50 protein-coding genes and 7 pseudogenes (1 of these 57 only partly in view) are annotated in these 57,671 nt (G+C 60.2%); 31 read left to right on the top strand and 26 right to left on the bottom strand.

Features of this window, described 5'->3' with window-relative positions; genetic code table 11:
* A protein-coding gene (locus tag ETW23_RS24860; RefSeq protein WP_237455014.1) for a hypothetical protein crosses the window boundary here: on the bottom strand, positions 1-333 show its 5' end (the start). The gene continues 372 nt to the left of window position 1, outside the view; the window shows 333 of its 705 coding nt (coding positions 1-333); the start codon lies at positions 331-333; the stop codon falls past the left edge of the window.
* A 717-nt stretch (positions 334-1,050) separates the two neighbouring features.
* Between ETW23_RS24860 and ETW23_RS24855 the strand changes: the two genes are divergently transcribed.
* The 11 genes from ETW23_RS24855 to ETW23_RS24805 all read left to right on the top strand — a co-directional run bounded on the left by ETW23_RS24855 (position 1,051) and on the right by ETW23_RS24805 (position 10,744).
* Complete coding sequence (locus tag ETW23_RS24855) at positions 1,051-1,359, top strand: hypothetical protein (RefSeq protein WP_232367722.1); 309 nt, start codon at positions 1,051-1,053, stop codon at positions 1,357-1,359.
* Between the two features lie 73 nt (positions 1,360-1,432).
* Positions 1,433-1,654: a hypothetical protein gene (locus tag ETW23_RS24850; protein ID WP_226892491.1), complete on the top strand. Its 222-nt coding sequence runs from the start codon at positions 1,433-1,435 to the stop codon at positions 1,652-1,654.
* Positions 1,654-3,117 (top strand): TolC family protein, encoded by a 1,464-nt coding sequence (locus tag ETW23_RS24845; RefSeq protein ID WP_027238592.1) that lies wholly within the window; start codon positions 1,654-1,656, stop codon positions 3,115-3,117. Before ETW23_RS24850 ends, ETW23_RS24845 begins: the two co-directional genes overlap by 1 nt.
* 11 nt (positions 3,118-3,128) lie before the next feature.
* Positions 3,129-4,487: a multicopper oxidase family protein gene (locus ETW23_RS24840; RefSeq protein WP_027238593.1), complete on the top strand. Its 1,359-nt coding sequence runs from the start codon at positions 3,129-3,131 to the stop codon at positions 4,485-4,487.
* 46 nt (positions 4,488-4,533) lie between these two features.
* Positions 4,534-5,250: a copper-binding protein gene (locus ETW23_RS24835; protein ID WP_027238594.1), complete on the top strand. Its 717-nt coding sequence runs from the start codon at positions 4,534-4,536 to the stop codon at positions 5,248-5,250.
* Between the two features lie 109 nt (positions 5,251-5,359).
* The gene (locus tag ETW23_RS24830) at positions 5,360-5,893 is read left to right on the top strand and encodes a plastocyanin/azurin family copper-binding protein (protein ID WP_027238595.1); all 534 of its coding nucleotides are present in this window, start codon (positions 5,360-5,362) and stop codon (positions 5,891-5,893) included.
* 9 nt (positions 5,894-5,902) lie between these two features.
* Positions 5,903-7,207 (top strand): ABC transporter ATP-binding protein, encoded by a 1,305-nt coding sequence (locus tag ETW23_RS24825; protein ID WP_134831760.1) that lies wholly within the window; start codon positions 5,903-5,905, stop codon positions 7,205-7,207.
* Positions 7,204-7,662 (top strand): cytochrome c, encoded by a 459-nt coding sequence (locus tag ETW23_RS24820; RefSeq protein WP_036783961.1) that lies wholly within the window; start codon positions 7,204-7,206, stop codon positions 7,660-7,662. Before ETW23_RS24825 ends, ETW23_RS24820 begins: the two co-directional genes overlap by 4 nt.
* Positions 7,663-7,738: 76 nt before the next feature.
* Positions 7,739-8,191, top strand: a complete 453-nt coding sequence (locus ETW23_RS24815) for a cytochrome c family protein (protein ID WP_027238598.1) — start codon at positions 7,739-7,741, stop codon at positions 8,189-8,191.
* A gap of 153 nt (positions 8,192-8,344) precedes the next feature.
* Positions 8,345-9,415, top strand: coding sequence for a sialidase family protein (locus ETW23_RS24810; protein ID WP_096708181.1), 1,071 nt, complete (start codon positions 8,345-8,347; stop codon positions 9,413-9,415).
* Positions 9,416-10,282: 867 nt separating this feature from the next.
* The gene (locus ETW23_RS24805; protein ID WP_008327364.1) at positions 10,283-10,744 is read left to right on the top strand and encodes a hypothetical protein; all 462 of its coding nucleotides are present in this window, start codon (positions 10,283-10,285) and stop codon (positions 10,742-10,744) included.
* Between the two features lie 120 nt (positions 10,745-10,864).
* Here ETW23_RS24805 and ETW23_RS24800 read toward each other — a convergent pair whose 3' ends face one another.
* The 3 genes from ETW23_RS24800 to ETW23_RS24790 form a co-directional block, all read right to left on the bottom strand.
* Positions 10,865-11,092: a hypothetical protein gene (locus ETW23_RS24800; RefSeq protein ID WP_027238601.1), complete on the bottom strand. Its 228-nt coding sequence runs from the start codon at positions 11,090-11,092 to the stop codon at positions 10,865-10,867.
* Between the two features lie 169 nt (positions 11,093-11,261).
* Complete coding sequence (locus tag ETW23_RS24795) at positions 11,262-11,519, bottom strand: helix-turn-helix transcriptional regulator (RefSeq protein ID WP_017470289.1); 258 nt, start codon at positions 11,517-11,519, stop codon at positions 11,262-11,264.
* Positions 11,520-11,643: 124 nt separating this feature from the next.
* Positions 11,644-11,895, bottom strand: coding sequence for a hypothetical protein (locus ETW23_RS24790; protein ID WP_008327366.1), 252 nt, complete (start codon positions 11,893-11,895; stop codon positions 11,644-11,646).
* 210 nt (positions 11,896-12,105) lie between these two features.
* Between ETW23_RS24790 and ETW23_RS24785 the strand changes: the two genes are divergently transcribed.
* The 15 genes and pseudogenes from ETW23_RS24785 to ETW23_RS24720 all read left to right on the top strand — a co-directional run bounded on the left by ETW23_RS24785 (position 12,106) and on the right by ETW23_RS24720 (position 23,600).
* Positions 12,106-12,474, top strand: a complete 369-nt coding sequence (locus ETW23_RS24785) for a hypothetical protein (protein ID WP_027238602.1) — start codon at positions 12,106-12,108, stop codon at positions 12,472-12,474.
* A gap of 43 nt (positions 12,475-12,517) precedes the next feature.
* Complete coding sequence (locus ETW23_RS24780) at positions 12,518-13,132, top strand: lytic transglycosylase domain-containing protein (RefSeq protein WP_027238603.1); 615 nt, start codon at positions 12,518-12,520, stop codon at positions 13,130-13,132.
* A complete protein-coding gene (locus tag ETW23_RS24775; protein WP_009503803.1) occupies positions 13,129-13,422 on the top strand; it encodes a TrbC/VirB2 family protein in 294 nt (97 codons plus the stop codon). Before ETW23_RS24780 ends, ETW23_RS24775 begins: the two co-directional genes overlap by 4 nt.
* Entirely contained in the window at positions 13,415-13,693 is a 279-nt protein-coding gene (locus ETW23_RS24770) for a type IV secretion system protein VirB3 (protein WP_027238604.1), read from the top strand. The genes ETW23_RS24775 and ETW23_RS24770 overlap by 8 nt, the downstream gene beginning before the upstream one ends.
* Positions 13,683-16,058 (top strand): type IV secretion system DNA-binding domain-containing protein, encoded by a 2,376-nt coding sequence (locus ETW23_RS24765; RefSeq protein WP_040182600.1) that lies wholly within the window; start codon positions 13,683-13,685, stop codon positions 16,056-16,058. The genes ETW23_RS24770 and ETW23_RS24765 overlap by 11 nt, the downstream gene beginning before the upstream one ends.
* Entirely contained in the window at positions 16,055-16,222 is a 168-nt protein-coding gene (locus ETW23_RS25325) for a hypothetical protein (RefSeq protein ID WP_024099338.1), read from the top strand. Before ETW23_RS24765 ends, ETW23_RS25325 begins: the two co-directional genes overlap by 4 nt.
* A gap of 55 nt (positions 16,223-16,277) precedes the next feature.
* Positions 16,278-17,366: a lytic transglycosylase domain-containing protein gene (locus ETW23_RS24760; RefSeq protein WP_040104432.1), complete on the top strand. Its 1,089-nt coding sequence runs from the start codon at positions 16,278-16,280 to the stop codon at positions 17,364-17,366.
* The gene (locus tag ETW23_RS24755; protein ID WP_040104422.1) at positions 17,366-18,175 is read left to right on the top strand and encodes a type IV secretion system protein; all 810 of its coding nucleotides are present in this window, start codon (positions 17,366-17,368) and stop codon (positions 18,173-18,175) included. Before ETW23_RS24760 ends, ETW23_RS24755 begins: the two co-directional genes overlap by 1 nt.
* Before the next feature lie 17 nt (positions 18,176-18,192).
* A pseudogene (locus tag ETW23_RS24750) lies at positions 18,193-18,845 on the top strand (virB8 family protein).
* A 2-nt stretch (positions 18,846-18,847) separates the two neighbouring features.
* Positions 18,848-19,546: a TrbG/VirB9 family P-type conjugative transfer protein gene (locus tag ETW23_RS24745; RefSeq protein WP_024099334.1), complete on the top strand. Its 699-nt coding sequence runs from the start codon at positions 18,848-18,850 to the stop codon at positions 19,544-19,546.
* Positions 19,543-20,920 (top strand): annotated as a pseudogene (locus ETW23_RS24740) (TrbI/VirB10 family protein). The gene ETW23_RS24745 and the pseudogene ETW23_RS24740 overlap by 4 nt, the downstream one beginning before the upstream one ends.
* A gap of 4 nt (positions 20,921-20,924) precedes the next feature.
* A complete protein-coding gene (locus tag ETW23_RS24735) occupies positions 20,925-21,911 on the top strand; it encodes an ATPase, T2SS/T4P/T4SS family (RefSeq protein ID WP_024099332.1) in 987 nt (328 codons plus the stop codon).
* Positions 21,908-22,102 (top strand): hypothetical protein, encoded by a 195-nt coding sequence (locus ETW23_RS24730; protein WP_024099331.1) that lies wholly within the window; start codon positions 21,908-21,910, stop codon positions 22,100-22,102. The genes ETW23_RS24735 and ETW23_RS24730 overlap by 4 nt, the downstream gene beginning before the upstream one ends.
* Positions 22,099-22,511 (top strand): annotated as a pseudogene (locus ETW23_RS24725) (hypothetical protein). Before ETW23_RS24730 ends, ETW23_RS24725 begins: the two are co-directional and overlap by 4 nt.
* Positions 22,512-22,523: 12 nt before the next feature.
* Positions 22,524-23,600, top strand: coding sequence for a type IV secretion system protein (locus ETW23_RS24720; protein ID WP_024099329.1), 1,077 nt, complete (start codon positions 22,524-22,526; stop codon positions 23,598-23,600).
* Positions 23,601-23,695: 95 nt separating this feature from the next.
* On the opposite strand, the gene ETW23_RS24715 is transcribed toward ETW23_RS24720, so the two are convergent.
* The 6 genes and pseudogenes from ETW23_RS24715 to ETW23_RS24690 form a co-directional block, all read right to left on the bottom strand.
* The gene (locus ETW23_RS24715; RefSeq protein WP_134831759.1) at positions 23,696-25,042 is read right to left on the bottom strand and encodes an NAD(P)/FAD-dependent oxidoreductase; all 1,347 of its coding nucleotides are present in this window, start codon (positions 25,040-25,042) and stop codon (positions 23,696-23,698) included.
* A 45-nt stretch (positions 25,043-25,087) separates the two neighbouring features.
* A complete protein-coding gene (locus ETW23_RS24710; RefSeq protein ID WP_027238612.1) occupies positions 25,088-25,450 on the bottom strand; it encodes a hypothetical protein in 363 nt (120 codons plus the stop codon).
* 4 nt (positions 25,451-25,454) lie between these two features.
* Positions 25,455-26,866: pseudogene (merA, locus tag ETW23_RS24705) on the bottom strand (mercury(II) reductase).
* Between the two features lie 12 nt (positions 26,867-26,878).
* Complete coding sequence (gene merF, locus ETW23_RS24700) at positions 26,879-27,106, bottom strand: mercury resistance system transport protein MerF (protein ID WP_024099325.1); 228 nt, start codon at positions 27,104-27,106, stop codon at positions 26,879-26,881.
* Positions 27,103-27,399 carry a heavy-metal-associated domain-containing protein gene (locus tag ETW23_RS24695; RefSeq protein ID WP_024099324.1) on the bottom strand — a complete coding sequence of 99 codons (297 nt, stop codon included), beginning with the start codon at positions 27,397-27,399 and terminating at the stop codon, positions 27,103-27,105. Before ETW23_RS24695 ends, merF begins: the two co-directional genes overlap by 4 nt.
* A 14-nt stretch (positions 27,400-27,413) precedes the next feature.
* On the bottom strand, positions 27,414-27,812 hold the full coding sequence (locus ETW23_RS24690; RefSeq protein WP_024099323.1) for a mercuric transporter MerT family protein: 399 nt from the start codon (positions 27,810-27,812) through the stop codon (positions 27,414-27,416).
* A 73-nt stretch (positions 27,813-27,885) separates the two neighbouring features.
* Here ETW23_RS24690 and ETW23_RS24685 point away from each other — a divergent pair, with 73 nt between their 5' ends.
* On the top strand, positions 27,886-28,320 hold the full coding sequence (locus ETW23_RS24685; RefSeq protein ID WP_024099322.1) for a helix-turn-helix domain-containing protein: 435 nt from the start codon (positions 27,886-27,888) through the stop codon (positions 28,318-28,320).
* A gap of 92 nt (positions 28,321-28,412) precedes the next feature.
* Here the strand turns inward: ETW23_RS24685 and ETW23_RS24680 are convergent, their stop codons facing one another.
* The 5 genes and pseudogenes from ETW23_RS24680 to ETW23_RS24660 all read right to left on the bottom strand — a co-directional run bounded on the left by ETW23_RS24680 (position 28,413) and on the right by ETW23_RS24660 (position 35,574).
* Positions 28,413-30,416 (bottom strand): type IV secretory system conjugative DNA transfer family protein, encoded by a 2,004-nt coding sequence (locus ETW23_RS24680; RefSeq protein ID WP_096873517.1) that lies wholly within the window; start codon positions 30,414-30,416, stop codon positions 28,413-28,415.
* Between the two features lie 8 nt (positions 30,417-30,424).
* Positions 30,425-32,758: a relaxase/mobilization nuclease domain-containing protein gene (locus ETW23_RS24675; protein WP_096873516.1), complete on the bottom strand. Its 2,334-nt coding sequence runs from the start codon at positions 32,756-32,758 to the stop codon at positions 30,425-30,427.
* Positions 32,745-33,336, bottom strand: a pseudogene (locus ETW23_RS24670) (helix-turn-helix domain-containing protein). Before ETW23_RS24670 ends, ETW23_RS24675 begins: the two are co-directional and overlap by 14 nt.
* 562 nt (positions 33,337-33,898) lie before the next feature.
* On the bottom strand, positions 33,899-34,105 hold the full coding sequence (locus tag ETW23_RS24665) for a hypothetical protein (protein ID WP_007120662.1): 207 nt from the start codon (positions 34,103-34,105) through the stop codon (positions 33,899-33,901).
* Positions 34,106-34,644: 539 nt separating this feature from the next.
* Positions 34,645-35,574, bottom strand: a complete 930-nt coding sequence (locus ETW23_RS24660) for a DUF2493 domain-containing protein (RefSeq protein ID WP_096708176.1) — start codon at positions 35,572-35,574, stop codon at positions 34,645-34,647.
* A gap of 775 nt (positions 35,575-36,349) precedes the next feature.
* On the opposite strand from ETW23_RS24660, the gene ETW23_RS24655 reads away from it, so the two are divergent.
* The 4 genes from ETW23_RS24655 to ETW23_RS24640 all read left to right on the top strand — a co-directional run bounded on the left by ETW23_RS24655 (position 36,350) and on the right by ETW23_RS24640 (position 45,069).
* Positions 36,350-38,581 carry an ATP-dependent endonuclease gene (locus ETW23_RS24655; RefSeq protein ID WP_024099315.1) on the top strand — a complete coding sequence of 744 codons (2,232 nt, stop codon included), beginning with the start codon at positions 36,350-36,352 and terminating at the stop codon, positions 38,579-38,581.
* Entirely contained in the window at positions 38,578-40,422 is a 1,845-nt protein-coding gene (locus ETW23_RS24650; protein WP_024099314.1) for a UvrD-helicase domain-containing protein, read from the top strand. The genes ETW23_RS24655 and ETW23_RS24650 overlap by 4 nt, the downstream gene beginning before the upstream one ends.
* 67 nt (positions 40,423-40,489) lie before the next feature.
* Positions 40,490-41,668, top strand: coding sequence for a DNA repair exonuclease (locus ETW23_RS24645; RefSeq protein WP_096873515.1), 1,179 nt, complete (start codon positions 40,490-40,492; stop codon positions 41,666-41,668).
* On the top strand, positions 41,665-45,069 hold the full coding sequence (locus ETW23_RS24640) for an AAA family ATPase (RefSeq protein WP_024099312.1): 3,405 nt from the start codon (positions 41,665-41,667) through the stop codon (positions 45,067-45,069). Before ETW23_RS24645 ends, ETW23_RS24640 begins: the two co-directional genes overlap by 4 nt.
* Before the next feature lie 159 nt (positions 45,070-45,228).
* On the opposite strand, the gene ETW23_RS24635 is transcribed toward ETW23_RS24640, so the two are convergent.
* From ETW23_RS24635 to ETW23_RS24590, 11 genes and pseudogenes are all read right to left on the bottom strand, one after another.
* Positions 45,229-45,636: a hypothetical protein gene (locus ETW23_RS24635; protein ID WP_040104417.1), complete on the bottom strand. Its 408-nt coding sequence runs from the start codon at positions 45,634-45,636 to the stop codon at positions 45,229-45,231.
* Positions 45,637-45,921: 285 nt separating this feature from the next.
* Positions 45,922-46,650, bottom strand: coding sequence for a DUF736 family protein (locus ETW23_RS24630; RefSeq protein WP_024099310.1), 729 nt, complete (start codon positions 46,648-46,650; stop codon positions 45,922-45,924).
* A 124-nt stretch (positions 46,651-46,774) separates the two neighbouring features.
* On the bottom strand, positions 46,775-47,080 hold the full coding sequence (locus ETW23_RS24625) for a hypothetical protein (protein WP_024099309.1): 306 nt from the start codon (positions 47,078-47,080) through the stop codon (positions 46,775-46,777).
* 18 nt (positions 47,081-47,098) lie between these two features.
* A pseudogene (locus ETW23_RS24620) lies at positions 47,099-51,366 on the bottom strand (strawberry notch-like NTP hydrolase domain-containing protein).
* 102 nt (positions 51,367-51,468) lie between these two features.
* Positions 51,469-51,621 (bottom strand): hypothetical protein, encoded by a 153-nt coding sequence (locus ETW23_RS24615; protein ID WP_024099307.1) that lies wholly within the window; start codon positions 51,619-51,621, stop codon positions 51,469-51,471.
* Positions 51,611-51,775: a hypothetical protein gene (locus ETW23_RS25320; RefSeq protein WP_009819683.1), complete on the bottom strand. Its 165-nt coding sequence runs from the start codon at positions 51,773-51,775 to the stop codon at positions 51,611-51,613. The genes ETW23_RS24615 and ETW23_RS25320 overlap by 11 nt, the downstream gene beginning before the upstream one ends.
* A gap of 473 nt (positions 51,776-52,248) precedes the next feature.
* Positions 52,249-52,683 carry a cytochrome c gene (locus ETW23_RS24610; protein ID WP_129373443.1) on the bottom strand — a complete coding sequence of 145 codons (435 nt, stop codon included), beginning with the start codon at positions 52,681-52,683 and terminating at the stop codon, positions 52,249-52,251.
* The gene (locus ETW23_RS24605) at positions 52,680-53,849 is read right to left on the bottom strand and encodes an ABC transporter ATP-binding protein (protein WP_205879984.1); all 1,170 of its coding nucleotides are present in this window, start codon (positions 53,847-53,849) and stop codon (positions 52,680-52,682) included. Before ETW23_RS24605 ends, ETW23_RS24610 begins: the two co-directional genes overlap by 4 nt.
* Before the next feature lie 218 nt (positions 53,850-54,067).
* Positions 54,068-54,766, bottom strand: a complete 699-nt coding sequence (locus tag ETW23_RS24600) for a copper-binding protein (protein WP_129373442.1) — start codon at positions 54,764-54,766, stop codon at positions 54,068-54,070.
* Between the two features lie 41 nt (positions 54,767-54,807).
* Positions 54,808-56,165 (bottom strand): annotated as a pseudogene (locus ETW23_RS24595) (multicopper oxidase family protein).
* Between the two features lie 14 nt (positions 56,166-56,179).
* A complete protein-coding gene (locus ETW23_RS24590; RefSeq protein WP_129373441.1) occupies positions 56,180-57,646 on the bottom strand; it encodes a TolC family protein in 1,467 nt (488 codons plus the stop codon).
* Positions 57,647-57,671 lie beyond the last annotated feature (25 nt).

The following is a 57,671-nucleotide window of genomic DNA, read 5'->3' as shown; positions in this document are numbered from 1 at the left end:
CGTATCTCGGCGGGCGACCTTTGGTTTCTGTATCACCGCGAAAAGAAAAAAACTGACATAGTTTATGGCAAAAACTACGGGCAGACCGTTGGTCGTAACTTGCCTCAGAAAGCGGGCCAGCGATGGCCCGCCGGCGGCAAGAGCCGCTGCAAAGCCCGGCGAAAGCAAGATATAAAGGCAGAGGACCGCCAGTAACGCTGCGAGGCTGAATGCCAAGACAATGCTCACAAATTGAACACCGGGCATGTCGACGGAGAAAAACCTCTGCATGTTAGAACGTTGGCACATATACGGCTTGAGATCGAGGATGTTGAACCTGCGTTTGGGAACCAAGCATTCGCTCCAGGTCTTTGGGACGAATGAAATTTAAGTTTCGAAATCTCCTGAACCGCGTTCCATGTCTCGACTGCAGGCCGAGCGACATAACAAATGGTAGGTTACTGCCGGACCTAGTTGCGGAAATGTTGATAGCATTGGAAAGTAGCTTTTCTGCATGTCTTACGCTGGCGGTAATTTTCAGAACGGAATATTCCTATCCGAGTGGGCGGACTCCTTTCAGGGTCTATTGCAATCTGCGCGGAGATCGCGGCCATCGTGCCGCTTCCATGCAAAAGCCCATCATGGCTGCCGACCCAGATGCAAAAGTTTCGTGCGATCTGACTGCACCTATCGTCGGCGTCGACAGCACTCTGGATGAAACTGCATTGGCGGTAGCGATCAGCGACGCGGGCTACAGGTCTGAGAAGCTGGCTGAAGTTCGGTAGCACAAGACGCGTCAGCATCGCTCCGCTGACCGGAGGGGAATATTGGCTCTTTATATGTTTCTGATATGCAACATTTTCTGACGGCAGCGGCCGAATCTCGCCTTTTTCACAAAAAAGCGACAAACCTTCCTGCGCAGGACGGATTGACTGGATTGCTTCGGTATCCGATATCTAGAGCATGAGCTTTCGAGTTTTCATATCATGCTGGTTCAAGACGTTTACGTGCATTGCGTTTGCGTTAGCCTTGGTATTTTCACCACCTTCTGCCGCTCACGCGGCGTCCGGCATGCATGACGGACATCAAGCCAAGTCTATTGTTGTCGTTGGTGCCGCCATGACTCATGACACCGGAAGCGATGCGCATCACGCGCATGAGAAGCTTAGGGTCGCAAGCGACATCGCAGCGTCCGACAAGGATGGCAAAGAGCAACAATCCCAAGAGTGTTGCAACGGTATCTGTATTTCTGTCGTCTTCCTCGAAGACACCAAGATCGAAGCAGAGCCGGTTGGTACAAGTGAATATGTCATTCTCGACGGTCAAACGTATTCGGTGGAAACAGCAGGGTTCCTGCGGCCCCCTCGATTCCTGATCTGAACCGACGCCCAAAACGGGTGTGAGCCTTGCGCAGAGTCTGCGTGAGACAACGTTCACCAATCAGGTTACTTTCATGAAAATTCATCTACTTATGGGGGCTTCGGCCCTCGGGCTTGGCGCATGCGCCTATGAGCCCACCCCGTTGCCGTCCGTCGCGACCCAACAGGCCGTCGTCAACACGGCAGTTTCATCGCCGATCAGCTATCAGGACCCCTTGGCGGGCTACACCTATCGCGGCCCTACAGGTCCCCGCGACTGGCGTTCCGTCAATCAAGAACAGACGGAGGGCAACTGATGCGGGTATCGAAGTTTCCGCTGGTTTTCGGCTTTCCGCTAATCCTGGGTGCCTGTGCTACCGCTGTGCCGGGCATCTACACGGAACCAAAAGCTGGCTTCGCCAATATTTCCAGCCAGGTCACACCAGCCCTCGGCAAACGGACAGCCTTCGCCGAAACCCAGGCCGAAAACGAGGCCTTGAAGAAGCAGGTGCACGCAATGGTGCACCGCAAGACCATTTCGGCGGACACCGCCGTTCAGGTCGCGCTTCTGAACAACAAAGGGTTGCAGGCGTCCTATGCAAACGTCGGCCTGTCTGCCGCAGAGGCCTGGCAGCAATCGATGCCGGAAAACCCAATCGTGTCGATTGGTATACTGGGCATCGGTGCGCCCGAACTGGGTGCCTACAGGGCGATCGAGGGACTGATCCGGTCGAACGTGCTCGATGCCACCACTCGCAAGCAGCGTACGGCCATTGCAGACGCAAACTTCCGGCAGGCTCAACTGAGCGCCGTGAACGACACACTCGCACTGGCCAATCAGACGCGGAAGGCATGGGTCGATGCCGTAGCCGCCTTCGAGGCTGTGAGTTATCTCCGCCGTGCGAAAGCGACGTCTGACGCCGGATCGGAATTAGCGATGAGACTGGGCGAGACCGGCGCGCTTAACACAGCCGGGCAGGCCCGTGAACAGGCATTCAATGCCGAACTCGCCGGACAACTTGCCCAGGCACGCTTGAATGCTACCCGGTCCAAAGAGCAGCTGACCAGGCTCATGGGGCTGTGGGGCACCGAAGTCGACTATTATGTGCCCGATGCTCTTCCTGCGCTGCCGCGTTCCGTCGGCCGTGTGACTGACATCGAAGCGAAAGCATTGCGAAATCGGGTTGATCTGCGCGTTGCCAAACTTGGCCTGGAAGCACAGGCCAAGGCGTTTGGTCTGACTGATCAGACTCGCATTATCAGCGATCTCGAATTCATTGCCGGGTTCGAAGCGGAGCGGGAAATTGAGGACGGAGAAACGGAGACCGTGACCACCCCTCAGGTGGAGGTGGAGTTCGCAATCCCGATCTACGACACCGGGAAGGCACGGATGCGCAAGGCGGAATTGTCGTACCTGCAAGCAGCCAACGTGCTGGCAGAAAGAGCCGTCAACGTCCGGTCCGAAGCGCGTGGTGCTGAAGCCTCCTATCACGCCGCGTATAAGATCGCCCGCCACTATCGCGACGTTCTGGTGCCGCTACGCACGACCGTCGAAGAAGAGGGGCTGCTGTCTTATAACGGCATGATCACCAACACTTTCGAGCTGCTGACAGACGTGCGCGAGAAACTGGGCGCATCACTGGAAGCGGCAAACGCAAAACGCGAATTCTACATGGCACAGGCTGATCTGACCGCTGCGATCTATGGCGGCGGCGAAGGCGGTGGCGGTGCTGGTGGAGAAGGCGCGACACTTGCCGCCGGTGGCGGCGCAGGACACTGAAAGGAACTGACATGCTAAATAGACGTCAATTACTCGGAGCCGGCGCGGCAGGTGCAACGCTGGTCTCTTCGAAAGCCTGGGGTCAAACCCTGAACATGGGCCTGCCCGAAGCTGCCCAAATGGATAGCGCAGCAACGGCGATCACGGCGCGTCCTAGTACCGGGCCGGACTACACACCTGTGGTCACATTGAACGGGTGGACCCTGCCGCACCGGATGAACAACGGGGTGAAAGAATTTCACCTCGTGGCCGAACCGGTAGAACGCGAGCTTGCCGACGGCATGATCGCGCATTTGTGGGGCTACAACGGCCAATCCACCGGCCCGACGATCGAAGCAGTCGAAGGCGACCGGGTGCGCATCTACGTCACCAATAAGCTGCCGGAAGGCACAACGGTGCACTGGCACGGGCTCATTCTTCCTTCAGGCATGGATGGGGTCTCCGGATTGAGCCATCCAAGCATCCCGCCGGGCAAAACCTTCGTCTACGAATTCGACTTGGTGAAGTCCGGAACGTTCATGTACCACCCCCACGGCGATGAAATGACCCAGATGGCGATGGGGATGATGGGCATGTTCGTGGTCCACCCCAAGGATCCCACATTCATGCCGGTGGATCGTGATTTCCTGATCATGCTGAATGCTTTCGACATCGATCCGGGTACCTATGTACCCCGCATCATGACGATGACGGATTTCAACCTTTGGACCTGGAACAGCCGGATCTTCCCCGACATCGATCCGCTGGTCGTGAACAAGGGCGACCGGGTGCGAGTACGGGTTGGGAACCTTACGATGACGAACCACCCGATCCATATGCACGGCTATGACTTCAAGGTCACCTGCACGGATGGCGGCTGGGTGCCGCCTGAAGCACAGTGGCCGGAGGTCAGCATCGACATTCCCGTAGGTGCGATGCGCGCCTACGAATTCGTCGCCGATCATCTGGGAGATTGGGCGATCCATTGCCACAAATCGCACCATACGATGAACGCCATGGGCCATGACGTGCCGACGTTCATCGGGGTGAACAAGAAGCCGCTGACCCAGAAGATCCGTCAATTCCAGCCGGAATACATGCCGATGGGCATGTCCGGCATGGGGGACATGGCAAAAATGGAAATGCCGCTACCCGACAATACCATCCCGATGATGACGGGTTGGGGCCCGTACGGACCCATCGAGATGGGCGGCATGTTTTCGGTCGTGAAGGTGCGGGACGGCATCGACGCGGACGATTACTCCGATCCCGGCTGGTACGAGAACCCTCCGGGCGAGATGGCCTACGAATGGACTGGCGAATTACCCGACTTTGCCTCCAACAACAGCCCCAAAACCATTCTCACACCGAAACCAACCTCGAAGGGCTGAGCGGCCCTTCGTCATCTCCAACCGAACCAACCTACAGGACAATAAAATGAGAAATCTTCTTTTGACGACAAGCTTCGCGATCGCGCTATCAGCACCGGCCTTTGCTGCAGGTACACACGACGGCGGACATGGGGAGACCAAGCCAGCCGCAATGATGGTCGGCATGCCGGGTGACGCCGCCAAGGTTGACCGCACAATCGACGTCACTTTGCTCGAAAACGATGAGGGCCAGATGCTGATCGAGAGTGAGCCGATGGATATCAAGGAGGGCGAAACCATCCGCTTCAACATCACCAACAAGGGTGAGCTGGAGCATGAATTCGTCCTCGACACGGTAGAGCGTAATGCCGAGCACAAGATCGAAATGGCCAAGATGGACATGGAACATGACGATCCGAACCGTATCCGTCTCGATGCGGGCGCCTCGGGCGAAGTTGTCTGGACTTTCGCAAATTCTGGCACATTCGAAGCAGCGTGCCTGATCCCGGGCCACTACGAATCGGGAATGCACCGTGAGGTCGCAGTCGGTGACCAGATGGCTCAGGCTGACGTGGAATACACAAGCGGCACCATCAAGAAAATCGACGCAAAGGCCGGCAAGGTCACAATTATCCACGGCCCTCTCGTCAACCTGGATATGCCGGCAATGACCATGGTGTTCCGCGCCGACGAGGCGATGGTGGCCAAGATGGCGGAAGGTCAGGACATCGAGTTCGTTGCCGACCGGGTCAAGGGTAAACTGACCGTCACGCAGATGAAGTAACTACTAACAATGGGGCCGGGGGTAAACACTCCGGCCCCATCGCCTTGATCGCTTAGCCCAAGCAAGCAAGAAGATCCCATAAAATCAAGCGCTACGGAGGTAGCCGAGCATGAAGAATTTCCTGAGAACCTGCACCATCGCCCTTGCGCTTGTCCTTCCGGCTTTTTCAGTGGGCGCTTCCAGTGGCAAGGGCCAGCAGCCTCACGCGCGAGCCTTCGAAGTGCCTGGCCATGATCCGATCGGGAAACCCGGTGATGGCTCCTCGATCGACAGGACGATTGAAATATCCATACGGGAGACGGAAAGCGGCTACATGCTTTTCGAGCCGGACGCGATCCAGATTGAAAGCGGCTCGGTTGTCCAGTTTTCAATCAGAAATACCGGCGCATTGGATCACGAGTTCTTTCTCGGTTCCTTTGACGAGGTCGCAAAACATCAGCAATGGATGCGCGAACATCCCGATATGCAGCATGACAGCGCCAACTCGGTTTCGATCCCTAGTGGGCAAAATGCCGAGTTGATCTGGGATTTCTCCGATATGACCAACCTGGAGTTCGTATGCTTGATTCCCGGCCACCGGGAAGCGGGCATGTGGGGCGTCATCATCGTGCACGATCACCTTGCGCCGAAGTCCAAGGATTAGACATTTTCAATGTCACTCTTGGATAGGTATCACCTGCTTGTACACGACGTAGCTGCCGCCCTTGGGTACGACTACAGCGATGCCACGCCGGACTGGGTTCATCCGTTCATTCATCTCATACTGGTCTTGGCCCCCGCGCTGCTGATCAGTGTTGGCTCATATCTTGCTATTCGCGGCATTCTGAAGCTTTGGAAGTACCGCAGCACGCCTGCGATCCACCCAGAGCCCATACGAGGGCTCGAAGGAAGTCTTTTCAGCACCGTCTTGCGCTATTCAAGAAGGCAGCAAGCGTTGATGATCGTGGTTAGCCTCATCGCGATGCCTATACTCTATCTGACTTTGGAACTGCCAAAACAGATCGTAAACAACGCTCTGGATTCTGGCCGTTTCCCAGTTGCCGTTTTGGGACGAGACGTCGACCAGGTCGTTTTCCTCATGCTTCTTTGCGGTCTCTACCTTTTGGCTATTATCCTGAATGGGCTAAACAAATATAGCCTTAACGTCTTCAAAGGGTATGTCGCCGAGCGTTTTCTGCGGCGCTTCCGCCTGCTGGTCTATCGGCAATGGCGCAGCGATCCAGACTCCGGAAACCAAAGCGAGATCGTCCCTATTCTCGCACAGGAAGTCGAGCCCATCGGTGGCTTCGCGGCAGGTGTCCTTACGCTGCCAATCCTGCAAGGCGGTACGCTTCTGACGATCCTGTTTTTCATGTTCGTTCAGGACCCTGTCTTGGGTGCCGCCGCACTGACGGTACTGCCAATTCAGCTCGTGCTGCTGCCCAAGCTGCAACGGCGGGTCAACGCGCTTTCACGCACCAGGATCAAGGAGGTCCGACAGCTTGGCAGGCAGCTCAGCGATCAATTGCGCGAACGGCAGGTCAATCCGGCCGGGCTGCTGCCAGTAAGCGCAAGTTTTAGAGAGCTTGAGCACGTGCGCAGGAAGATTTTCCGTCTGAAGTTCTTCATCAAGGCCCTCAACAATTTTCTGACCGCGCTGACGCCATTCCTGTTCTACTCTCTGGGTGGATATTTCGTCATCGAAGGGCGGATCACACTCGGCGCGCTGGTGGCCGTCCTGGCAGCGCACAAGGACTTCTCGGCACCGCTGAAGGAACTTTTCCGCTACTATCAGACCTTGGAAGACACCCGAATCCGGTATCACGAAATCACGGCTTTTTTTGCCGGGTCAGGCCACTCGTCCGAAGTGGCCCAGGCTGATGACAGTACGCTGGAAAAGGTCAGCCAATTCGAGCAATCGCCGCTCAGAAAAACGACTTTGCCTTTCGAGGGGCATGGAGACCTCGCTTCACAATGAAGGAGTTTGATAGCATGAAATGGGCAGCAATATTTTTTGCTCTGATCGCCGTTTCTGCGGCAGGATGGTACATCCTGCAGCCGACCCACTCCCAGACGAGTACTCAGACGGACGAAAGAATGGCACTTCCCGCAGGTGCGCTTGCAACTGTCAGGCTGCCCCCAAGTTTCACCGAGCAAGAGCAAATCGGCAAGCGTGCCTATGGTGCGGCCTGCGCGACCTGCCACGGCGTCAATGGGCAGGGTCAGGACGGCGTTGCTCCACCGCTGGTGCACAAGATTTATGAGCCGGGCCACCACGGTGACATGGCGTTTGTCCTCGCAGCACAGAATGGTGTTCGGGCGCACCATTGGAAGTTTGGCAACATGCCAGCTGTCGAGGGCGTAACACGAGCAGAAGTATTGAATATCGTGGCATATATACGGGCTCTTCAAAGGGAAAACGGAATTAACTGAGTGACCTGTCGACCTGAGGCAAAAGCATAACAGCCATCCAGTAGATAATAACTGTCATCAACGGGGAGAGAAACGAATGAAACCTAAATTTATCGCAACGCTAGCATTGGCATTGTCCGGAACAGGTGTTCTCGCCGATGGACATGCAACCGGCGACGCATCGGCCGGAGACAAGGTATTTAACAAGTGCAAGGCCTGCCACTCAATCGTCAGGACGGATGGTGACGTTATCCGAAAGGGTGGCGCGGTTGGGCCAAATCTTTATGGTGTGTACAACCGAACAGCAGGGACCGAAGAAATGTTTGGGAATAAATTTCGGGACTCTATTCGTGAAGCGGGCGAGAATGGCTTGGTCTGGAACGAGAGCGATTTCGTAGCCTATATTGCAGATCCGAAGAAGTTCCTCGCGACTTTTCTGAACGACAGCAAGGCGAAATCTGGCATGTCATTCAAATTGAAGAAAGAAACGGATGCCAAGGCAGTCTGGGCTTATCTCGTTTCGGTTGGACCGGAGGTTGAGGCCGATTAGATTTTTATTCGTTTGCACGGCTCTTTTTATGCTCGGTGCGCCCTTTGTAGCGGCTGAAGATGCCCTCTGTTTCCAGTCAGACCACTGGTTGCACCGGTTGGGGATCACGCACGTGAACCCTCGCTTTCAACACTGCCCGATGGTCGGATCGTGATGAGTTGGACCGAAGGTAACAACGCCGTTCGGATGGCCCTGTTCGATGGCACCTATTGGACGGAGGCGCGTACAATTCATCAATCTGAGACACTGTTTGTGAACTGGGCCGACTTTCCGTCAGTCGTTGGGCTTAGCGATGGGACGCTTGCAGCGCATTGGTTGGAATTGAATGGGCCGGGCAGCTATCAATACGACGTAAAGATCGCTTTCTCCTTCGATGAGGGTTTGAACTGGACAACGCCAATCATACCCCACGATGACCGATCAAAGCGTGAACATGGTTTCGTGTCGCTAATCCCTGATGATAGCGCTGGTTTGACAGCTCTTTGGCTAGATGGTCGTGCATACGATAATCAAGCCGCAGACGACAGCTATGAGAATGCCATGCAGGTCCGCGCACGTCGCATTGCGCCGGACGGTTCAATGGGACCGGAAAGCCTGCTCGACCCACGCGCTTGTACGTGCTGTCAAACATCGGCCGTCCGCAAGGAAGCAGGTAACATCATAGCGGTTTACAGGGACCGAACAGCCGAAGAAATCCGCGATATTTCGGTTGTCAGGTTGGTCGAAGAAGAATGGACCGACCCCGAAACAATCTACGGCGACGGCTGGGAAATCGCAGGATGCCCTGTCAACGGACCTGCCATCGATGCGTTGGGAACGTACGCGGTAGTCGTGTGGTTCACCGGTGCCAATGGCGAGGCAAAGGCTCGAATTGCGTTTTCCAGGGATGGGGGCGCATCCTTTGAAGACCCGTTGCAACTCGATCTCGGCACACCCGCAGGTCGCGTAGATGTCTTGCAGATGGGTGACGGCAAAGCACTTGCTCTTTGGTTGGAGTATGCGAATGGCGGTGAAGCAATAGTCGTGTGTCAGGTGTCGCCGGAGAGCGGGTGTACTTCGCCACAAGCACTCCACATCAATCGTGGGCGAGAGTCGGTAGGATTTCCAAGGATTACGCGATCAGCAGCTGGCGTTGTCGTTGCGTGGACCGGGTCTGCACAGGGCAACTTGGCGGGGACAACCGTGGTTGGTGTCGAAGTAGCGATACCGTCTCCCGCAAGGTAATCTTCAGGACCAAAGCGACAAGTCGGTTCAAGGCTGTTCCATGGCGGTGAAAGTCAATATTCCGTCCTACTCTTAGAACCCCGCAAACGGATTATTCTAGCCTTGGAGGTTTATCGCTGCGCGAGGATCTCGTAGCCAAACAATCTGGTCACTAGAGCTTCGAAATCGTGAAATCTTTAGATCAAGAGCGCAACAATTGGACCGTCGAGGAATCGCTTCAAGATCGTCGGTAAACCATGGATAAAGATCCCGTCATTATTTACGGGACTGGTGTGATTGTTGTAGGTGCTTCAAGTTGTTGTGCGCCTTACTGTTTTCGAAAACATGCTGCGAAGAGACAGCGAAGGTGGAGTTTGGACTTTGTGACATTTAGCCAGATTGAATGACCGCATTGGCAACTTGAGCTGCAACGCAGCGACAAACCTGCCGCATGCGCGAAGCCGTGCTGCGTCAGCGAAATATGAAAAACGAATGACGGCATTGTCCCGCGATGTGCACCTTTACCAAGCATAAGCGAAGGTCGGCATTAGCCGGAGAAGAAATAACATAAACTTCATTATGCGACTTTATACTTAGCGTTGCGATAGTATATTATTGTATGTATGCTGAACTCCTATCACGGAGGCTCCACAGCATGCGCCATTTACTCAAGAAGCTCCTCCCCTCGGTCGCAGTCGCTTTGACCGTGACAGGTTCTTCGCTGCCAATACCCGCCGCGCGCAGACATACCCGATCGATTGCGCGATCCTCTTGTGCCTGTCTGGCGGCTGGCCTGCTTCCGTCCCTTGCGCCCGAGCCCGCGCCGAATTTATCCGGCGGATTACACCTTGGCCGGTCGAACCACCGCTGCAAATCTGGCGCTGTCCCATGGGCGCCTCCTACGAGAACGATCGGTTACAAAACAACGCTGGCGGCATCTTTGAAGCCTTGTACCGAACCGACAGCCGTCGACCGCTTCAATCCTTGCCAGTAGATAATCTCGTTCCCACCGACCTCGCCCTGCGGCTCGTTCAGGACCGCGCGGACATCGATATCAGCGGGCCAGAGTTCAATTTCGTGCGGTCCATCCGCGTCTTCGATGTACGGTATGCACGACAGCACGAGTCCGGGCGCGATGGGGATTGTAACCGAAGCGCGACCGTGGTCCTCGGCACCTACGGGACCCAAGGCGATTTCTCATGGCAGCGATCTTCGATAACTGCCCTGCCCGAGGCCCATGTGGGACTTGAACGTTGGGGCGAGCATTGCCCTGGCATTTATCACCGATCCGTCTTCGTCGATTGGCGTGACTATGACGGCAACTACGGGTTCGAGCAGGTGAACTACTGACCTGCCGCTACGTAGATTTGTCATGGAAGACGGCTTCTTTGGCTTGCACGACCGCACCGCATACGCTTCGCGGTCCACATGCTGTTTGGCGTTTAGGCAAACACCGCGGGTTCGCTCTGTTCACCCGTCGTCGCTTCTTCCGATCCTCGTCAGCGCATCGAAGTCGATTTCTTGCTTCTGTTCGTCACTTATATCCGGCCGGGTTTCCGATACCGGCTGGGGCCCTTGGACGTCCCACATCACCGCATGTGAGCCTGTCCTCCAGCGATAAACCCAACCAACAACACTGCACCCATCGGTCCCGATCAGATTGGCGATCGCGACGCCCTCACCCTTATCTTCGTTCACTGTTTACTGGCTTCCTGCACTGCGGCGCTGCGAATTGCGGCGTGGGGTTGCAGAGCGTTCACTACGACCGCGCGCCGGGCTTCTTTGATGTTGGCTAACTGGTCCTCGATGAGGAAATGATCATCAGACCGGGAAAGTGGGTTCCCGTGTTCTCAACAATTCATTGGCTTCAAATCCTGTGGTCGGGCTCCGTGGCGGCTTCAACGATCGCCAGAACCTCGAACGGGTCAAAGCCGATGGCGCGCGCCAAGACGACCAGCTCGACAACGTCGACCCGGCGCTGGCCGCTCTCAAGGCGGGCAATAAGGGACTGGTGGCATCTGAGCCTGTCTGCCAGGTCTTTCTGACCAAGGCCCGCTTTGACACGGGCGTCGACCAACGCCTGACAGAGTGCCACTTGTCCCTTGCTTCTGATTGTCTTTGCCACGCGTCACATACCTTTTGTGACGTCGCTAGCGGATGAAATCTGTTATCTAAAAAGTAGATATATGAGGGTGTTATCGGCGTCTGGTTTCCATGGGCTGCAAGTCTGATGCTCCCGAGGTTGCCCATCAATCCCCTACCAATTGCAGGAACCGGCCATATTCCTCGCTGACTTCGCGCGCTTCCTCGAAGGCGCGGGCCCGTTCACCGTCGAGGCAACGGAAGTAGCTCTGGATATCCTGAATGTAATCTTCGAAGTCGCCGCGGATGATATCCGCATAGTCCCGCGCGGCCTGCGAATCGCTTGGCAGGAAAGGACGGGATGGCGCAAAGCAGGATTCCGCCAAAACCGGCCCAGGAACGCAGATCAGAAGGGCCATAGCTTGCAATGGGAGCAGGCATGTCAACCTTGGGTTTCTCAAACCTGTTATCTCCTTGATCGCGGACACTGGCCGTGACTAGTGTTTGCGTAACCAAACTACAGCCAAAGCACGATATTACATCTTGCGGTTGATAATATACTATCGTAACTCTGGGCTTCAAGTAGGAATGCCTGGGGTCGCGCCATTGGAGAAAGCGTGAGCCGGGCCATGAACTGGGACATCGAAGCACCAAATGTGGTTACGGAAGCCAGGTTCCGCGAGCTCGTGGAAAGCGGCTATAGCGCAGAAATCCTGTGCCAGGAGTCGGCACATAAGAAAGGCCCCAGCTATTACGGGGTCTGGATCATGCGCGTTGTCTCTGATGATGGGGTGGAAAAGCTCCTCGTCACCGCCCGCACACGGACGACCTACAACGATATCAAGATCCGCGAGTTCAAGACGATCTCCGGCGTGGTGTCTTTCTTCATTGGCCTTGGCTTTGCGCATGTCGACCTGCCGCTTGAGGCGGGCACAAGCCGCACGCATAAACTCGCCCCGTCAGACAAAGCCTCGTCAGACAAGGCCGCTGACAACTAACCTCGTCTGCCTCTGGCTGGTCGCAGCACCTGCCTCAGCGCAAATGGTCCTGGTCATGGAGAGCGACGGCTCCCTGATCCCGTCCCGCTCCCAAAGCAGCTTTGCTCGAAACTACTATGACGGGATTGGTCAGAGTTCGGCTTCCGATGGGATCGCGATCTTCGGCGAGGTAGAGGCCGAGCAAGAGGGCGTCCAAGTCGCGGCCCTTGCCCGCATGACTCCCCTGCCCCGCGCCGATGTTCTCTCCGGGATTCAGACCACGGCCTTGCGCTATGCCGGCCATCCTGGCCTGCGTCGCGCGGGGCTTTCCGTGACGGATTGGCTGGCTCTCTATCGGGCCAATATCGAGGTTGAGAGCGCCTACCGGCAGGATGCGATTTCAAGTGCAGGTGCCATTGGCCTTGGTCAATTGATGCCAGCGACGGCGCGTGATCTGGGCGTCGACCCGCGTGATCCGCTGCAGAACCTCGACGGCTCCGCCCGCTACCTCGCGATAATGCTGGAGACGTTCGGCGATCCGCACCTGGCGCTGGCTGCCTACAACGCCGGACCCGATGCGGTCCGCCAGTATGGCGGCGTTCCCCCCTACCGAGAAACCCAGAACCACGTGGCCCGCGTCATGGCCGTCGCGGCCCGATTGGAAGGATCAAATTCATGAAACAGATTTCAAACCTCTTTGTCGCCTCGCTGGCGCTATTCCTGCTGATTGCCGAACCCGCCCTCGCCCAGAGCATTGATCTCTCCCCGATCCAGAGCCTGTTACAGGGCATCGTGGATGCGCTGACCGGCCCACTTGGCGTTGTCATCGCGACGCTTGCCGTTCTCGGCGTTTTCTTGAGCTGGTTCTTCAACATCATCGACCTGCGCCAAGCGCTTTGGGTCCTCGTGGGCATCGCCGGTGTCGCGGCTGCCCCCACCATCGTTGCCGCGGTCTTTGCCGGTGGCTGAGCGCTCGCCTCTCTTTCTCGGCCTCGTGCGCCCGCCGAAGCTTCTGGGCCTGCCCATCATGTACGCGATGGTCTGGCTCTTTGGCTCGGTGCTCTTGTTCGTCTGGGTCCAGCACATCGCGGTGCTGGGCGTGGCCACCCTTCTCTATCCGGTGCTGTGGAAGGCCGCCGATTGGGACCCGCGTTTCATCGACGTGATGATGACGGCCCTGCAGGAGACACCGCCCACGCGCAACAGGTCCATCCATGGCGGGGACAGCTATGCCCCGTGATGACGCCCGTGATGCTGCGCTCGATGCCCGCACGATGACGCCGGACTGGTATGCGCGCGAGACCCGCCTCGCGCATATGCTGCCCTATGTGAGCCTCGTCGACGACCAGACCGTGCGGACCCGGGTGAACGAACTCTTCCGCTGCATCCGGCTCGAGGGGATCAACAGCTACACGACGGACGATGCCTATCTCGACAAGGTGACGGCGCTCTTTGCCCGCATCGTCGCGCAGCTCGGGCCGGAATTCAGCTATTACGTCCACAAGGTCTCCAAGGCCATCAAACCTGATCTCGACCCGATCCGTGAGGACAGCTTCGCAGGCGAGGTTGACCGGCGCTGGCGCGCGAAACTCGAGACCAGCGGGCTCCGCGACAAAACACTGACGCTCACCGTCATTCACCGCCCGCCCCCGAAAAGCCTCCTGCCGTTCCTCAGCCGCAGCGCGCCGGACCGACTGAAGGAGGAGACCCGCAAACGCCTGCAGCGCCTCGGTGAGGCCGTGAACGTCTTCCTGTCCGGCCTCGCAGAGCTCAAGCCGCGCATGCTCTCAGCCGGATCGGGAGAGTTGGTGGGATTCTTGGGCGCGCTGAACACGGGCACCGAGCTGCCGCTCTACCCGGCCAACACCTACGGCTTTTTGTCCTTCAACGTCGCCAATACCCGCGTAACGTTTCACGGAGACCATTTCGAGCTTTCCGAAGGCGTCGTGGGCCATCGCTACGGCAAGAGTTTCACCATCGGGGAATATGCTGAGGCCACCTCCTGCACCATGTTCGACATGCTGAACCTGCCGGTCGACATGATCGTGACGCACTCCTTCACGCCGATCAATTCGAACCTCATGGCGGGCCGCATCAAGCGGCAAAAGCGCCAGATGCAGGCCAGCCAGGACGCGGCCCTCTCGCTCCTGGAAGCCCTCGACATCGCCGCCGATGATCTCGAGGCCAAGCGCCAAAGCTTCGGCGAGCATCACATGGTCGTGACGCTCTTTTGCGACACGCTCGAAGAACTGCAAACCCTCAGCGCCGAGATCATGAACGCCGCCGCAACCGAAGGCGTGAAGATGATCGGCGAGCGGGTCGCGGCCAAGGCGCATTACTTGAGCCAGCATCCCGGCAACCAGCCCAAGCGCGTCCGTGCCAGCGCCGTCACCAATCGCAACTTCGCGGATTTTGCGGCCTTTCACCGGACACAGCTCGGCAAACCCGCCGCGAAAACCCCATGGGGCCGGGTCGTCACCTATTTGCCCACGCCGGAGCAGAGCGCCTACCGGTTTTCCTATCACGAGCAAGGTTCGCCCGACAAAGAACCGACCAGCGGGCATACCCTGATCATGGGACGGCCCGGGTCGGGTAAATCGGTGTTGTCGGCCTTCCTGATGACCCAGGCCCGTCGCGCAGGCGCACGGATCTTCGTCTTCGATTACCGTAATGGTATGGAGATGGCGGTCCGCGCCAATGGCGGGCGTTACGCGTCCCTGAACGCCGGTCAGCCTACGGGTCTCAACCCGCTCTGGACCGAAACCGATGCACGCGGCACCGCCTGGCTCTCGGACTGGCTCACCACGCTGCTCTACCGCGCCGACAAGCCCCTGACCCCGGCACAGACCAACCGCATCCAGGAAGTGGTGCGCCAGAACGCGCAGGCCTCCAATCCGGCCCTGCGGAACTGGCGGGATTTCGCATCGCTTTTTGTGTCCACCGATGATGGCGGCGATCTGCACCAGCGCCTGTTTGAGTGGACCGAAGACGGCCGCTATGGGTGGATCTTCGGCCAGACGCTGGAAGATACGTTCTCGCTCGAAGGCGAAGTGGTCGGGTTCGATCTCACCGGCATTCTCGACAGCGAGGCCGAGAAAGAACGCATGGCGGTCCTATCCTATCTTTTCCGCCGGGTCGAGCGCGAGATCGAGGATCGTCGCCCCACAATCATCGTGATCGACGAGGCCTGGAAGGCGCTCGACAACGCATATTTCGCCGAACGGTTGTCGAACTGGCTCGTGACTGCGCGCAAGCAGAACACCGTCGCGGTGATGATGACGCAATACGCAAGCCAGCTCGAGCGCACCCGGACCGGCAAGACCATCGTCGAGGCCGTGCCGACGCAGATCCTGCTGCCCAATATCCGCGCGCAGCCTGCGGACTACGCCATGCTGAACCTCACGGAGAAGGAGCTCGACGTCCTTCTCAACACGGGCAGCAACAGCCGCTTGGCGCTCATCCGTGACGATCAGGGCTCGATCGTCGTCGATGCCGATCTGAGCGCGCTTGGACCCAATCTCACCATCCTTGGCGGCATGGAAAAGGGCGAAGCGCACGTTGGCGCCGATTATCGCACCCGCCCGGACTTCTGGAGGCTTTCATGATCCGTATTCTCTTGTCCCTGACAGCACTCGGCCTGCTCGCTTCCTGTGCGCAGTATCGCGAACCGCAGGCAAACTGCTTCACCTTCCTGGCCTCGACAGCCCCTGTCGCGCCTGATTGCACCTTCACGCCTCTAGATGCGCCGGAGGGCGACATTGAAGTCTAGCCTGCCTCATATCCTCGCGTTTTGCCTGCTGCCTGGTCTCGCCTTGTCTCAAGGTGTGCCGACCAATGACAGTGGGCTGACCTCGCGTGACATCGTCGAGACCGGTGATCGCGAGGCTGACTTGGCCGTTCAGGCCGACAAGCTCGCCGTGCGCGAACTCATCGCGGAGATCGAGCGCGAACAGCTGGCAACCCTGCAACGCATCCTCGATGCCCAGACCAGCTTCGGCGGTCAGGGCTTGCCGGCTATGGTCTCGGGGCTGGAAAGCGGCAGCGGGTATCCGGCCCGGTCAGTCGAGGCGGTCTATGGCAATGCCGACATCGACCCCAATCCCGGCGGTGCGCAGATGTTCGGCGACGCCGCCGAGAACATCGAGCAGCTCATCATCCGCGTCGCCCAGGAAACCAGCGACTTTGCGGGTGTCGGCCGCGCTGGTCTCTCACCCGTCCAATGGCGCGCGTTGCTGCAAGCGCTCATCTGGCAGGAAAGCCGTTTCACCATTGGGGCACGGTCTCCCGTCGGCGCCTATGGCCTCACCCAGATCATGCCCGGCACCGCCAGCGATCTCGGCATCAACCCGGATTACTATGACAGCCCTTACCTGCAGGTGCATGGCGGCGCGCGCTATCTCGCGACCCAGCTCAACACATTCGATGGCAACATCATCAACGCGCTCGCGGCCTATAACGCCGGACCCGGCCGGGTGTTCGAGTATGGCGGCGTGCCGCCCTTTGCCGAAACCCAGCATTACGTTCAGGTCATTCCCGAACGCTACAATCTCTACCTGAGCCGTATCGGCGGGATCGAAGCGCTTGGCACGATCGACCCCGCGCTTCTGGCCAATGCCAACCTCTCAATCACCGGGCACGGCGCGGCCTTCTATGGTAACAACTCACCCGCCGCGATCAGGCAAGCCGCCTTCCGTATTGCGGACATCGTCGAGCGGATTTCCGAGACGGAAGACGTGCAAGAAAGCATCGCGCTCAACACCTATGCCCGCGCCGAACTCGTGCGCCTCGTCGCTGCACGCATCCGGCTTCAGGCGGCCCGCACCCGAGTCCTCTCTGCCGAGGAGCTGGCCCAGGCCAGCGCCCGCATGGCCGAAGGCGCGTTCATGGATTTTACGATCAGGGAGATTGAATGATGGGACGGAAGTTTCTGAGAGCGGCCTTGGCCGCAACGCTTGGGATTGGCCTGCATCTGGGAGCCCTCTCCCCTGCCGCGGCGCAGGGCGTGCCCGTCGTCGACACCCAGAACATCGCGCAAAACATCCAGCAGCTCCGGCAGATGATCGAAGACGAGATCCTGCAAAACGAGCAGCTGACGCAGCTCCGCGAACAGCTCGGCCTTCTCACGGATCAACTCGCGGAGCTGCAAAGAACCTATGAAGCGCTCACCCGACTTGCCGAGCTTCCAGAAATCATCCGCACGGAAATGGAAGACGAGTTGAACGGACTGCTCGACCAGGAGTTCGGAGACATCCTCGCCACCATCGAGGCCATCAAGACGGGTGACTTCTCAGGTCTGTCGGGCTCCGGTGCAGGCGAGATCGAAACCCAGATGGACCGGGTGCTGGCCGATCTCGGCTTCGATGAAGACACGCTCTCGGAAATGGCCACCAGCGGCAATCCCGGGGCCAACCGTGTGGCCACGCAGGCAACAACCGGCGCACTCGTCTCAGCCGCCGCCCAGAACAGCTATGAAGATGCCGGCCAGTCGCTCGAGCGGGTAGACCGCCTTGTCGGGCTCATCGACGACATGGAAGAGCTCAAGCAAAGCATCGATCTCAACACGCGCGTGACCGCGGAGCTCGCCATTGCGCTGGTCGCCATGTGGCAACTCGAAGCCATCCAGACCGTAGGCGATGGCACAGGCGGCGTGATCGATGCCGCCACCATCGCCGAAGAGCAGCGCTTCATGGATTTCACGTTACCGGACCTCCGGGCCGAGTGATCGCGAGGGCATGACGGGTGGCGACTGAACAAGAAATCATCGAGGAAGAACTGGTCTACGGTGCCTTGCGCCGCGAACGGCTCTGGCAACGCCTTGGTCTGGCAGGTCTTGTCTTCGGCATCATCGGCTGTCTGAGCGCAGCAGCAGTCGCGATCCTCGATGTCGATCCGCCCCCGTCGTTGTCCCCTATGATCCCGCCACCGGCTTTGCACTCCCCGAAGCCTCGGTGGGCGCCTCCTCGGTGACCGCCAACCAGGCGATCATCGAGGCGGAGGTGTTCCGCTATGTGGCCGACCGGGAGGTCTATAACCAGCTCGACAACGATCTGCGCATCCGCAGCGTCCTGCGCCGCTCGGACGGAGCTGCCGAGAGCGGGCTGCGCCAGATCTGGAACAGCGCAAATGAAAACTATCCGCCGACCGTCTATGGCCCCAATGCTCGGCTCGACGTGGAAATCCTCAGCATCAACCGGATCGGAACCAACCGCGCGACGGTCCGCCTGCGCAAGCGCCTGACGTCCATTAACGGCACCCAGACCGGCCTCTTCACTGCGACGCTTCTCTTCGAGTTCCGCCCGGAGACCCGCCGCTCCATCGATGAGGTCTGGACCAATCCATTCGGCTTCACCGTCCTCGAATATTCCATCCGCTCCGACAGATTGGAGAACTGATCTTGTTTCCCGTACGAATTGCATTTGTTGTCCTTATCGTTTTGTTGCCGGGGTTGGTCGCCGCCGAAGCCATCCCGCGTGGCGGTCCCAACGACAGCCGGGTGCGCTTGGCCACCTACCAGGAGGGTCAGGTCTACCGTCTCAGCGTGTCACTCACCCATGTGACCACCATCGAGTTCGGGATCGGCGAAAGCATCCGCTCGATCATCGCGGGCGACACCGAGGGCTTCGAGATCGACGGCGTCCCGGGCGGTCAGGCCTTCGCGATCAAGCCCGTCGCGCGCGGGGTGCATACCAATGTGACAGTCTATACGAACCGCCGGAGCTACTACTTCAACGTCGAGGAGGTCCGCAGCCCAACCTTCTACGTGGTGCAGTTCCGCTATCCTGATGACGCTGCGCGCCCGACCCGGGCCATCGCCGCCCAAGCACCAAACTACAATTACGGCGCCAGCGCGCGGACCGAGTTCACGCCAACGCGCATCTGGGATGACGGGACGTTCACGTATTTCGCGTTTCCGAGAAACGCACCTGTGCCAGCGATCTTCCGCTACGCGGGCGGCCGTGAACGCACGGTCAACACGCAAACCCCTGAAGACGGCGTGATCCGCGTCAGCGGCGTGAACCGCCAATGGATCCTGCGACTTGGCGAAGAGGTGGTCTGCATCGAGGCGATCGCGCCCGCGGAGGCCACCTCATGAGCGATACCGGGAACACCGAGCTGGAAAAACGCCTCGCCGCCCTTGAGAAAGGCAGTGCCCGCGCCCCCACGGCGGCGCAGCGCCGGTCGCCCCTTCTCGCGCTGATCGTGATCCTCGTCATCGGCGTGGGTGGTGCCCTGCTTTATCTCCTCTCACAGCCCGACGAAGAGGAAGCCTTACCGACGGCCACCCCGGACGTCTTCCAAAACGAAGGGGACGGCTTTGGCGCTATCGAGACCTTGCCCCCGCCGAGCCCGAGGTTGTGTTCGTCGGACCAGACCCCGTCGAGCCCAACGCGGAGCTTCTGGCGCAGATCACCGCCCTGCAGGCCCAGATCGAGGAGTTGCGCAACGCCCCTGAACCAGTTGTCGAGGAAGACACCGCCGCCGCAGAGGCAATTGACGCGCTGACTGCTCAGATCGCGGCGCTACAAGCCGCCTCGGAAGCAGCACAGCAACGATTTCAGGACGAACTGACGGCGCGGGATCGAAGTCTTGAACAACTCCGCATGGATCTGGAATTGGCCCAACTCGAGGCCAGCCGACCGCAACCCGCACCAGCGGGCCCCACGGAAGATGAGCTGCGCGCACGCGAGCAAGAGCGACTGCGCCGCGAGGAAGAAGCCCGGCGCATGGCCGAGCTGGAGCGCCGGGCCGCGGAGGAACGCGCCTTCCAGGAGCGGCGCATCGCCTCGCCCACCATCGCGTTTGGCGGTGCCTCAGGAGCGAATGAAACGGCTCTGACCGAACGCACCTTCGGCGAGGTGACGGATTTCGTGCTGAACGGTGCGCTGCCCTCCACCGTGACGCAGGCCGAGGTGATCGCCAATCCTTCCAACACCATCATCCAGGGCACCATGATCCAGGCCGTCATGGAAACCGCCCTCGACAGCTCACTGCCCGGCCAGACCCGTGCCGTGGTGTCCGAGGATGTCTACAGCGTCGATGGCGCGCGCCTCTTGATCCCCGCGGATCCCGTCTCGTCGGGCGCTACCGCGCTGGCGTCGATATTGCGCAGCGCCGCGTCACGATCGCTTGGGACCGGATCATCCTGCCCGCGGGCCAAACCGTCCAGATCAGCTCCTTCGGGGGCGATGAACTTGGCCGCTCCGGCGTCACGGGTTTCGTGGACACGCGTTTTGCCGAGCGTTTCGGGTCGGCCGCCCTGATCTCGCTGATTTCGGCCGCGCCAAGTGCCGCCGCCTCCGAGGTCCAGGATGAGACTGCCGCCGACGTTCTCGAAGACGTTGGCGATGATCTGGCAGATGCCACGGACAGCGTCATTGGCGATTACCTCTCCATCGGCCCCGTCATCTATGTCGACCAAGGCGCGCGCGTCACCGTCATGGTCGACCGCGATCTGGAGATCTTCTAGCCCGATGTCGCTCAGCTATCTCGAGACATCCCTTGACCGGATCGACGCCGCCGCCCGCGACGATGTCATCGAGATCTGTATCAACCCCGACGGGACCTGTTGGGGCGAATTCCAGGGCGATCACTTCATGCGCGCGCTGGATCAAAGGCTGACGGGCGTTCAGGTCAGGGACCTCGGCAACCAGATCGCCTCCTCGGCCAATACCACGATGAGCAAGGACCGCCCCATCGTCTCGGTCTCGATCACCTACAAGGGGCGCCCGATCCGCGCACAGGTCATCACCCCGCCCGCCGTGCTCTCGGCCTCGTCGATCAGCCTGCGGTTCTTTTCCAGCCTGCCGCTCAAGGGCATCGAACTCGACTTTCTCTTCGGTAAGGAACGCAAGCTCGAAGAACTGCGCCTCGAGAAAACGCGCGAGCTGCGCGAGGTCGTGGCCTCCGGTTTGATCGATGACGCCCTCGCCTTCTGTGTCGAGAACAAGCTCAACATGATCGTCTCGGGCGGCACCTCGACCGGCAAGACCGTCGCTGCGCGAAAGATCCTCTCCCATGTCCCGTCTGAGGAACGCATCGTCACCATCGAAGAAGCCGCCGAGCTTCTACCGACGCAGCCCAATGCTGTGACCCTGATCGCCAATCGCGATGCGGAATTCCAGACCGCCGATGTGCTTCTCACCGCCACGCTGCGCATGCGCCCCGACCGGATCATCCTGGGCGAGGTGCGCGGCAAGGAGGCCATGACCTTTCTGGAAGCCATCAACACCGGCCATGGAGGCTCGATGACCACGCTGCATGCCGAAACCCCGCAATTGGCCGTGCAGCGGCTCGCGATCGCGGCGCTGAAGACCGAAATCCCGATGACCTATGCCGACATGATCCAGTACATCGAGAACTCCATCGACGTGATCATCCAGGCCGGCCGCCATGACGGCAAACGCGGCATCACAGAATTCTACCTCCCCGGCGCAACTGAGATTGGAATTTCCCAATGAAGACATTTGAATACGATATTCTGTCCTTTCCCATGACCCGCAAAGCCAGCCTTGCCGACATGCAGGCCAGCCTGAATGCCAAAGGTGCGAAAGGCTGGGAGGTGGTGTCGATCAGCTCCTCGGAATTCGCCAATGTGGGACACACGGTCTTCCTGAAGCGTGAAACCACAGCCACCGGATCCACGGCATGAGGCAGGCGAGCTGTACCCTCGTACTGACTGCGCTGGTCCTGGGCCTGACGTCGGCACCCGGCTTCGCTGAGCGCAATCTCGTGCCGACCCTCGAGCGCAGTTTCGACGTCTGTCCAGACCGGCCCGCTGAACCCGTGTGGATGCAGGAGATCCCCTGCGCCAATCTTATCAGCGAGTTCTGGTTCAGGACATCTACCGCGCCCAGAACCTCGAGCGGATTGTCGAGACCGTCAGCTGCGCCTGCGAAATCCGGTTCCCGTCCTGGGACGCTGCCGAAGCGGTGTTTCGGGAGAGCTACGCGAGCGACGAACGATGGGAAATGCTCGAAGCCTCCGACGCCTACAACCGCCGCGCCAACGCCGCCCGAACTGCCGCCAAGGCCATCTGCGACGCCGCAGGTAATTGGTAAGGCAGCCCCGCGATGAGTGTCGTCACCTACTTCGTTGAAACCTCCCAGGGCTATCTCGACACCGCCGCAGAAACCCAGTTCGGATCGGTTGCGGCAACGGTTGGCACGCTTCTGGTGCTGGGAACAACGCTGGTGGTGGTTCTCGTTTTCCTGAACATGGTCTACCAGTACAAGGCGATGGACGGACGCACGGCATTCTGGCTCGCGGTCAAGATCGGGCTCATCGGGATATTTGCAACCAACTGGGTGCAGTTCAACGCCCTCTCCTCCGCCATCCTGGCCGGGATCGACAGCATTGCGGGTGCGCTGGTTGCTTCCGTTGGTGGTGGAACTCCCGGCCCTTCTGGCACTTTCGCAGAAGAGTTTGACCGGCTAATCGCGGAACTAGGGGACTATCTCAACGCCGCTGGGTCCGAGCTGAACTGGATGGCAGGGGCCATGCTCGACATTGTCGGGGTCCTCTTGCTCTCGATCCTCGGCGGGCTGGCCGCCTTCATCCTCGTGGCATCCCGCCTGATGATCGCACTTCTGATCGGGATCGCACCGGTGATGATTTTCCTGACCCTCTTCGAGGTCACCAAGGACTATTTCGCGCGCTGGCTGTCGGCGCTGGTCTCCTTCGCGCTCTACCCCATAGTCGTGGCCGGTGTGTTCGCGACAATCACGGGTGTCTCCTCTGCCCTCATCGGCGAACTCGGCGACCCGGAGGGAGCCTCAAACATCGGCGCGCTCATTCCCTTCTTCATGATGGTGCTCATGGCCAAGGGCTTCATCATTGCCACGCCCTTCATCGTCCGCGCGATCTCCGGAAACATTATGATGCCCGCCCTCTCCGGTGGTCTCGGCGGCGGCTACAGCTTTGCCCGCGCCGCCATGGGAAGCCAGCAGGCCTACAATCGCTACCTGATCGGAGGCGCAAGTGGCGCAGAATACGCAGCCCTCAGGGCGCGGCAGTTCTTCGGCGTGCAGCAGATGCCCGTGAGGCAGGGCATGGGGCAGACGGGTTCCGCAGGAGGCGCAGGATCCGCAGACTCGGGGTCAAAAATGCTGGCGCAGCTGGCGAGACTGGGTCGACTTGGCCGACGGTGACGGCCCGTAGCGGACCTTCACATATCGAGTCGCGAAGGTCCGGTTCCGGGGTGTTACTAACATGAAGGAGTGCGCAACGGAAAGCCGTTGCACCATCAGAACATTGACCCCAAGTCAGAAGCCCCTGTCGGGTAAGCGGCAGGCATCGCTTTCACCTGCGCCGCCGTCAGCCCCAGCTTGATCGCCAGCGAGAAGACGTTGATCAGCTCGGCATACTCCGGGCCGAACATGTGGGCTCCGAGGATCTTGCCATCCTTGCCGGTGATAATCTTCGCACCGGCATGTGTTTCACCGATGCGCTTCTGCGAGAACCAGCCCGAGGTGTCGGTGAAGCTCACCTCCACATCACCCACCTCTCGCGCCTCTTCCTCGAGCAACCCGACCCGCGCCAGCTCGGGTATGGTGAACACCACGCTCGGCACTCCAGTGTAGTCGGGTTCAGTCCGCTTGCCCTTCAGCATGTTGGAGGCGGCGATCTTACCTTCGAACACAGCTACCGGGGTCAGCGGCTTTCCTGGCGAGGCGGCAGCGTCTCCGGCCGCATAGATGCGTGGGTTCGACGGAGATTGCAGCCAAGGCATGACCTTCACGCCACCGTGCTCGGTTTCGATATCGGCAGCCGCAAGGTCAAGATGGTCGATGGCAGGCACCCTACCTGCACCGTGAACGACGAGATCGGCTTCGATGGAATGGCTCTGACCGGCCCTGCGGTAGAGCACCCGGCGCGCCCCATTCGCGTCCTCGATCCGTTCCATTTCGGCCTCGGCCGCGATCTTAATCCCGGCTTCGCGGCTCCGTGCGAGCAACATCTTTACGAGTTCGGGGTCAAACATCTTCAACTGGCGTGCGCCGCGGTCGAGGATTGTCACCTCAGCTCCCGCCAGCGCGGCGATATGGGCGAATTCGAAGGAGATGTAGCCGCCACCGACAAAGGCGATCCGGCGCGGCAGTTCGGCGAGGTTCAGGAAATCGGTGCTGTCGATCAGTCGCTCGGCACCGGGAAATTTCAGCGGCCTCGGCTTTGCGCCCGTAGCAATCAGTGCGCGGCGAAAGGCGATCTCGCCGTAGCCGTCGATCTCGATCCGGTCCTCGGCGGTGAAGCGCGCGCGGCCATGTAGCGTTTTCACCCCGGCCTCTGTCAGCGCACTTTCCATGCTCTCGGGCACCGGGTCGGTGAAGCTCTCCTTGTGCTTCATCAGCGTGGGCCAATCGATCCTGGTCTCTCCTGCGACGCCCTTGCCTTCGAGCAGCCGCACGGCCTCCACCGCCTCGGCGCCGGCGCGCAGCATCTTCTTCGGGTCGCAGCCCCGGAGTGCGCAGGTGCCGCCATAAGGCAGCTCGTCGACGATGGCGACGGACCAACCCGCCTGGCTGCATTTTTTCGCGGCGTTGATCCCGGCCATGCCGGCGCCGATGACGATCAGGTCGAGTGTCTCGGTCATATGTGCTCCTCGTTCATGCTTGTCAGTCTGGGGCCGCTTACGCGTTCAACGATAGCGACCCATCAATCGTTCACTCAGCCCCCAGATCGCCATAGTGCCTCCACCCGTCGCAATGCCGAGCCAACGCCAGCCGTCCTCTCCGAGCGGCACCAGCCCCGTGCCATGGCCCAGCACAGGAAGCGTCATCGCCAGCAGGAAGGGCCCGGTGTAGCGGCAATGGACCCGGCCACAGCGCCGGGCATTGAACAGGCAGGCACTTCCCATCCACACCAATGCCAGCAACCAGATCCCCATCTTGGGTCCATCGGGCAGTGGAATCGCCAGCACCATGGCACCTATCGGCAACCACCAGGCAAGAGCGGCGCCGAGAGTCGAACCGAGGAGGTCGCGCTTCGATTTTCCGCTCATGCCTTCACCCAGCGCAGCAACTGAGAGCGGCCACGTCCTTCTCGAAGGTCTGGGCCGCAAGCTTCAGCCCTTCCACTGTCGTGAGATAGGGCATGATGGTATCGCCCAACTCCTCGTAGGTGAGCCCGGCTTTCAGCGCCATCGCTGCGGTCTGGATGCTGTCTGCGCCCTCGGGGGCGAGGATCTGCGCCCCCAGCAGGCGTTTGCTGCCTGCCTCGGCCACCAGCTTGATCAGACCGCGCGTGTCGCGGGCGGCAAGCGCGCGGGGGACTGCGTCGAGCGGCAGGACCGAGGTGAGGACCTCGTGTCCAGCGGCGCGGGCCTGTGCCTCGCTCAGTCCCACGCCCGCCACCTGCGGATCGGAGAACACGACCCAGGGCATCGTGCTGTTGTCGTAGCTGCGTGCCTCTCCCGCCACCGCGTTCCGGGCGGCGAGCTTGGCGCCGTAGGCCGCCATATAGACGAACTGGTTGCGCCCTGTGACATCGCCAGCGGCCCAGACGTTCGAGTTGGTGGTGCGCATCTGCGCGTCCACCACGATGCCGCCGCGCGCGCCGGTCACGATCCCGGCCGCGCCGAGGTTCAAGCCATCACTGTTCGGCACCCGCCCGGTGGCAAGCACCAGTCGCTCGGCGATGAAGTTCTCACCCCGTTACCGGTCAAACGTAGGCCGTCGCCGTCGCGCACCACGCTCTCGTAGCCGGCGACCCGCGCCAAGCGAATACCCTCGGAAGCGAGGTAGCCCTCCAGTGCTTCGGAAATCTCGGGTTCGGCCTCGGGCAGCACACCGCGGCGGCTGACCAGCGTCACCGCGACACCGGCACGGGCGAAGAGCTGCGCAAACTCCACGCCGATATAGCCCGCACCGAGGACCAGCATTGAGGCGGGTAGAACGGTGAGTTCCAGCGCCGACGTGCTGTCGAGGGCGCCGATATCCTGAATGCCGGGGATCGCGGGCGCGTGGGGACGCGATCCGGTGGCGATAACGATCTTCGCTGCCGGGAACGCCGCGTCGTCTACGGTAAGACTGCCTTTGCCGTCGAACCGGGCGCGACCTTCGATGTAGTCCACGTTCTCGTGCCGAGGCAGCACGTCGGCGTATTTTGCCGCGCGCAACTCCTCAACGAGCGCCTGCTTTTGCGCAACCGTCGCAGTCCAATCAGTCACGCTGGCTTCGGCACTGATGCCGTCAAACCGATTGGCGGCGCGGGCGTGGTGAAGGCCCTCCACGGCGCGGATCAGGGCCTTGGAGGGCACGCAGCCCACGTTCACGCAGGTCCCGCCAATCGTCCCATCGCCGATCAGCGCGACTCGAGCCCCGGCTTCGGCGGCGGTAATGGCGGCCGAAAATCCGGCCGAACCAGCGCCGATCACAGCGAGATCGTAACCGCCCTTGGGAGTGCAGCAATCTTTCATATCATTCTCTCTTCAATTCGTGCGTTGGCGCCGCCAGAGCGCAAAAATGGTGATGCCGATGAACACTGCCAGCGCCGGCAGGAGCACGAAGTCGAGCCAGCCCAGCATGGCCGAGAGCCCGACCGCGCCCAGCAGGACCACAAGGACCGGGGTGAAGCAGCACAGCGCCACCAGGACGGTGCCGATCAGCCCGTATTTCAGCATGCGGTCGTCCTTGGGGTTTGTCTCGCGCTCGCTCACGAGACGTCTTCCTGGGCCACTGTTGCTCCATAGCCCACTCCGGTGACGGCGGCGATCAGCTGGTCCGGGTCGGTGGCGAGATCGTCATAGTGCAGGACGTAAACGCCATCCTCGGCCTCGCCCTCGAGGAATTCCGCGATCTCCACAGTCTCCACGCGCTTGAGCGCAGTGGCGACGATATAGCTGCACGAGGGGCAGGTCAGACCAGTGACGTGCAGGCGGGTCTCGGCTTCGGCTGCAAAGATCGCGGTCGGCGAGATCCAGAGGATGGCAGCGAGTAACACTTGTCTCATGATGGGCTCCGATATCAGAAGGTTAGGATGCGCGGCGCGACATAGGGAAAGACCAAGGCCAGCAGCACCACGGCCAGCGCACCCCAAAGCAGTCCGCGCATCAGGCCGCGATCCACCGGGCGCGCGCAGACCCCGGTGCCACAGTCCTCGGCAGACACAGGTCGGTAAGCCTTCCAGAATCCATAGCCGAGCGCCGCCAAGGCGAAGGAGAGGGTTATCCACTTGTAGGAGTAGAGCGCTGTAAGTTGGCCGATGAAGACCCCGGTGACGCCAAGGCTAACCAGGACCAGCGGCAGGATGCAGCAGGAGGTCATCGCCAGCGCCCCGAGCACCCCGGCGCCAGTGGCGGTCCATCCGGTCCTGTCGGGGCTGTCGCCCTCCCAACGTTCGGTATCGTTCGTCTCGATCGTCATCGTGTCACCCTGTTGTCGTTCGATGACTGACAAGATAGGGTCTGTAGCAGCTACAGGATCAAGGAGAAATTTCATGTCGGCTGATCACGCCCCCGCGAGCGAGCTCAAACGCTCCGATCTGGCCAGGCTGACCGGCTGCAACCTCGAGACGATCCGTTATTACGAAAATGTCGGCCTGGTGCCTGATCCGCCACGCACCGCATCGGGCCATCGCCGCTACAGCACGGCACATGTGGAGCGGCTGAACTTCGTGATGCGCGCGCGGGACCTTGGCTTTACTATGGAAGAGATCCGCGGGCTGCTATCTCTCGTCGATCGCGGCAGCCACACTTGTGCCGAGGTCGAGCGGATGGGGCGCCACCATCTCGAGGTAGTGCGCGACAAGATCCGCGATCTCCAAGTGATCGAGACCGTGCTCGCTCAGACAATCGCACGCTGCACCGGCTCGGACACACCAGATTGCCCCCTGCTCGACGTCCTTAGTGCGGGACAGACCAAGTCAGAGTAATCAGAAAGCTCGGTGGAATAGCTGTCATACACGCGAATTGCAGCGAATGGCCGTTGTCCGCCCTCTATGACCGTCAGACCATGCCCACCGCCCTACCGGTGAATTGGCTTTTTGCCACCCTCCTCCTCTCGCAGCATCTCTTCCATTTCATCCAATCCATCGACAGCAGAGCGCATCTGCGCCTCATCATCCACGCCCACTGTCTCGGCATCCGCAACCTGGCCCCCAAAATCCATTTCCATCTGTCGCTGTTCCTCGGCGATTACGGCTTGAACGACAGGCGCAGTCTTCTTTGGGGTGACATCGGTTTGCCCTGACGATTGGCCATCAGCAGCGTGGCGTGCGGCCTCAACGTCGGCGTCGGGTCCGCCTGCTCCGTCCGAAGGCGGCGTCATCGGCATGGCGCGCACACTCAGCGGCAGCGTGCCCTGCGGCCCCCCTCCCCCCGGCTTCGGAAACGGCAACTCCCCCGTCTGCGCCGCGTGGATCGCCTTGAACAGCCGATCGTCAAAATATTGGATCCGCTTCGCGCGGACCGGCATCTGGGCATCGATCACCATGACGATCTCGTCGAGCGGCAGGCGGCGCGCCTCATCCTCGGGCAGGAGAGAGCTTTCTTCGGTCCGGGTGGACTGGCTGCGTCCTTCAAAGGGGTTCTTGCCGATGGACTGGGAGCGCGTGATGACGGTCTTCGTGGTCTTGCCAACCGCCTTGCTCAGCTCTTCGACGGTCTTCTCATCAGAAGGCGTCAGGTAGAGCTTCACGCCCGCGTTGCCCTGCAGGGCGCGGCGGGTGTTCTCGCCGTAGATTTCATCGAGGGCGGGGATGGTTTGCGTGACCACAGCCAAATGCCCGCGATAGGTGCGCAGGGTCTCGATGCTCTCGACCACGATGGGCATCTTGCCCAAGCGATTGAACTCGTCGAGCATGATCATCACTGGCCACTGCTCATCCGGCCCGGGGTCCTTTTCCTGCATCGCCGAGAGGAGATCGGAGAAGAAGAGCCGGATCAGCGGCGCGAGGGGTTTCACCATCAGCGGCTGGACCACGAGATAGACCGAAAAAGGCTTCTTGCGGATCGTGCGGAAATCAAAGTCCGAGACTGCCGTCGCCTCATCGATGGCCGGGTTCTGCCATTGATCGAGCCCCGAGGTCATCAGGAGCGAGACGTAAGAGGTCAGCGTGTCATTATTGGTCGAGGCCAGCCGGGTGAAGATCAGCTTGGCGGCCCTGTTGTCGACCTCGTGGCCGCGCGCGAAGTATTCCTTCTGCTTGTTCCCGCCCGAGGCGGCGATCCGATAGATTTCGCCCAAGGTGGGGCGCTTGCGCTGGAAGGCCAAGAGCCCTGCCGCCACGAAGAGATCGATCCCGCCCTTGAGGAGGCCCTGCACCCGGTCATTGTCGCTCTGCAGGAACAGCGTCGCCAGGAGCTGCAGTTCCATCTGCTGGCGCGCGGGATCTTTCAGTTGATGGATGCGCAGGAGCGGGTTGTAGCGATGGGTGCGCTTGCCCTCCCAATCGGTGGGGGCAAAGCGATAGACCTTGTCGCCTTGGCCTGCGCGGTGCCGGGCCGTTGCCTCGAAACACTCGCCCTTCACATCGAGCGTCACGGCGGAGCCTTGCCAGGTCAGCAGGTTCGGAATGACGAAGCCCGTAGTCTTGCCGCGACCGGTGGGGGCCACGATCAGCGCATGCGGGAAAACCTTCGAGCAGATGTAATTGGCGCGGGAGCCCGGCGGCCCCAGCTTGCCGAGGATGAACCCGGTGCCGGGCGCCCCGAAGAACCCATTGGCCTTCATCTCGCGCGCGGTCTGCCAATGGGTCTGGCCAAAGCGTGTCAGGGCGGACCCCGAGAGGGCGAGGCTCAGCATCAGGCCGGCGGCAGCGAAGCTGCCGATGATCAGGTGAATAAGTTGCGCATCCTCCGGGCGGCGGTCCAGGATCGCCAGATAGTTCTGCGCGATATATGCAAAGTCGATCTCGGCCCCGAAGCCGAGATCCTGGTAGGTCAGCACCGCCGAGGCGATGGTATAGCCCATGGCCCCGGTCACCAGCGTCACCAGCAGGACGCCTGTGGCGATCCGCGCTTTTCCCATGGAGGCGCTCAATGGACTTGGCCCCGCTCGGTCTCGCCATCCACGTCTGTCGGGCGGTGCTTTTCATATTCGGTGTCGGCAAGATCATCGACCACCTGGCGCAAGGCCTCCGTGTTGGCCGTCGCTGCATCCGATTGCAGGTAGACCTTGGCGACATAGAGCCGGTCGAGACGGTCCTCGAGAACCTTTTCCAGCGCATCGGCATCGCCAGATGTGAGCCGCTCAAGTTGACGGTTATCAAGCACCCGCGCGATCTCGTCGCGGAAGGCGTCCCGCTCCGCCTCGCTCTCGAAGGGCGCGGACAACTCCCCCGCCCGCTCATGGTCCAGAACACGCGCAATCTCGTCTGCGAGGCGGTCGGCATTGTCAGACCGCGGCGCAGTTTCATCGCGGGTTGCGAGGATGTCGTCGCGCGTGCCAGACCCGAGCCTGTCGCGCAACTCGTTTTCGCGGCGGACCTGATTGATGACCTCCGTGTCCCGGCTCTCGACGACGGCCGCATAGGTCGCGCCAAGCCCGCGGGCGAGGTGGGACGGCATGTCCGGATAGCGCGCGCGCAAGTCATCCGTGACAGCATCTGCAACCGGCACGCGGAGGTCGCGTCCCTCCATGATGCGGTCGACCTCGCGGGTGATCTCGCTGGCGCGGGCCGCATCGGTGATGGTCTCCCTGTAAGGCTCAGACCGGTCGATCACATCGCCGGGACGTGCGAGCAAGTCCGGGTGTGCCTCGAGATACGCGCGCTGCTCCGTCTCGATCCGACGCTCCGCCCGCGAGACCACTTCCCAGTCCCGGTCCTCCACCTGCTGCGCTGTCAGGCCCTCTGCGCGCATCTCCTGACGGATTGTCCCTTCCATCGCCCGGACCGCGTCCCGGTGATAATGGAACCGCTCGCTGATCGGTTCCGCTTCCATGACACCATCCCGGCGCAGCACCTTCTCCTGTTCCAGCATCGTGCCAAGTTCGACGTGCACATCGTTGAGAATGTCGCGGGCCTGTTCCAGATCGGCGCGGCGTTCGAGGTTCAGATCGCGCGCCTCGGCCACCTTGGAGAGATCATTGGCGATCCATTGATGCTCAAGCGCTGCATTTGAGGCGCCCGTCTCGATCCGGGCCACCACTTCCGATGTGCTGATCCCCGTGCCCCGTAGTGCTACGTCAATGCGCGATCTCAAGTCGGGCTCGGCCAGTCGCTCGCGCTGGCTGGCGTCGATATTGGCTTCAGAATAGATCCCCCCCTCCGAGGGGGCCTCTGATAGCGAGCCCGAGCGCAGCCCCAAGGGCTGCATGTGCTGGACCTGCGCCTGGATCTCGATGAGGCGTTTTTCCAGCACGGGACGTTCCGCGTCAGACTTCTCGGCGATCATGCCCTGCACCCGCGCGAGCTTTTCCGCATAGAGGCTTCTGAGATCCTCGAAGCTTTGATCCTCGGCCATATACACATCTCCTGTTCGGTCCACCTGCCCGCCATGGGCCAACACCTCGCCCGCGCGGAAGAGCGCCGCGGCGATGTCTTCGCGGGCCTCCCGGGAGGCCTCTGTGGCCAGCGAATGGTAGACGGTTCTGGTGTTGGCGATCTCCGCCAGCGTCCGGGTCAGGTCTGTCCCCACACGCTCGCGCTCGCGGGGCGCGCGACCCTCTTCTTTCGCCGCATAAACCTCGCTGGTCCGGGCTGGGTAATGCACAACCCCGCGATCCACCCGCCGCGTGGCTTCCAGCCGCACACCGTACTTCTCGGCCTCCTCGACCATGGCGAGGCGGAAGTCGTCATAGTTGAAGCGATGGTTGCGCCCCAGAAAGAAGAACTCACCTTCCTGCGAGCGGCGGTTCAGCACCAGATGCGCATGGGGGTGATCTCGGTCCTCATGCACCGCGATGATGTAATCGAAATGCCCCGCGTCGGTCTGGAAGAACCGCTCGGCCACATCGGTCGCGATGTCGCGCACATCCTCTCCACGCGTGCCGATCGGGAAGGACATGAGCATATGTGTTGTCTGCCCGAGCTTCGGCTTGAAGCCCGCATCCCACCGCTTGGCAAAGCGCTCTGTGAGGTCCTTGATGTCACCCGCCTCGAGCTTCGCCTTGCCATCCAGAAACCCGCTACTGTCGACGATATGGGTGGACTTGGTGGTGAGGTAATCGAGCTGGTTTGCGAGCTGCGATTTGGTATGCGTGCCCCCGCCCCGGATCGCCTTGAAGACCGCCGGCCGGTGCCCTGCTGCCGCGCGCACAAGCTGGGTCTGCTTGGCGACATGCAGCCCCTGCATCGAGCCCCGGATCCGGCTCCAGCCGTCTCGGAAGACCTCGCCCGTGACGGCGTCGACAGCATCATTCAGCCGCATGGGCAAACTCCCTCAGCGCGGCCGTGGCCTGCAGCTGCATCGCGTCTCGACGGCGGCGCAGAAGCAGATCGATCTCGTCCGCGGAATCCAGAATGAACCGCGCCAGCCCGCGCATCTGCGCGAGGCGCAATTCGGTGAACTCGGCACTCGTGCCCCCACGGCCCCCTGCCCCGCCGGTTGGCCTGCGTCATCTGCTTGGCAATCTGCGCGACCCCATTGCCGACCTCGTGCAGTGAAGCGCGGTAACGCGCCATCTCGGCTGCCATCTGCGCGTCCGGAACGAACACCCCGCCTGCCGCCTGAATGAGCCGCCGCAGCCCTTCGGCCCGGCTTTCGATTCCGGCCTCGGCCAGCACCTCGTCGAGCGCCGCAAGCTCCGCAGCCGTGACCTTCACACTGACCGCTGAGACCGGAATTGCGGCATCCGTCTGGCGCTCGGCATCGGCTTTGAGCGTGTACTGGATCGCCCGCACCGACACGCCAAACCGTTCTGCCAGCACTGAAGTGGAAACGCCTTCCGCAGCTTCGCGAACGATCTCCATGCGGTCCGCATCTGTGAGACGTTTTGAGCGCGACATGCGAAGAAAGACCCCCTATTTCCTGCCACCTTCCACCAAGGCTGCCCCTACCTTACGATAATATACCAAGCTGTCAATTATATACTTACGTCGCATTCAGGCTCAGGCAGCCTTGGTGTCCGCTTCACGCCGCGGCCCGCAGGGACGCGGCTCTGCCGCCCTCACCACCGGGCGACCCACCTGTCCTAGGGGTCCCGTCCGCCAGCCCCGCCCGAGGGTCTGGCCGAACGCCAAGTGTTCGGACGGAACCGCGGGCGGGCGCAAACCCCACCGACAGGGCGGACAGGCAGGGTCAAGGAGGGCCAGATTTGGCTTGCCAAATCTCTGCCGCAAAAACCGGGAGGCCCTGGCCGATAGGTTTTTGCGGATGGCCCCCTTGAGGCTGACTGGCCGGTCTGTCGCGGCCTGATCATTCCGGGGGGAGTGCGTCCGTTGAACGCGCAGGGACCGGCACCAAGGCGAGGTCGCTGCCGGCGATCACCCGCGCCGGAACCGGCATCCCTGGAACAGGGATCGGGCCGCCCCAAGATCGTCCTGGGGCGGCCCATCCTCGTCAGAGGATTCAGTCCTGGGGATCTTTCGCGCTCGGCGGGAACATCACCAGCTCCGAGACCGCGACCGGGAAGTCGAGCTTGAGGCTGAAGAACTCCGAGCCGTCCCCGTTGCGGGTGTTGCGGAACATAGCGCCCACGCGCTGAAAGCGGGTGCGCTCCTGGCCATCGGTATCGGTGAACTTGACGGGGACGGTTGCGACGTAGTGGTTGGTCATTTGGGTTACTCCTTGTTGCGATGGGGATCACCCGGCACGGGGGCAAGAGGCTCGGTCGCAAGCGCAAATGCGGAGGGTCCGCGGCTTTGCCGTGGAAGCCGTATTTGTGCTTGCCGAAGCGTGAGCTGAGGGCACGGACGGGCCGACCCCGTGCGATCCACATCGATGAGCAAAAAGGAGTGATCCGGATGACCCCTTACATCACGCCGACGCCGTCATCTGCGTCCTCGTCCCGCCGCTCCTGGCCGGGGTGCTCACGGAGCCCGCCCGCGTGGGTTCGATGTTCCGAAACACGCCCCGAGGGACGTGCAGGGCTTCAGCCTAAAGTGCGACGGCTCGACCCCTTGCGTCTTGTGCTGCGAACGATGTGCGTGAGGTGCGCACCATCCCCAGCCCGTACCGATGCGGATGGGCCGCACTCTGACGGACCGGGTAGAGGGATAACGGTACTGGACGCCACGAGCTGCCGATCACGCGTGACCGACCGCACGCACCATGAGACATGACGAAAGGGCCGCGCCAAGCGCGACCCCCTCTCTTCAATTCTGCGACGCCTTCTTCGCCGGGTCCGCAACCCGCATGACCGTCAGACCTTTCGCTTCCGCCTTCTGCCCGAGGTTCAGCGCGACTCCGTTGCCGCCGAAGAGTACAACCCCCGTCGCCGCGAACTTGTCGTCCAGCATTTCGTCGTTGCACTTGAACGGTGCCGCCCGCCCATGCGCGGACCAGCGCGGATCGAAGCGCGCCTGTGCTATCCCGCGTGCTCGGGCCCACCGGGCCGCAATCATCTCTGCCCCGTGCTTGCCGCCCTTGTGGCAGAGGAAGATCTCCTGGTTGCGGTTCTGCTTGATCCGTTCGCGAACCTTGTCGAGCGTGTTGAAGATCACATCGACATCGGTCCAGTCGGTGGCGCCTGAGACGATCAGGGGCACCCCCGCGACTTTCGACTTCTCGGCGGTTTCACGGTCGTGCTGCTCCAGGAGCTGCCGTGCCTCGAAGACCGCCCCGGTCTCCTGCGCCCGGACGCTTGCGCGCGACCCGGCTGCCGGGATGAAGGCGTGGCCCGTCTCGATCTCGTAGCATTCCGCCGCCGCCTCGCTCATCACCTCGATAGCGCTGACAATCTCGCGCAGCTGCAGAAAGCGCGCCTGCGCCTCGTCGAGCGCGGTCTCGGCGATCTCCGATCCGTCGTGGGATTTTGCCAGCGCGCCGATCTTGTCGGCGGTGCGGTCGACCTCCTTGCCAAGCGCCACCTTGCGGCGCTGCAGGATCGTGGCGAGCCCATGGGCCAGCGGTTCGATCTCTGCTTCAAGCCCGGTCCCGCGCAGCTGACCGAGCAAAGCCTCGAAGCTCTCGCGGATGATGTGGTCGCTCAGGATGTGATCTTCCGGGATCGGCAGGTGGGCGTCCTTCTCGGTCAGTCCGAAAAGCTCGATGGTCTCGTAGGTGTTCGCAGTGTCGTAAGCCATGTCTGGTCTCCAGTGTTCGGTTGCAAGGCCACCACGTGAGTGTGGGGGCATGGCCGAATGTCTGGTTTCCGAATCTGCCCGGGTCAGGGACGGCGCAGCCGCCGGCTTGCCGGGCGCAAAAGTTTTCCGCGTGCAGCAACTGACACATGCGCGCCCTCACGCACGGGACCGCCCCAAGCCACAGGCCCCGTCCTCGCCGAAAAGTTTTGCGATCCTTGACGCGGGCTGATTTGGGGGCCATCCGGAGGATATGCTTCCACGCTCATGTGTGTGTGTTTTGACGGTAGGTTTGCCCGACACGAGCAGGCAAACGGCCCGACCGGACGCGGGAGACGGATGCAGCGGCGGGATCGTTTTGCCCCGCAAAACAGACCAGAGCGCAATCCGGCGGAGCGGCCAGGGAGAGACGTGCTCGCGAGGCGGGCAAACCGGGACGCCGGGTGCGACGCCGCGGTGAGGCCGCATGGCCGAATGCGCGACGGACCGAAGGGCCGTTCTCCCCTGCGACACGCGAAGCCGAGCTGGGGAGGCCGCAAGGCATAAGCCAAGGTTGATGTGCAGGCGACTACGCTGCAGAATACACGGATTACTTTTCGAAGCACTCCACGTGATGGGCCGGGAACGGACTGGCGGCTTCATGGCAATGAATGCAAATAAGGGGACATCCCTCGTTGCCATGGTTCGGTCCTCCCGAAATTCTACACCTAGGGAGCGACGCATTGGACTGCCCCTTTCACGGTAGACAAGCCCTGCCTCATAAGGTGGGTTTGGATGGGTGACGCAGTTGTCTTGCTTTTGTCAGCTTGGTGACATTCGCGCCGTTGCGAGCATCAGTTTTGTGTCAACCGGCGACGAATTTACCTTCCCGAACACAACCAATGATTGCTATCATCTTCGCAGCTTACAGGGGGACTGGATGCGTCTAGGTAGTATATCCATTCGAAATTTTCGGCGCCTGAATGATGTGTCCGTTGATTTCGAAAGCAAGGAAACTGTTTTTGTTGGCCCGAACAACAGCGGCAAGACTTCTGCGACGGCTGCCATTCGAAGCTTTCTCGGGAACCGGGAATTCAAGATTCATGACTTCTCCATTCTCGCAATTGCCTCTATCGACGCATACGCTCCAAGGAACGAATCCAGCCTACCTCAAATAGAACTTGATCTCTGGTTTCACATCGATCCGGACTCAATTGCGTTCGGTCGGGTCTTTGCCCTGGCAACGAGCCTTTCCGCTGATTTCTCGGAAATCGGGATGCGCTGCTCGTTCGCTGCGGATGACGCAGCAGAACTCTGGAAGCATTACGATGCAGCTTTCCCGACAAAGGAAGACGGTACCCGCAAGCGCCCTTTGAGCTTCTTCCTTGGAATGGAAGGCAACTTGAAAAAGTATTTTGGCATCAAGGTGTCCTCGCTGGAAAAGCTGGAAGAGGAATTCGTGGCAACGGCACTCTCCGCGCAAGAAGGCAAGAAGATTGTCCATTCTCTGCTGCGCGTCGATTTCGTTGATGCCCAGCGAAATATTGACGACGAGAATGCCGCGAGGAGCAACAGACTGTCAGACGCCTTTGCGACGTATTACCGGAGAAACCTGGAGCAGGCGGAACTGGCCGAAGAAGCTGTAGCGATCATTGAACAGAATAATGAAAATCTGACTAGGCACTACGACGAACGCTTCAGACCCCTGATGACAATGATCGGAGGTCTTGGCCTTCCCTCCGACAACGACCGCGCGATGAAGGTCGTTTCGACACTCAGTTCGGAGGTTGCGTTACGCGGTAACACCGAACTCTTCTACGTCGATGCCAGCACCAGCCATGAGCTACCCGAGGCCTATAACGGACTGGGTTTCAAGAACCTGGTGTTCATGGCCATTCAGGTCGATCATTTTTATCGGCAATGGCTCGCGACCGAAGACAACCGTCCGCTGTGCCAGATGATCTTTATCGAAGAACCGGAAGTGCATTTGCACGCTCAGGTCCAACAAACATTCATTCGCCAGATGTGGGACGTGCTCACCGCTGACGCACCAGAAGGCGAAAGCAAGCCCCAGCTCACAATCACGACCCACTCGTCGCACATCCTGGATACCGTGGATTTCTCAAAAATCCGCTACTTCCGTCGGTGCCATATCAACGGTGAACAGGATGGAGTGACCTATCAGGGAACGACCGTGCACAGCCTTCGCCAATTTCAACCTGAGCCACTTGAATTGGGCGGCGATATGATTGAACCAGAGGAATCACTTTCCTTTCTCAAAAAATATCTGAGACTTACGCATTGCGACTTGTTCTTCTCCGATGCTGCCATACTCGTTGAGGGGTCTGCGGAAAAACTGCTTTTGCCGCGCATGATTGACATATCGGCGCAGAATCTGAACAAAAAGTATCTGACCATTCTGGAGGTAGGTGGCGCTTATGGGATGCGCTTCGCCGGATTGTTGGAATTCCTCGAAATTCCCTATTTGGTCATCACCGATATCGACTCCGTTGATCCCGCGAGAAACCGGGCGAGTTGCGTCGCTACCCATCCGGGAGCCGTTTCGTCGAATGCGACTCTGGGGTATTTCTTTGGAGAGACGAGAGTCGCCGAACTCTCCGGCAACACCTTTGACGATTGTCTGCAAGCTGAAGGGATGCGTTTTGTCGCCTATCAAAAGCCAGTAGAAGTTAACCGTCAGGACAATGCTCAAACCTTCCACGGGCGAACCCTTGAAGAAGCCTTTGTCTTCGAAAACCTCGACCACTTCCATGCCGATGGACTCAGTATCGGCATTGACTTGCCGGATGGTCGAGCCGAATTGCAAGAGGCCGTCTGGCGACGCATTAAAAGCGATACTTTCAAAAAAACAGAATTTGCTATGGATGTCCTTGCCTTCGAAATACCGGCAGGCGGGGACGAAGAAGCGAATGCGGGAGAGAACCGGGACTGGAATGTTCCCCACTACATCGACGAAGGCCTAAAATGGCTGGAGACACGTCTCTCCCAAAACCTGGGAGCCGGCGAATGACGGCAGAACTCAAGCCAACTGAGGCCGATAAGAAAATTGCTGAGTGCATCGCCAAGGACGTTTCATTTTCGGTTATCGCAGGCGCTGGTTCAGGCAAAACCACATCGCTCGTTGAAGCTCTGAAAGGAATCCAGAGGTCCCGTGGAAACGAGCTTCGGAAAAACGGTCAGCGCGTGGTGTGTATCACATACACAAACCGTGCCGTTGGAGTGATTTCGTCGCGTCTAGGTTTCGATGACCTCTTTTACGTTTCCACTCTGCACGGGTTCCTTTGGGCGGAAATCGCGCGCTTCCAGGATGCTATTCGGGAGACCCTTCGTGATGCGATCGTCCCGCAACATATGGAAAAGGCCCGCGAGAAAGACAACGGGGGGACGTCTCAGGCCGCTCAAAAAGCGAGGAAAGACCTTGAGCGCCTGACTGCCCAACTTGCTGCGCTAAACGCGCATAAACCGCCGATATGCTACGAAGAAACCGTTATCAGCGACTATTCCAAATGTGTCCTGAACCATGATGATGTTATTGACGTCGCGGCCTATCTAATCACGAACAAACCACTCTTGCGCAAAGGCCTCGGGTTCAAATACCCCTACATCTTTGTCGATGAAGCTCAAGACACCTTCCCGCAGGTCGTCGAGGCGCTCAATGCTGTGTGCGCGGACGAAGGTTTACCAATCGTCGGATATTTCGGCGATCCGATGCAGCAGATTTACGATAAGCGTGCCGGAGGTTTTGCCGGTCCAAAAGGCTCCGAAAAGATTCCGAAGGAAGAGAATTTTCGAAGCTCAACCTCGGTGATCGACCTTCTCAACAACTTCAGAACCGATCTGAAGCAGGTTCCGGGTGGGAAGAACTCCGACGTTAAGGGCAGCGTCTTGATTACGATCGCGCAGGCTCCCGACCCTGCCGGTCCACGGAAAACCTATACCTCTGAACAACTCGATGAGGTAACGGCGAAGTTCGAGGAAGCCGTTGAACAATGGGGATGGACCGATATTACTCCTGTAAAGAACCTTTTTCTGGCACGCCAGATGATCGCCCGGAGGCTCGGATTCGTTACACTGCACAAGCTCTTTACAGGTGACTATTCGTCGTCCAGATCCCAATCCGACTATGAAGACGGCACGCACTATCTTCTCAAGCCCTTTGTGGACGGCATTTTTTCTTTGGTCGATGCATCCCGCAACAACTATCCTAAGAAGCTGATTGAAACACTCCGAAGAATAAGCCCTGCTTTTGACGACACTGGAGCGAACAAGAGCAAAACCCTCAAACAGATGCTCGAGGAAGCCTCAAAACACGCCGCTGCTTTGGCAGAAAAATGGGAAGGCAATACGGTCAAAGAAATTCTGGAATACTGTAGCGCGAACGCGCTTTATCCAATTTCGGACCGCCTTGCAGGTCAGTTGGCTCGCGCTCCCCGCCAAGCTTATGACTCCGGCAATGAGGATCACCAAAGGGAAAAAGGAGATTGGCTGGCTGATGAATTCTTCAAGCTGAAGGCTGACGAACTCGAAAAGTACATCGAATTTCTGGATGAGAATTCTCCTTTCAGTACGCAGCACGGCTCGAAAGGCGAAGAGTATGAAAACGTGCTGGTCATGATCGACGATATCGAGGCAGCCTGGAATACCTACAGCTTTTCGAAAGTTCTGACCCCTGGTGTCGCGGGCAATCCGACCGACCGGCAGCAAGAACTTACTCAAAAGCTGGCTTATGTCTGTTTTTCACGGGCGGAAGTGAACCTTAGGATTTTGATGTTTTCGAAAGCCGCGGAAGCGGCCAAAAAAGAACTGGTTGAGCGCGGTTTGTTCCAGGACAGCCAGGTTTCAATTTTATAGGTACCGGACAGATCCTTATGCAGATTCATTTTTTCACATCGATCGTTTTCAGGAAGATTTAAAATCTATGCGTGTCCTCGTTTCAGCCGACATTCATCTCGGGTCGCCGATTCGCTCGACCGCGATGCGCAATCCGGATCTGGGTGACCATCTGAAACAGGCAAGTCGGGACACGTTCATTCGCATTGTTGATCTGGCAATCTCGGAAAGTGTCGATGCACTGGTTCTCGCTGGCGACATCTTTGATAATGACCAACCAGACCTGAAGTCCCGGGCATTTCTGATCTCGCAATTGGCACGCGCCGCTGACGCGGGTGTTCCCACAGTACTGATCCGTGGCAACCACGATGCCCTTCTCGATCACCGAGCCCACGGTAACCTGGGTCCGAATATTCATTTGCTGCACAAGAACGAGCCCAGCGTGGAAATCGGTGGCGTGTGGTTCCACGGACTGTCTTTCGACACGGCGCATGTCTCAAAAAGCTTCCTGCCCGACTACCCGGCGCCGGTGGCTGGCCGGAAAAACGTCGGACTGATGCATACGTCGCTGGATGGCTCGCCAGGTCACGATCCCTATGCTCCCTGCTCCGAGCAGGATCTGCTGGCACATGGCTATGACCTTTGGTGCCTCGGCCACATCCATGCCCCCTTTGAGCGCACATCAGGCCCAGTTCTCGCTGTCATGCCGGGCATTCCGCAACCACGCCACTTCGGAGAACTTACCGGCGGTACGGTCGCGATTGTCGAGCTTGATGATGACACTCCGAATATCGAACGGCATCGGGTTGGACATCTGAGATTCACCGAATGCGCTTTGGATCTCAGTAAATCTTCAGATGTTCAGGAAGTTTTGAGCGCGCTTCGGTGTGCACTCCAAGGGGTGCAGCATCCAGAACACCGCATAGCGGTGCGTCTGCAGGTGGCCACAGGCCACCATACTGCTGAGACACTGACGGCCCTTGCGAACGAATTGTTCGATGACATCGAGCGCGTGTTTATCGACAAAATCAAAGTGGTTGCCCCCAAACAACTGATCGACGCAAAGGCGGATGACCTAGTGCGCCTGATGCGGGCCGAGCTCACCGAACCGGGCTTCCAGCTGGCCACCAAAGAGATCCTCGAAGAACTCAGAAACGCAATGCCCCGTGAAATTGCCGACGAATTATCTGAAGACGCCTTGGATGACCTTTTGGAGGAGGCCGTTACTGAAGTTACGCTGTCTCTGCACTCAGGAGCCGCGGAATGAGACTGAACCGGCTTGATCTCATTCGCTATGGCCGTTTTGACGGCGCCGAGATCGTGCTCCCGGCACCAGCCGAGGGCAAACCTGATGTCACCGTAATCTATGGACCGAATGAATCGGGAAAATCCACGGCCTTTAACGGGTTTCTGGAACTTCTCTTTGGTATGAAAGCAGGAACCCACCCGTACGCTTTCAGGTTTGAACGCAATGACCTTTTGGTCGGAGCGGAGCTGGGTATCCCCGGACGCGGGGTGACAGTTTTGCGCCGAAATGGCAAACGCACCCAGTCCCTGCTTGATCATCAGGACCGCCCGGTCGACGAAGCCATTCTTTCAAGTGCGCTCCATGGCCTTTCCATGGAGGGTTATGTCGAAAGGTTCTCACTCAACGACGAAGGACTCCGCAAAGGCGGTGAACGGATTGCCGAGGCAAAAGGCGACCTGGGCCAGCTTCTGCATGCGGGTGTATCAGGCCTGACCAGTATGGCGACGACACTGGAAGACATGACAGCCCGCGCCGAAAAGTTTCACAAGAAGAGCGGCCGAGGTACGGCGCTCAAAACCGGCAAAGACCACTTGAAAGAGATCCATCAGGCACTTCGAACGGAACGTCTCACGCCGGATCGGGAACGCACTCTTCGGAAAGACAGAGAGACCGCGCAAAAGGCTTTCGAACAGGCGGACACCGACCTCACGCGTGCCCGAAAACGGCAGGCAGCAGGAGCGGCGGCGCAGACCTGGTATGACAAATCGGAGGAAATTCGGAAAATCGACGAATTTTCTGCCGATTTTCCGGAAGGTCCGAATTTGAAGAAGGGCACGGATGGGCAAGTCGCCACACTCGTGACAACCCTATCGGAGAAAGCAGAAAGTATCGCAGGCGCCGATGACAGAATTGCGCGCCATGAAGCGGTCATTTCAGAAAATGAGGCTGACCCGGCTGCCGGACATCTCGAAGCGGAACTCACAGAGCTGGATCAAATCAGAATCGATGGGGCGTCCCTCACCTCCCGAGCGGACACGGCCAGATCGGATCTGGAAAAGCGCGCAGGTGAGCGCGATGACGCGGGCCGCCAGATAAAACAGATTCTGACAGCGTTGGCGGTAAGTGACGAGCCTGTAGAGGCCTTGGTCCTGACGACCGAAGAACTGGAGACACTCGCGGATGCGGTACAGGCCTGTCAAACCAGCGAGGGCGAGCTGCGAGCGGCTTCAAACGTGTTGAAGACCGCACGCGATCAGCTGGGGGATACTCCAACCGAACCAAAGGACTTGTCTCACCTGCAGATCGCGTTTGACGCATGGCAGAAAGTTTCGGACGTGTCAGGTCTTGAACATAACCTCGCATCGGAACTCGCCCGGCTAGCCAAAGCAGTTTCGGGTCTACCTGCTTCTTGGCAGACACTTATCGAGAACGGCCTGCCTGCACGTGAAAGTCTCGATGAAATCCTCAGGGAATGGAACACCCTGAATGCCAACATCGTTTCCGCCACAGAAGATTTGGAAGGTCGCGAAGCGGACTACAAGGCCGCGCGCGCAAAACGCGAAGCCGACGAAAGCGCGCCGGATTCGATTGACGCTGCAGCGACGGAAGAAACCCGTCGTCAGCGTGACACAGCCTGGCAATCCCATCGTGGCAGTCTCTCCGACAAAACCGCGGAGCGTTTTGAGGAGGCCATGCATGCAGATGATGGCGCCCGAACGAGCTATCTGATGGGCACGGAGGCGCGCAAACAGCTTGCAAACTCGCGCGCACAGGAAAGCACCGCAAAAGCCGCACGTGACACGGCAAAAGACAAACTCGAAGCACTCACCGGAAAACACGAAGCTTTGACCAAGCGGGGCGGCTCACTCGCGACTGCCCTGGGCTTTCCCGTCGATACGGGGCCGGCTGCGTTTGCTGCTAGACTTACCAGCCTGACGGCGGCGGCTGAGATCGCAACTGAGGTCACTATTGCGGAGAATGCCTTTGAGGACCGCGCCAAGCGCCGCAAGGCAGCCTTTGACGAACTGCTGGCAGCAGCCCGCCTAGTCGCCCTTGAAGGTGAAGATAGTGACCTCCCTGAGCGGGTTGGCAAGGCTCTCACACTTCAGGAAAGTGTCCGTAAGACATGGGAGAACTGGCGTCGCGGGGAACGTAGCATTGCCGACTACCAGAAAGCTGTATCCCAAGCCGAGACAGATCATAAGGCAGCCTTGAACCGACTGGAAACGCTGACCTCGGCGCGACCTCTTCCTGATCGCTCGGCCACGGGCGTGAAAGCAGCGCTGCCGCACCTGCGCACGCTGCAACAGGTTCACAGTAATCACAGAAGCCTGGCGGGACGTGTTGAAGCCCTGGAACGCGCCGTTGCCACCCTGGCAAGGAGTGCCGCACGATTGGCGGAGATCCTGGAGGAGCCTTACAATCCGAAAGACGATCCACTTCCCATCATCAACCGCGCTCGTGCGCGTGTAACCAAAACCGCTGAGGCGGATCGTGTGAGAAAACGAGAAGAAGACCTTCTCGACAAGGAGGTCAAAGGCCGAAAGCGTGCGATAGTTGCCCGGGACGAAGCGCAAACCCAGCTGGAAAACTTGTTTGAAGGACAAGGTGGTGAGGATCTTTCGCCGACGGAGCGCGTGGGGATTCTAGCTGAACGCGACGAGTTGCGCGAAGACCGGGCCAATGCGGACACGAGCCGCAATAAGGCGCGCGACGGCGTGGATCGTACGCTCTTTGACGAAGAGCTGACGCGATTGCCCGATGTAACGCGAGAAGCGGAACTGCAGCAAAAACTTGACGATGCGCAAACGGCACGGGATGCCGCTTTGAAGGAAATGAATGAAAAAGAACGCCTTTACGAGGAAGCTTTTCATGCCGCTGACAACAGCGATCTGATCACCGAACAGGCCACGATCCTCGAAGAGTTACGAAACGGTGCAAGGCATGCGGCTGTCGCAAGGCTCGGGATATTGGCTGCGCGGGGTGCCTTAAAGCGCCTGGCTGCCGAACGAAGCAGCGCAATGCTGAAAGACGTGGAAGAAGCTTTTGTCACCATGACATCTAAGGAATGGGAAAAAGTCGTTGTCTGGAGTGAATCCGAGGGCGAAAAGCTGGTCGGCATCAAACCCGGCGGCGGCCCCGTGAAGGTCGAAAACATGTCCACTGGAACCATGGGCCAATTATATTTTGCCCTGCGCCTGGCCGGTTACCGCAGCTTCGCGCGTGATCCGGGCCCCCTGCCCATGGTTCTCGACGATATTATGGAAACCTTCGACGATACCCGTGCATCTGCCGCATTGAATCTCTGTGCCGAGATCGGACGGAGCGGTCAGGCAATCATTTTCACGCACCATGCGCACCTGTTGGAGCTTGCACGCAAGAACATTCCAGGAGTTTCCGTCGTGGAGATGCCGCATTAGCATCCCGCTGTTCACTCTTTCACCTGAAGTTTGATGACTATGGAACAGCTCTTCAAAAAATATGGACCGCTTTCGCGCGCTACCGGCGATACGCCTAAGGGACCGGTGGCCAAGGCGGCAAATCCGATCACAGCCTGAGCCAGGGGAGCGGCCTCGATTTTACAGGGTGTTCCCAGGCCGCAGCGGCATGATTTCACGCTCGGGGCGCTTCAGGGCTTCGGCGTATTTGCGGGCGTTGTCGTCAATCGTGCCGTGCCAAAGCTTCGAGACGAACGCGCGGGCGTCTTGGACTTTCATGTCTTTCAGCGAAGAGGACAGCGCCATGAAAAGCTCATCCTCGCTGATCGCAGCGGCGCTGTGCATGGCGCCAGCGTAAAATGACGGGTCGTTGAGAACCTGCTCGCTCAGCGGCATCCGCGCGAGGTTCTCTTCCGGGATCGCCATGAAAATCGTGTCCTGCAGGTCGGTCAGATACGCACGCCGCGATGTGGACACCGGCTTTCTCGCCGCCTTGTCCTCCAGATGTGCCTGCCTTGTCCTGTCGAGATTTGCCCTTGCATGGGTCATGATGACTTCACGCTTTCGGGCGGGTAGCGCGAATCCGGTGCAGCGCTCGATATGGGCGAGGAGATCTGCAACCTCTGCCTCAACATCAAAGTTGTCAAACCATGGAACCGTCCCTGATCTAGCCGCCACGTGCCCGCCCTCGATGTATCGATAATATATTATTGTATCACATTTGCACCTGATCGCAAGCGGGGGACGTCCTTCACGCAAACGGACATGGAAAAAGGGGAACCGTGATCCCACGGCTCCCCTTTCGGTTCAGATCGTCTCCCCCCCGCGCGCCGATTAGGCGACCAAGGAGAGCCCCGCGCCCGCGTCCTGCGGCTGCTCACCGCTGTCGATGAACGGGATGATCGAGAAGGTCTTTCCGCCGCGCTGTTCTTCGTTCTGCACGGCGTTGACGCGCAAGTCGCCATCAGGCGTGTTGATCAGCAGCGACAGGTAGTCATTGCCCGTGCGGCTGCTTTTGGCCATCCACGCCGAGCCGACGCGGATCGGTTTACCCCGGGGCGAGCTGACCTCGATGCGGTAATCGGGGTGGGTCTCCTCGGATTTGTAGCTGTTCTCGATCAGCATAAACTCCAGATCGAACATCATGTTGGCGATGTAGCCCGTGAAGGCGTTGTCAGCGTCCATGGCGGTGAGCTCGCCCGAGATCGAGCCGGATTTCATCAGGCCGTTCGAGACCAGCGGGATGATCTCGAATTCGCCGCTCTGGGCCGCGCGCGCCTCTTTCGTCTGCACCGCGTTGACCCGGAACGGGCCGAGGCCGACATCGATCTGCATCGAGATGTAGGGGTTGCCGCTGGTATTGCCGGTCTCGTTCCAGGCCGTGCCGATACGCACCTTGCGGCCTGATTTGTTGACTGCCGTCACGTCGTAATCCGGGCTGCGAGCGGACATCTTGGCCCGTGCCTCGATCTGGATGGCGATGTCAAAGCGCGTCGAATGGATCATGCCGGTGTACTCGGCGGCTGCGGTCTCGACATTGCGGGTGAGGGTTCCTGCGAACATGGGATGGTTCCTTTTGGATTGGCCGGTGCCTGACGTTTTTGCCAACGCAACCGGGATTGCTTTCTCGACCCCTTGAGGGATCACAAACCAGAAAGCTCGCTTTCCTTTCTTCCCAACCTTCAGTTCAGCGCTGACGCCTGAAAGACTGTGCCACCTTCCCGCCGGGTACGACGCCCCTCCCCTGTTCGTCTGGCCTCGGATGGCTGTCCTGGGTATTCTCGTCGACCTCCTCCGATCCCGCGATGAAGAACTCTGCTTCCTCCCCGTTCAACCGCTGCCCGCTCCGGTCGGTCAGCCCGATGGTGCTGCCGTTCGGCTCAAACGTGATCAGGTATTGGCCGAGGCTGTCCTTGTGAACAACGTAGCCGGTATTGGCCCAGTGCACGGTCTGGCCTGCATCGATGGCGGTTTTGATCTCTCCGAGTGTCATGATCTTTCCCCCCATTGCCTATTCTGCTGCCACTGAAGCGGCATCTGGTGCATGCCCCAAGATCCGAGTCAGAATGCGGCCCGTGTCGATCCCGTCCCCATGCGGCAGAAACACCCGCAACTGAAAGGCGATGATCTCCGTGAAGCAGCCGAGCGCCTTGAGGCCTTCGATCATGCCCTTGTCCGCACCGCCCAGCTCAAGGCGCATCTCGCCTGCGACCCGGCGACGGGTCAGGGTGAGACCCCGGCCCAGATCGACAGGCGCGGTGGTGCCGAGGGCGGCGGTCAGCATCTCCTGTGGCGTTTGCGGGTTGGAGACGAGGAAGCTGGCGCGCAGCGCGGCCGCCCCTTCCTCGCTCAGCGTGCGCCCGATCATGGCGGTCGCCCCGTCCGGCGTGACGCGGTAGATGCGTTCATTCGTGGTCGGGATGTCCTTCCAGATCGGCAACAGCAGCCCGGTCAGCAGGTAGAGCTTGGTTGTGGTGGTTTTTGGCAAGGACGCTGCCTCGGCATCCCAAAGCCGTGCAAACTCGGGCCTGTCGATCTCTTCCCAAGCCGAGGACTCGAAGCGCGTCTCTTCGAGGTAGCTGGAGCCATTGGGCCGCACCGCCTTGCGCATGAGCGTGACGATATCCTCGTCATACATCTGCATGGGGCGCGCCGAGATGAGCGCCGCGCGACCGGAGGCGCGATTGACCATCGGTAACTTGTCGGGATTGCGCGACATGGCCTCTTCGGCGTCCAGCACATACACTGGGTCGGTGACCTCCAGCCCGATAATCCGCGTCACGGCGCCGGATTTCGGGCAGGTCCAGAGATCCTCGGTGGAGACCTGTTCTATCTTGTCGCCGCGTAGGGTTTCCACGCCGAGATCGAGCGTGCCCGCCGCGCGCGCCCGTTCCGTCTGATCGGCAATCCGGCGCATGAACTCGGCAAAGAGTGCGTTCTGCATGTGGATGGGAAGGGCAAGCACCCGGTTGAGAAACCGCTGGATCGGGGAAGCTCCTCAAGGAGCACCCCGTCCTTGTCGATCAGCCGCAGGGCGGTCCAGTCGGTGAAGCTCTCGTAGCTCATCGCCTCGGCCCGCCCGGCGGCAAGATCGGCGAAATACCCACGTAGTGCGGCCCGCGCGATCGGGCTTTCGAGATTGTCCTCCTCCCGGAACATGCCTTGCGAGCCGGTCTCGCGCTGACCCTTCGTCAGGGCCCCCAGCTGGTCGAGGCGTTTGGCTATAGTCGAGGTGAAACGCTTTTCGCCATGCACATCCGAGGTGCAGACCCGGAAGAAGGGCGCGCTGACTTGGGCAGAGCGATGCGTGCGGCCGAGCCCCTGGATGGCCGCATCGGCGCGCCAGCCGGGCTCCAGCAGGTAGTGCCGCCGCCGTTTCTGGTTCTTCGCCGTTTGCGCCGCATGATACGACCGGCCCGTACCGCCCGCATCGGAGAAGATAAGGATATCCTTATCACCGTCCATGAAGGCTTGGGTTTCGGATGAATTGCTGCTGGCGGCGCGCTTTTCGATGAAGAGATGACCATCCTCGGCCTTGAGGGGCCGGATGGACCGCCCCGTGACTTCTGCCACGGCCTCGTCGCCAAAGGCCCAGAGGATCTGATCCAGCGCCGAGGGGATCGGCGCCAGCGTCATCAACTCCATCATGGCCGCGTCACGCAGAGCGAGCGCCTCGCGCGAGACGACCAGCGCGCCAGTTTCATCCCGAAGCGGCTCAGCCACCATGTTGCCGTCGATCTCCACGAGCTTTTGGGCATGGATCGGAAAAGTCTGTTCGAGGTAGGCGAGAACATAGTCGCGTGGCGTCAAGGCACCCTCGACGAGTTCATCCTCCGGGTCCATCGTCTCAAGCCGACGCTTCAACAGGCTCTCACCCGTCGAGACCACCTGGATGACGCAAGCCTTGCCTGCCGCCAGATCGTCCGCGATGGCGTGGATGATGGTCGGGGCCTTCATGCCCATCAGCAGATGATTGAAGAAACGCTGCTTTGTGCTCTCGAAGCGGGACTTGGCCGAGGCGCGTGCTGCCGAGGCATTGGTCTCGCCCGAGGCACCGTTGACGCCAGTCGCGGTCAGCGCGGCCTCGAGATTGTGGTGGATCGTCCGAAAAGAAGCCGCGTATGCGTCGTAGATCTCGATCTGGGCCGAAGTGAGCGCGTGTTCGAGCACGTCATACTCCACGCCGTCGAAGCTGAGGGCGCGCGCCGTGTAGAGGCCGAGCGTCTTGAGATCGCGCGCGACCACCTCCATGGCGGCGACACCGCCGGCTTCCATCGCCGAGACGAAACTCTCGCGGCTCGGAAAGGGGTATTCGGGGCCCTGCCCCCAGAGCCCCAGCCGCGCGGCATAGGCCAGGTTGTGCACACTCGTGGCACCCGTGGCCGAGATGTAGAAGACGCGAGCGCGGGGTGCTGCCAGTTGCAGCCGCAGGCCCGCAAGGCCCTGCTGGGAGGGTTTGACCCCCCTGCCCTGCTCAGACCCGGCCGCGTTCTGCATGGCATGGGCCTCATCGAAGGCAAGAACGCCGTCAAAGTCTGCGCCCATCCAGTCGAGGATCTGGCTCAGTCGCGTGGTGCCGCATTTGCCCGCAGACCGCAGCGTGGCGTAGGTGACGAAGAGGATGCCACAGGTCACGGTGATCGGCTGGTCCGGTTTCCATTTGGAGAGCGGCTGGATGTCGGCGGGCGAGCCGCCGAGATCGGTCCAGTCGCGGATCGCGTCCTCGATAAGCGTGGCGGATTTGGAGACCCAGATCGCCTTCCTGCGCCCGGAAAGCCAGTTCAAAAGGATCAGCCCCGCGCATTCGCGTCCCTTACCGCAACCGGTGCCGTCGCCGTCGCCGAGGAAATAGCCGAGGCGATAGGCCCATGCGTCCGGGTCATCATCAGCACGCGTCAGCTTGGTTTGGTCGTCATCGATCATAAACCGCCCCGGCAGATCACGCCCATGGGCATCATGTGCCATGATGATGGTTTCCAGCTGCGCCTCGGAGACGTGACCCTCCTCGATCAGCTTCGCGGGCAGGCGCAATTCCGCACTGGCCGCGCCTGAGGGCACCGGCGGCGCGACAGAGGCCATGGCGATGCTCTCGACGAGCGGCGTGGGATGTTCCTGCGCACCCGCGATCTCGATCCGCTGCGGCCGGTAGCGCGCATAGATGTCAGAGATGGGCGTGTTGTCGCGCGGGGTCTGAAGGCTTGTGAAGCTGAGCGGACGGACGGTATTGGGCCGTGGTTTGGAGGCGGCGACAGGCGAAGCGGCGGTCTTGCGCGGGGCAGATGATCGAACGGTCGGTCGCGCTTGAGGGATCGCTTCAGCCCGCTGGGCGGGGCGCATCTCGATCCGGGTTGCGGCCACGGCATCGACATATGCCAAGGCTTCCTCCAGATCCTGAACCGCGGCGCGGATGAGTTCGCCATCGTCCTGCACCTTGTCGAAGACCATCAGCTGGGTTTCGACAGAGGTGCCGAGCTTGCGGTAGACCTGCCCCGGCATCGTCAGCGCCAAGCGCGGCGTCAGAAGACCGCAGGCCCGCGACCAATGCGCGGCATCGCGTTCGGGCGTGAATCCTGGCGGCATGATCGCCACCAGCCGCCCGCCGGGTGCCAGACGCTTCGCAGACGCGATGAGATGCTTGGCGGCGATGTGTTTGTCCCGGGAACGATCGACCGAGGAGGCGAAGGGCGGGTTCATCACCACGACGTCGGGTAGAACCGGCGTTTGCAGCAGATCATCGATATGCTCGCCGTCATGGCCCGTCACCTCGCCGCCGAAAACCGCGCGCAGGAGGCGCTGGCGAAAGGGGTCGATCTCGTTGAGCAAAAGCGTGGCACCGGCCCGGGCGGCAAAAGCGGCCAGTGCACCGGTGCCCGCCGAGGGCTCCAGAACGGTCTCGCCCTTGCGGATCGCCGCGGCCCGCACCGCCGTGGTCGCGAATGCCAGCGGCGTGGAAAACTGCTGCAGACGGATCTGCTGCTCTGACCGGCGGGTTTCCGTAAGGAGACGTGAGGCGAGGAGTTTTGCGTTGGCGATGTCTGCTGTGGCACCGGCCCCACGCAGAAGCACCTGGATGGCCGCTGCCTGCATCATGTCATAGGCCATGCGCCAGTCCCAGGCGCCACCGGCATCGCTGCCATGAAACGTCTCGCGCATGATACGCGCGAGCGCTGAACTGCGCAGGGGCTGGTCATCGACCTCCGTGCCGATTTGCGCGAGGGCAGAGGCGAGATCGGCTTCGGAGATTGCGAGAGCCGGGTTGGCCGTTCTGGGTTTGGACATGGGGATTTTCCTTTGGATCAGGGTCTGAGTTCCAAAGGACAAAAAGCCCGCTTTCGCTTTTCAGGGTGACGTAGTCAGACCGCGCTGACCTCCAAGGCTTGGTCAGGACTTGGGTTCGACCTGCCGCTTCGCATCAATCAATGCCTGTGCGGCCTGCATCACCTGAACCTGAGATGTTCCCGAGCGTGCATCCTCCAGCGTGGCCTGCACCTGCGCGCAAAACCACGTGTCATAAGAATTCGCTTCAGCGGCCACGGAAATGCTCCTCGAGCCCGATATCCAGCAGCTTGCCGAGGTCATCGGGCATGTCTGCAACGCGCACAGCAATTGGGAAACGGTGCCCCGTCAGGTCAGGCGCGCATTGCTCCTCTAGACCGAGGTGCTGCCTATCCTTTTCCGTCTCATTCATTGTGCTTTCTCCGACCGCATTATCAGCCGATGCTACATCTTCGAGCGTGGCGTCGTAAATGATGTTGCCAAAGGGTCATAGCAAGCTGGCCCACTTACCGATCGGGCACCGCTTCAAGGCCCAACCGCACCGAACGTGCACAGATGGGGGTTATAAAGAACACAAGGCGAACCCAAGATGCAGTGACCATTCTCTGCGTGCTGTTCGAACTGATGAGATACGGGACGTTGCTGCTGTTCGCCTCAGCTGCAACCTGGCCCAAATAGCCCGAAAGTGCATTATTGGGCGTATGAAGAACAACCAGAGGACAGCAGCCATTCTCTCGGCCATGCCAGAATCTTTCCGCCCTTGGTCCCATGTCCGATTGCCAGTCTTGTCCCTGGAGTTCGGTAGCGTCCTCGTTCGCTATGAGTACTGCAGAGCCGTGGAACTTTAGCAGGTCCGTTACTACGGCCCAGCTTCTCGCCCCCGGGTTATTCGATCCCGTTTGCCTGCTGCAGTTCCCGCACATACCGAGTGATGCCCTTCACGTCGCCATCGGTCAGCCCGTGCTTGGCAGGCATGTTGCCAAAATTCCAGTGATGTGCCCGCACGCCGTTTCTGACCGCGAGCATAAAGGCGGCGTCGCCGTGGTGCGATGGCTCATAGATCTTGTGAACCAGCGGCGGCCCCATGCCGTTGCGGCCTGCGGCATTGTCTCCGTGGCAGTCAGCGCAAATCGCGTCATAGGCGCGCTTGCCGATCCGGGCAGTGTCACTCAAGTCCGGCGGCAGCTGAACCTCGGCAAGCGGAGCTCCGGGTTTCAGAACGGCACTCTGCGTGGTTGCCTCGCCTCCATCGGTGCTGTGGTAAACGTAGTAGGCCACCGCGGCAGCTGCGGCAGCCACGATAACAAGGTTCTTGTTCATGAGGATCTCTTTCTCTCAGTGGTGAACGAATCTGCTTTCGGGCCGTATCGAGGTTGACCAGCAACTTTTGCGAGGCCGAGCGCCCCGCCGAAACCGGCCGCTGCGAAGGCGCGGATCTCTTGGTACCGGATCCGCACGTCCTCGCTTTGTTGATAGAATCGGAACAGGTCCTTCAGAGGGGATGAAAACTCCTTGTGGGCGGACAACATTGCCACCAGCGCGCCCAGCGAGACCCGCTCCTGCAACACGAAATACCCGCCGAGGGAATAGAACAGGAATGGCGTTAGGGCGGTCAGGAAGTTGTTGATCGCCTTGGCCTGGAATTTCAGCCGGTGGATCTGCAGGCGCAACTTCAGCAACTGCCGGAAACTGCGTGCGACCGGCAGCATGCCTTTCCCGGAATCCCGCTTTTGCCGGTCCAAATGCTCACCTAGCAAGCGCATCTCTCGGATCCGTTTGCGGGACACTGCATTCACCCGCCGTTGAAGACGCGGCACAATGATCAACTGCAGCGGAAGCACCGTCAGGGCCGCCGCGGCGAGGATCGGATCCTGCACGAACATGAACAGAAGGATTGTCGCCAGCGTGCCGCCTTGCAGCAGCGGGACGGTTAGCAGTTCGGAGGCAAAGCTGCCGACAGGCTCGACCTCGGCGCCAAGAACCGGCATGATCGCAGGTTGGCGCCGAGTAGGCTGATCCTGCCTCCACTGGCGGTAAACGGCAAGGCGAAGCCTGCGCACGAAGCTTTCGGCAACGCGCCCTTTTCGGATGTTCAGCCAGTATTTGTTTAGGCCGTTGAGTGTGATGACTGCCAGATAGGCGCCGCAGAGAAGAAACAACAGCGAAACTTGCGAAAGCTCGACACCAAACACCACAACCGGACTGCTGCCGTTTTCAAACACGCGGTTCACGATCTGCTTGGGCAGCTCAAGAGACAGGTAGACGATCGGCATCGCTGTCAGGCTGAACAAGATCAGGATCTGCTGATGCGGCCCGGTCGTGCGCAGGATATAGCGGGGCAAGCCCGGCTCCAGACCGCCCGCCGGGAATTGAGCTGGAGCTATCGGTGCCGCCCGCCGTAGAAGCCGCCGGCGCAGCAGCCAGGCGGCCTGGCCGGCCAAGGTGAGCAAAAGCAGCGTTGGCGCCAGCACCAGAACCAGATGCATCACCGGGTGGAGCCATTCGGGTGCGCTGTCATCGTACCAGAACCCGAATGCGCCTGCGGCATCATGTGTGAGAGTGTGCAGATCCAGCATCGTTGCCTTGATTGCCTATTGTCAGATTTCTGCCGGTGCAGTGTTTTGATGGTTGTGCGCTTGGGCGCCTGATGGGCCTGCTAGGAGTTTGGGAGAGAGGAGGCCGGCGTTCCGACCTCCTCTGCCGGTTATCTTACCGCAGTCACGGTCAGCTTACCTTTGACCCTTTCGGCAACGAACTCGATACTGCCGCCTGCCTGCATCTGCTCCAGCATTGCCGCGTGAGCCACACGGAACACCATGGTCATTGCGGGCATCTCCAGATCAACCAGTTCTTCATGCTTGATTGTGACCTTGCCGGATTTGGCGTCGATTTTCTTGACCGTTCCGGCCGTGAAGGTGCCGCCGCCGCCTTCGAGCACCGCGACCGGCCCATGCATGCCGGACTCATAATGGCCGGGGATCAGGCAAGCGAACTCGAATGTGCCGAGATTGGAGAAGGTCCAGATAATTTCTCCTGTTGCACCCGCGTCCAGACGCACCGAATTCGGGTCGTCATGTTCCATGTCCATTTTGGCCATGAGCTCTTTGTGGTGGACATTTCGCTCGGCCGTATCCAGCACGAATTCATGCTCCAGCTCGCCGGCGTTGGTGATCACGAACTTGATGGTTTCGCCCTTGGTAAAGGAAAAACCGGAGGGTTCGAAAATCATCTCACCGTCGTCGGTTTCCTTCATGGTGACAGCGATTTCGCGGTCTGCATGGGCTGCCTCTCCGGGCTTGCCGACCTCCATTTCGTCATGATGGCCGCCGCCGTGGGTGCCGGCGGCAAAGGCCGGTGCAGCGGCTAGAGCGCCAAGAATGGCTGCCGATAGAATCTTGTTCATATCTGTCTCCTCGTCAGGTTTGGTTGGGGTCCAATGGCTGGTCAGCCCTTGGCGGTGGGTTTTGGGGTAATGCGGGTTTGCGCGTTATCGGCGCGTGCAAAGTCGGGCAGTTCACCGGTCCATTCATAGGCCTGGGTGCCGGGAGGGTTTTCGTACCAGCCAGGATCGCTGTAGTCGTTTGCTTCAATGCCTTCGCGCACCTTCACGACCGAGAACATGCCGCCCATCTCGAGCGGGCCATCGGTCCCCAGCCGGCCATCATAGGTACGGTGTTGTCGGGCAGCGGCATCGACATCTCGCCCATGTCGGCCATGCCGGCGGTTCCCATCGGCATGTATTCGGGCTGAAGGTTGCGGATCTGGCCGGTCAACTTGCGCTTGTCGGTGCCGATGAAGGTCGGCACGTCGTGGCCCATCGCGTTCATCGTGTGGTGCGACTTGTGGCAGTGGATCGCCCAGTCGCCCGGATGCACCGCGTCAAACTCATAGGCGCGCATGGCGCCGACGGGGATGTCAATCGACACCTCGGGCCAGCGGGCGCTTTCGGGAACCCAACCGCCATCGGTGCAGGTGACCTCGAAGTCGTAGCCGTGCATGTGGATCGGGTGGTTGGTCATCGTCAGGTTGCCGGTGCGCACCCGCACCCGGTCGCCCTGGTTGACTACCAACGGGTCAATATCCGGGAAAATCCGGCTGTTCCAGGTCCACAAGTTGAAGTCCGTCATCTCCATCACCCGCGGCACATAAGAGCCTGGATCGATGTCGAAGGCATTGAGCATGATCAGGAAATCCCGATCCACTGGCATGAAGGCCGGATCCTTGGGGTGCACGATGAACATGCCCATCATGCCCATGGCCATCTGTACCATCTCGTCGGCATGCGGATGGTACATGAACGTGCCGGATTTGGTCAGGTCGAACTCGTAGACAAAGGTTTTGCCCGGCGGGATGCCCGGATGGCTGAGACCGCCGACCCCGTCCATGCCTGACGGCAGGATCAACCCGTGCCAATGTACCGAAGTATGCTCCGGCAGTTTGTTGGTCACGAAGATGCGGACCCGGTCGCCCTCCACTGCTTCGATGGTGGGACCGGTGGACTGGCCGTTGTAGCCCCACAGATGCGCGGTCATGCCTTCGGCCAGCTCGCGCTCGACCGGTTCCGCCACCAGGTGAAACTCCTTCACCCCGTTGTTCATCCGGAACGGCAGGGTCCAGCCGTTCAGCGTGACTACCGGGTTGTAGTCCGGCCCAACAGAGGGAGGTAACGGTGGCTGAGTGGCCGCAGTGTCCATGCTGGCGGCTTCGGGCAGGCCCATGTTCGAGGTCTTGCCCCACGCTTGACCAGAAACCAGCGCAGCACCCGCAGCGCCGGCTCCAAGCAATTGACGTCGATTCATCATTTCATTCGTTCCTTTCAATGGCCTGCGCCGCCGCCACCGGCAATCTCTCCACCGCCGCCTTGGGGGGCCGAGCCAGCGCCTCCGCCTCCGCCGTAGATCGCGGCACCTACATTCGCCTGCGCCAACCAGAAGTCACGTTTGGCATTGGCAGCCTCCAGCGAGCTCGCCAGCTTTTCGCGAACGTCGGTCAGCAGTTCGAAGGTATTGGTGATCATGCCGTTGTAGCTGAGCAGCCCTTCCTCCTCGATAGACCTGCGTAGCGGCACCAGCACGTCACGATAGTGACGGGCGATTTCGTAAGAGGAGTGGTAGGCTAGTTCTGCGCTGCGGGCTTCGGAACGGACATTCACCGCCCGTTCAGCCAAGGCATTGGCCGCTTGCATATAAGACAGCTCCGCCTTGCGCATCCGCGCCTTGCCGGTGTCAAATACCGGGATGGCAAACTCCAGCTCCAATTGTGGAAGGGTCTCGGTGTTGGTCACTCCGTCCTCGCGCTCGCGCTCCGCCTCAAAGCCTGCAATCAGTTCCAGATCCGTCACCAGCCGGGTCCGGTCCGTCAGTCCAAAGGCCCGGGCCTGCGCCTCAAGTCCAAGCTTGGCGACCTGCAAATCCACCCGGTTCTTCAGAGCTGCCTGCTCGATGGAGGACACTTTGGGCAAAGACTTTGGCAAGGATGGCAGAGCATCGGGCACGTAGTAGTTGGCATCGCTGCCCCACAGGCCCATCAGCCGCGTCAGCTCTTCCTTGGCGAGCTTTGCTTCCAGACGGGCTCTGGCGACTTGGCCTGCCAGTTCGGCATTGAAGGCAAATTCCCGCGCCTGCCCCGCCTTGTTCAGCGCGCCGGTCCTGCCTAGCTGGCTCGCCAGCTCTGCCCCTGCTGCCGCAGTCTCGCTGGCCTGTCGCAGATAACTCAGCCGTTCAAAGGCCGCCACGGCAGTGATCCAGGCCTGCCGGGTCTGCCCGGCCAGCGCCAAGGTATCGTTCACCGCGTTCAGCTGGGCCTGCTGGAACTGGGCCTCGGCCACAGCGATGCGCTGCTTGCGCGTCTTCACGTCCAGCAGGTTCACGGCGATGGTGGATTCCAGCGCCCGGTACAGGCCCAGTTCAGGCGCCCCGATCCCCAACAGGCCGATCGACACCACCGGGTTCTCCGGCGTCATCTGCTGCCAGGCCTCCGCCGCCGACAGCCCGACTGCAGCATAAGATGCCTGCAATCCTTTGTTGTTCAAAAGCGCCGCTTGCACCGCTGTGTCGGCGGAGATCGTCTTGCCCTGCACGAGGCTGCGGACTTCCTTGGCCAAAGCCTCGTTTTCCGCCTGTGTTTGCGCAAAGGCCGTGCGTTTGCCGATGACCGCCGAAGTCTGACTGGCCACTTCCTGAAATCCGGCCTGCGGGCTGGTGTACTTCTCCGGTACAGCGGCCGAGCAGGCAGCAAGTACCACGGGCGACGCCAGCACGGCGCGCCAAACTCTGATCCTCATCAGTGGTCCTCCTGCTGCTGATCAT

The sequence above is a fragment of the Leisingera sp. NJS201 genome, assembly GCF_004535885.1.
GTDB lineage: Bacteria > Pseudomonadota > Alphaproteobacteria > Rhodobacterales > Rhodobacteraceae > Leisingera.
The sequence above is the reverse complement of the archived record's forward strand: the minus strand, read 5'-3'. Positions and strand labels throughout refer to the sequence as shown.

Bases quoted from the DNA above. Each gene is read 5' to 3' on its own strand.
- ETW23_RS24855 (WP_232367722.1), top strand. From the start codon at position 1,051: ATGCATGACGGACATCAAGCCAAGTCTATTGTTGTCGTTGGTGCCGCC.
- ETW23_RS24850 (WP_226892491.1), top strand. From the start codon at position 1,433: ATGAAAATTCATCTACTTATGGGGGCTTCGGCCCTCGGGCTTGGCGCA.
- ETW23_RS24845 (WP_027238592.1), top strand. From the start codon at position 1,654: ATGCGGGTATCGAAGTTTCCGCTGGTTTTCGGCTTTCCGCTAATCCTG.
- ETW23_RS24840 (WP_027238593.1), top strand. From the start codon at position 3,129: ATGCTAAATAGACGTCAATTACTCGGAGCCGGCGCGGCAGGTGCAACG.
- ETW23_RS24835 (WP_027238594.1), top strand. From the start codon at position 4,534: ATGAGAAATCTTCTTTTGACGACAAGCTTCGCGATCGCGCTATCAGCA.
- ETW23_RS24830 (WP_027238595.1), top strand. From the start codon at position 5,360: ATGAAGAATTTCCTGAGAACCTGCACCATCGCCCTTGCGCTTGTCCTT.
- ETW23_RS24825 (WP_134831760.1), top strand. From the start codon at position 5,903: ATGTCACTCTTGGATAGGTATCACCTGCTTGTACACGACGTAGCTGCC.
- ETW23_RS24820 (WP_036783961.1), top strand. From the start codon at position 7,204: ATGAAGGAGTTTGATAGCATGAAATGGGCAGCAATATTTTTTGCTCTG.
- ETW23_RS24815 (WP_027238598.1), top strand. From the start codon at position 7,739: ATGAAACCTAAATTTATCGCAACGCTAGCATTGGCATTGTCCGGAACA.
- ETW23_RS24810 (WP_096708181.1), top strand. From the start codon at position 8,345: ATGAGTTGGACCGAAGGTAACAACGCCGTTCGGATGGCCCTGTTCGAT.
- ETW23_RS24805 (WP_008327364.1), top strand. From the start codon at position 10,283: ATGGGCGCCTCCTACGAGAACGATCGGTTACAAAACAACGCTGGCGGC.
- ETW23_RS24790 (WP_008327366.1), bottom strand. From the start codon at position 11,895: ATGGCCCTTCTGATCTGCGTTCCTGGGCCGGTTTTGGCGGAATCCTGC.
- ETW23_RS24785 (WP_027238602.1), top strand. From the start codon at position 12,106: ATGAACTGGGACATCGAAGCACCAAATGTGGTTACGGAAGCCAGGTTC.
- ETW23_RS24780 (WP_027238603.1), top strand. From the start codon at position 12,518: ATGGTCCTGGTCATGGAGAGCGACGGCTCCCTGATCCCGTCCCGCTCC.
- ETW23_RS24775 (WP_009503803.1), top strand. From the start codon at position 13,129: ATGAAACAGATTTCAAACCTCTTTGTCGCCTCGCTGGCGCTATTCCTG.
- ETW23_RS24765 (WP_040182600.1), top strand. From the start codon at position 13,683: ATGCCCCGTGATGACGCCCGTGATGCTGCGCTCGATGCCCGCACGATG.
- ETW23_RS25325 (WP_024099338.1), top strand. From the start codon at position 16,055: ATGATCCGTATTCTCTTGTCCCTGACAGCACTCGGCCTGCTCGCTTCC.
- ETW23_RS24755 (WP_040104422.1), top strand. From the start codon at position 17,366: ATGGGACGGAAGTTTCTGAGAGCGGCCTTGGCCGCAACGCTTGGGATT.
- ETW23_RS24735 (WP_024099332.1), top strand. From the start codon at position 20,925: ATGTCGCTCAGCTATCTCGAGACATCCCTTGACCGGATCGACGCCGCC.
- ETW23_RS24730 (WP_024099331.1), top strand. From the start codon at position 21,908: ATGAAGACATTTGAATACGATATTCTGTCCTTTCCCATGACCCGCAAA.
- ETW23_RS24720 (WP_024099329.1), top strand. From the start codon at position 22,524: ATGAGTGTCGTCACCTACTTCGTTGAAACCTCCCAGGGCTATCTCGAC.
- ETW23_RS24715 (WP_134831759.1), bottom strand. From the start codon at position 25,042: ATGACCGAGACACTCGACCTGATCGTCATCGGCGCCGGCATGGCCGGG.
- ETW23_RS24710 (WP_027238612.1), bottom strand. From the start codon at position 25,450: ATGAGCGGAAAATCGAAGCGCGACCTCCTCGGTTCGACTCTCGGCGCC.
- ETW23_RS24695 (WP_024099324.1), bottom strand. From the start codon at position 27,399: ATGAGACAAGTGTTACTCGCTGCCATCCTCTGGATCTCGCCGACCGCG.
- ETW23_RS24690 (WP_024099323.1), bottom strand. From the start codon at position 27,812: ATGACGATCGAGACGAACGATACCGAACGTTGGGAGGGCGACAGCCCC.
- ETW23_RS24685 (WP_024099322.1), top strand. From the start codon at position 27,886: ATGTCGGCTGATCACGCCCCCGCGAGCGAGCTCAAACGCTCCGATCTG.
- ETW23_RS24680 (WP_096873517.1), bottom strand. From the start codon at position 30,416: ATGGGAAAAGCGCGGATCGCCACAGGCGTCCTGCTGGTGACGCTGGTG.
- ETW23_RS24675 (WP_096873516.1), bottom strand. From the start codon at position 32,758: ATGCGGCTGAATGATGCTGTCGACGCCGTCACGGGCGAGGTCTTCCGA.
- ETW23_RS24665 (WP_007120662.1), bottom strand. From the start codon at position 34,105: ATGACCAACCACTACGTCGCAACCGTCCCCGTCAAGTTCACCGATACC.
- ETW23_RS24660 (WP_096708176.1), bottom strand. From the start codon at position 35,574: ATGGCTTACGACACTGCGAACACCTACGAGACCATCGAGCTTTTCGGA.
- ETW23_RS24650 (WP_024099314.1), top strand. From the start codon at position 38,578: ATGACGGCAGAACTCAAGCCAACTGAGGCCGATAAGAAAATTGCTGAG.
- ETW23_RS24645 (WP_096873515.1), top strand. From the start codon at position 40,490: ATGCGTGTCCTCGTTTCAGCCGACATTCATCTCGGGTCGCCGATTCGC.
- ETW23_RS24640 (WP_024099312.1), top strand. From the start codon at position 41,665: ATGAGACTGAACCGGCTTGATCTCATTCGCTATGGCCGTTTTGACGGC.
- ETW23_RS24635 (WP_040104417.1), bottom strand. From the start codon at position 45,636: ATGACCCATGCAAGGGCAAATCTCGACAGGACAAGGCAGGCACATCTG.
- ETW23_RS24630 (WP_024099310.1), bottom strand. From the start codon at position 46,650: ATGTTCGCAGGAACCCTCACCCGCAATGTCGAGACCGCAGCCGCCGAG.
- ETW23_RS24625 (WP_024099309.1), bottom strand. From the start codon at position 47,080: ATGACACTCGGAGAGATCAAAACCGCCATCGATGCAGGCCAGACCGTG.
- ETW23_RS25320 (WP_009819683.1), bottom strand. From the start codon at position 51,775: ATGAATGAGACGGAAAAGGATAGGCAGCACCTCGGTCTAGAGGAGCAA.
- ETW23_RS24610 (WP_129373443.1), bottom strand. From the start codon at position 52,683: ATGAACAAGAACCTTGTTATCGTGGCTGCCGCAGCTGCCGCGGTGGCC.
- ETW23_RS24605 (WP_205879984.1), bottom strand. From the start codon at position 53,849: ATGCATCTGGTTCTGGTGCTGGCGCCAACGCTGCTTTTGCTCACCTTG.
- ETW23_RS24600 (WP_129373442.1), bottom strand. From the start codon at position 54,766: ATGAACAAGATTCTATCGGCAGCCATTCTTGGCGCTCTAGCCGCTGCA.
- ETW23_RS24590 (WP_129373441.1), bottom strand. From the start codon at position 57,646: ATGAGGATCAGAGTTTGGCGCGCCGTGCTGGCGTCGCCCGTGGTACTT.